Below are 57400 nucleotides of genomic sequence, written 5' to 3'. Positions count from 1 at the left end.
AGCCGGCCATCTCCGGCACGTCCAGCACGTCGAAGAACCGGCCGGTCGGCAGCAGGATCGAGCCCTCCGGGTTCTCGGTCCACCACTTGCGGACGACACCCGGGCCCGCGCTGGCCTTGCGCCGCCACTCCGGACCGGTCGGGTGGGCCCCGGGCACCTCGCAGCGGTCCTCGCCGCAGGAGCAGCGGGCCGGGCCGTCACCGTCGATCAGGTGGCAGCCCTGCGCCACCTCCCAGTGCCGGTCCTCGACGTAGCTGACTGCCTCGATGAGCAGCGGGGGCAGGCCCGACCTGGGCGTTTCCGGGGTCTCTTCCACGTGCTGCTCAACTACCGTCCGTGAGTGGGGTTACGGGCAGTGCGGGGCGCGCTTGCGGTTCCGCCCCGATGTCACCCGAAGCGGTGACGGGGGGCAGGGCCGACGGGGCGCCGCCGGGGCTCGAAGGCAACTGCCGCTTGGGTTCCGGGCGTTCGGGGCGGGGTAGAGGTGGAACAGGCTCCTGACGGCGCAACAGGGGGCGCACAGGGGCATTTGGCAGGGCGCGTGGGGGTCGGGCCAGTCACCGTGGGTATCCCGCTGGCGTTGCTGATCGCTAACCTGCACTCAGAAGCCTTAACCGGTCGGCACGTCGGCAACCGAGCAGCATAATCGTCGCCCGCCGGTCAGGGCCGGGGGCGTGGGGAGGCGAAGCCCATGGCCGCAAGAGCACTCGTCGCACGGCAGCCCAACGAGCGTCTGCAGCAGCTGATCCAGGAGGCGAGCTGCTCGAACGCGGGCCTCGCCCGCCGGGTGAACCTCTGTGGCGCCGAGCACGGGCTCGACCTGCGCTACGACAAGACCTCGGTCGCCCGCTGGCTACGCGGCCAGCAGCCGCGCGGCCAGGCCCCGGCGGTGATCGCCGAGGCGCTCGGGCGCAAGCTCGGCCGGAGCGTCACGGTCGAGGAGATCGGGATGGCGGACGGCAAGAACCTCAGCTCCGGGATCGGGCTGCAGTTCGCCGCCACCCTGAGCGGGGCACTGGACCAGGTCTGCGAGCTCTGGCGCAGCGACGTCGGCCGTCGGGAGTTCCTCTCCGGCGCCACGGTGGCGGCCTCCGCGCTGGTGGAGCCCAGCCGGGACTGGCTGATCACCCCGCCGGACGCCTCGGTGGCCCGGGCCGGCGGTCCCCGGGTCGGCCCGGCCGACGTGGCGGCGATCCGGGCCACCACCCAGATGCTGGTCGACCTCGACCACCGGTTCGGCAGCGGCCACGTCCGCCCGGTGGTGGTGCACTACCTGAACAGCGTGGTCTCCGGCCTGCTCGGCGGGGCGTACCGGGAGCAGACCGGCCGTCAACTCTTCGCGGCCGTCGCCCGGTTGACCGAGCTCGCGGGTTACATGGCGGTGGACACCGGCCAGCCGGGGCTGGCCCAGCGCTACTACATCCAGGCCCTCCGGCTGGCCCAGGCCGCCGACGACCGGGGCTACGGCGGCTACGTGCTGGCCGCCTCGATGAGCCACCTGGCCGCCGCCCTGGGCAATCCCCGCGAGATCGCCCAACTCGCCCGCGCCGCCCAGGAGGGCGCCCGCTCGGTGGCCACCCCCACCGCGATGGCGATGTTCTACGCCGCCGAGGCCCGGGGCCACGCCCTGCTCGGCGACGTCCGGTCCTGCGAGGCGGTGGCGGCCAAGGCGCTGGCCGCGATGGAGCAGCGCAATCCGGAGGACGACCCGGACTGGATCGTGCACTTCGACGAGGCGTACCTGGCCGACGAGTTGGCGCACTGTCACCGGGACCTGGAGCAGGCCGTGCAGGCCGAGAAGTACGCCCGCACCGCCCTGGAGCTGCACCCGCCCACCCGGGTCCGGCGCCGGGCGGTCGACCTGGTGCTGCTGGCCACCGCCCAGCTCCAGCAGCGCGACGTGGAGCGCGCCTGCGAGACCGGCACCCAGGCCGTCCGGCTGCTCAGTGGACTGCGGTCGAACCGGGGCGTGGAGTACCTGGACGAGTTCCGCCGTCGGCTGGAGCCGTACCGCAGCCACCGTGCGGTGCGGGAGTTCCAGGCCCGGATCGAGGTGGAGGCTGCGTGAGAGCAGCCGGGGTGCGTAGTCAGGGCTGACGGGTACGGGGTAGGTTGGGGCCGATAGTCGGCGTTCCGGCGCGGTCAGGGGCACAGCGAGCGCGCGGTAGACCGAGAGAGGCCCGCGGTGCGGACGCAGGCCGTGCACAGGTGAGGAAACCCGTTGAGCCAGCGCCGCTCCTACAACAGTTCCGGTGACTTCAACCTGGACGACCTGTTCCGTCCGGAGCCCGACGCGTCCCAGCAGTCGGGCCAGCAGCCGGGGCAGCCGACCGGGCAGCAGGCGGCACCGCCGGTCCAGCAAGGCTTCCCCACCGGGCAGTTCCAGGGTGGCGGTCCGGAGTACGCGACGCCGTCGCACGGGGTCCCGCCGCAGGCGGCGGCCCCGGCGGCCCCGGTCGACTCCGCGCAGGCCACCCAGTACCTCCCGCCGTACCCGACCGGTCAGCCGGCGCCCGGCCAGCCGATGGGTGGTCAGCAGACCTACGGCGGACAGGGTTTCGGCGCTCCCCAGCAGCAGTACGGCGACCCGCAGCAGCAGTACGGCGAGCCCCAGCCGTCCTACGGCGGCCAGACCTTCGGCGGTCAGCAGGGCTTCCCGGCGGCGGTCACCCAGCAGCACCCGCAGTTCCCGGAGCCCGGGCGCCGCGACCCGGGCAAGCGGAAGGTCATGATGGCCGCGGCGGCGGCCGGTCTGGTCGCGGTGGTCGTGGTGGTCGCCATCGTGCTCAGCGGTGGCGGCGACGAGGACACGACCACCGACAAGAAGCCCGCGGCCAGCTCCAGCGCGAAGGCCACCGACGGCGCCCCGGCCGCCTCCGGTACGACCGTCAGCCCGGAGATGAAGGCCCAGGCCGAGGCGCTCTCCGGCCTGCTCGGCGAGGCCAACGCCAGCCGGCAGGCGGTCATCAACGCCGTCGGGTCGGTCCGCAAGTGCGAGAAGCTGCCGGAGTCCCAGGCCGCCCTCGACCAGGCGGCCCAGCAGCGCGACAAGCTGGTGAGCGGGCTGGCCGGGCTCAAGATCGACCAGCTGCCCAGCGGGGCGGCCCTCGCCGAGCAGCTGAAGAAGGCGTGGGAGGCCTCGGCCACCGCCGACCGCGAGTACGCCCTCTGGGCGGCCGACTCGATCGCGGCCTGCGACCCGAACAAGAAGGACAACCAGCACCTCAAGGCCGGCGACGCGGCCAGCGGCACCGCCACCACCGCCAAGAACCAGGCCAGCACCCTCTGGAACGCCATCGCCGGCCAGACCGGCCTGCCGACCAAGGGGTCCACCGAGCTCTGACGGCCGGGCGGCCCCGGGTGGCTCCGGCCGGGGCGACCGGGCGGGCCGGAAAGCCGTCCACCCGCGACCGAGGCTCCGTCAGCCGGTCGCGGGTGCCGCCGTCCTCCTGCGCGCGGCGGCCCGTCCCCGGAGCCCGCCGCCCGGACGCCGCTAGCCGGCGAGGGTGCCGCGGACGTCCACGAAGCCCTCGCGCTGGAGCGCCAGCCGCCCGCCCTGGACGCGCTGGAAGGTGACCGAGGTGTTCACCAGACGGGGCGAGTCGGCACTCGGGAGCATGTTGGTCATGCCCCAGCTGAGTGCCGGGGTGGCCCCGCCGGTCTCGATCGGCTCGCCGCTGTCGAGCACGTTGCGCAGGCCCTTCGGGGTGAGCTGCTTCTCGGTGCCGGCCCGCTCGACCGCGACCCGGAGCACCTCGTAGGCGACCCAGGTGGTCTGCACGCCGGGGTCCGAGACGTCGATGACCGCGCCCCCGCCCTGCTTCTTCACGGTCTCCCGCAGCAGGTTCCAGACGTGCGAGGACTCCGGCGGGTACCAGCCGGTCGCGTAGGCCCCGCCGAGCGGTCCGCCGTCGCCGCCGGTGGAGTCCACCACCGACTGCTGGAAGCTGCCGATCACCGAGGCGAGTTGGGTCCGCTTGGGCTCCAGCCGGCGGTACGGGTCGAGCAGGTTGGCGGTCGGCTCGGCGCCCAGCGCGGCGACCACGCAGTTGCCGACCTTGTCGTCGCCGATGGCCTTCTTGGCGATCGCGGTGTAGTCGTTGGAGCGCTCGGGTGCCTTGACGTCGATCAGCTTGACCCCGGCCGGCTTGAGCGCGGCGCCCAGGTAGCCGAGCAGGGTGTCGCCGGCCCGGGTGTCCGGGCGGATCAGCGAGACGCTCTTGCAGCCCGCCTCGGTCAGCTGGCGTCCGCTGCCGGCCACCAGCGCGGGGGTGCCGCCGGAGACGGGGTAGGAGAGCGGGCTGCTGAACTCCGGGCTGGAGAGGCCGTACCCGCCGATGTACGGGATGCCGGCCTTCTCCAGCACCGGGACGAAGCTGTCGCCGTACTGGCTGTAGGAGCCGACCACGGCCAGCGCGCGGGCGGCGACGGCCTGGTCGGCGCAGGCCGTCGCGCCCTCGGGGGAGTTGTGCTCGTTGCAGGTCAGCACCTTGACCTTGCGGCCGAACAGGCCGCCGGTGGAGTTGAGGTCGCGGCCGATCGCCTCGGCCAGCGCGGTCATGCCCGGGCGGTCGGTGGTGCCGGTGCCGGACGGGGCCCAGGTCATCACGGTGACCTCCTCGGCACCGGCCGCGTCGGCCGGGCCGCCGCAGGCGGAGAGCAGGGCGGGCAGCAGCAGTGCGGCGGTGACCGCGAGGGCGCTCCGGCGCCGACGGCCGGTCAGGACGGCCGGGCCGGACGACGGTTCGTGCTCGGGCGATCCGCTGCGCCTCATGATGCTCTGCCCCTCCTCGGACTGCGGGCCTGGTCGGCCCGGGTTCAGCCTTGACCCGGCAGGGTGCGCCGGAGGGGATGTAAAGAGAACGACCGGCAAACGGAGGCGGAACTCCGGGCGGGGAGGTTGCGGGACGCGGGTAGATCGTGCAAGGTCCGGGCACGTAGCATCGATCCCCATGTCCGCGAGTACAAGTTCTTCGCATCGTTCGGCCCGAACCCCTTCTCGGACCGGGCACGGCTCCAGCACGATGGGCGGCATGCCGATCAACGACCTGCCGTGGTGGCGCTGGCGCGCCCGGATCCGCTCGGCCCTGCACATGCTCGCCGACCCCGACTTCCAGCAGCGCGCCTGGCTGGCCGGCCAGGACGGGTACGGCGACGTGACCGACGCCGTCTACCGGCTGGTCGAGGACAGCTGGCTGGACCGCTGGCCGGCCGCGAAGTACGTCGGCGCGATCCTGCGCGACGAGGAGGAGGCGGCCCTGGTGGACGCCGCGGTGCTGGCGGTGCTCCGGGTGCTGCACGAGGTCGGGGCGGACGCCCCGGCCGCCACCTACCTCGGCCACCCCGGCTGGCCGGCCGCCGTCGCGGCGGCCCGGGAGGCACACGTTCGGCTGACGCTGGCGGACGGCGAGGACCCGGACGCGCCGCCGCGCTCGCTGGAGGTGCTGCGCATCCTCACCCGGGTCGGCTGAGCCCCTGGCCGTGGCGCACCGGGGCGGCCGGCCGGCTGCCGGGCGTCCCGCAGTGCGTCCCGCCGGGCGTCCCGCAGTGCGGTCAGCGGGACGGAGCCCGTCCGGGATGTGAAAGCCTGGACGACCCGCCCGCGACCGCAGAACGGAACGTCCCGTGGACCAGCAGACCGCCAGCGCCCAGTACGTCCTCACGCTGTCCTGCCCGGACAAGCAGGGGATCGTGCACGCGGTCTCCAGCTACCTCTTCATGACCGGCTGCAACATCATCGACAGCCAGCAGTTCGGGGACGCGGACAGCGGGCTGTTCTTCATGCGGGTGCACTTCGCCGCCGAACACCCCGTCAGCAGCGATCCGGCCGCGAACACCGAGAAGCTGCGGGCCAGCTTCGCGGCGATCGGTGCCTCGTTCCGGATGGACTGGCAGATCACCCCGGGCAGCGAGCGGATGCGGGTGGTGCTGATGGTGTCGAAGTTCGGCCACTGCCTGAACGACCTGCTGTTCCGCACCCGGATCGGCGCGCTGCCGGTGGAGATCGCCGCCGTGGTCTCCAACCACACCGACTTCCGGGAGCTCACCGAGTCCTACGGCATCCCCTTCCACCACCTGCCGGTGACCCGGGACAACAAGGCCGAGGCCGAGCAGCAGCTGCTCGACCTGGTGGCCGCCGAGCAGGTCGACCTGGTGGTGCTGGCCCGCTACATGCAGGTGCTCTCCGACGACCTCTGCAAGGCGCTGACCGGACGGGTCATCAACATCCACCACTCCTTCCTGCCGAGCTTCAAGGGCGCCAAGCCCTACCACCAGGCCCACGCCCGGGGCGTGAAGCTGATCGGTGCCACCGCGCACTACGTCACCGCCGACCTGGACGAGGGCCCGATCATCGAGCAGGAGGTCGCCCGGGTCACCCACGACGTGACGCCGGACCAACTGGTCGCGCTCGGCCGGGACGTGGAGTGCCAGGCGCTGGCCCGGGCGGTCAAGTGGCACAGCGAGCGCCGGGTGCTGCTGAACGGCACCCGCACGGTGGTCTTCGCCTGACGGCCCGTCCGCCCGGGGCGCCGCCGGCCGTCGCCGGGTGGGGGAATCCGTTCGAGGACGTTTCGATCCGTCAACCGGCGGAGGCCGTACCGCCCTTCGATGTTCGAGCGGTGCTGGACACATGTAGGAAGGGTGGTTCGCTCGTGGCGGCAGCCTGATCCGAGCCGCCGCGCGGTACCTTTCGTGGAGCCCGTGGCACCCTCCACGTGCAGGTGGCGAGGGTGGCCGGGCGATCGTCGGTGCGACGTTCGCCAGGGTGAGCGGGACAGTATGCACTGCGTCGTCCCTCTGATGCTGGAATATGCCCGAAGCGCTTGCTGAGAATGGCCGAGCCGATCATTCTGAGGCGTATTCGTGACGGGGCCGAGGCCGGTCCGACCGGGCCTCGAACTGCGAGTGCGGGTGGTGTGCGGTGCAGGTACTTCAGGTGCAGCTGGCGGTGCGGGCCGACCCGGCGGAGGTCGGGCGGGCCCGCCGGTGGGTGCGGTCGCGGTTCCAGGGGCACGGGCTCGATCCGGACGCGCCGCTGGCCGAGACGCTGGTGCTGGTGGTCTCCGAGCTGGTCACCAACGCGGTGGTGCACACCGGCTCGCCGGCCGTGCTCCGGCTCCTGCTGCCGCTGGCCGAGGGTGACGGCGGGTCGGGGCCGAGCCGGGTCCGGGTCGAGGTGGCCGACGGCAGCACCAGTGCCCCGGTGCCCCGGCACGCCCCGGGCGACGCCACCAACGGACGCGGCCTGGAGCTGGTCGAACTGCTCTGCGAGAGCTGGGGTTGGTACCCGGACGGTTCCGGCAAGCGGGTCTGGTGCGAGATCGGGGGCTGTGCGACCGATCTGCCGGCCCTGGAGGGGGCCGGTGGCCCGGGGGGCGCGCTGATCGGATAGCGCTCCGGCGTGCGCCCTCCGCGCGCTAAATGCGCCGCAACCATTCCGAATTTCCGACAACCCATTGACGTGACGTATCCGACTGATCACTCTTGGGTGCAGCTCCCCGTCGTGAGGGGACGCCGAGGGATCACCGGGTGCGGTCAGCATGGGGGATCAGCAGCTGCCGAGCGCCCGGTCGGCCCTTCCTCGGCGAGCACGGAGAGCTGGACGCGCGGGATTTCAGGGTCCGCGCCAGGGGTCGGACGGCGGCCGAGCAGCGGCTGCCGTCCGACCTCCGCCCGACGGTCCGCCCGACCTCCGCCTGACGGTCCGTCCGGCACCCGCTGCGGGATCGTGACCCTAATTCGCTGGCGTGTCCAAGTGGTCTGGACCAAAACTGCTGGGGTGACGCTCCCCGAAACACCGGCCCCCACCGTCGCCGCCCCACCCGTCGACGACCAACCCGCCATCTGGTCCCGGAACTTCCGGCTCTACTTCACCGCCCGCAGCTCCGGCCTGCTCGGCGACGCGATGCTCCCGGTCGCGGTCTCCGCCGGACTCATCAGCGCCGGGCACGACGTCGGCACCGTCGGCTTCGCCCTGGCCTTCCTGTTCGCCCCGTTCGCCGGTTTCGTGCTGTTCGGCGGCGTGCTGGCGGACCGCTTCACGGCCCGCCGGATGATGATCGCCGCCGACCTCACCAACCTCACCACCCGGGTGCTGCTGGCCGTCCTGTTCTTCCGGGGCATCGACCAGCTCTGGCACCTCTACCTGCTGCTCGCGATGGCCGGCACCGCCGCCGCGATGTTCCAGCCCGGTGCGGCCTCCACCGTCCCGCTGGTGGCCCGCGACGTGCAGGGGGCCAACGGCGTGCTGCGCACCGCCGAGGCCCTCACCACCCTGGTCGGCCCGGCGCTGGCCGGCGTGCTGGTCGGTGCGGCTGCCACCGGCTGGGTGATGGTGATCGCCGCCGTCACCTTCGGGATCAGCGCGCTGGGCCTGCTCGCGCTCCGGCTCGGCCCCGTCCCGGCCCCGCCCGCGGGGGACAGCCTCTGGCGGAACCTGGTGGTGGGCTGGCACGAGTTCCGGGCCCGCAGCTGGCTCTGGGGCGTGATCCTGATCTGGATGGTCTTCACGGTCGCCGCCTGGGGACCGCTGCAGCCGATCTCGGCCGGGCTGGTGGTGGGCGAGCACGGCCCCACCACCTTCGCGGTGCTGAACAGCGTGCTCGGTGCCGGCACCGTGGCCGGCGGGCTGCTCGCGGTCCGCTACAAGCCCCAACGGCCGCTCGCCGCCGGGGCGGTGGCCATGGTCGTCTTCCCGCTCTACCCGATCGGCCTGGTCTCCGGCTGGCCGGTCTGGCTGCTCGGGGTCGCCCAGTTCGTGGTCGGCGTCGGCCTGACCTTCTGGAGCGTCATGTGGGCCACCAGCGTGCAGACCCAGGTGCCCGGCGAGGTGCTGAACCGGATCCACGCCTACGAGGTGGCCGGCTCGGTCTGCATGTTCCCGGTCGGCAGCGCGCTGGCCGGCCCGGCCATCACCGCCTTCGGCACCACCCGCACCCTCGAACTCGGCATCCTGGTCGCCGTCCTGACCGTGGTCGCGCTGCTGCTGGCCCGGCCGGTGCGCGGGCTGCGCCGGGCGGACCCGGGCGGGGTGCCGGCCGCTGCCGCCCCATCGAAGACCGGTGCCGACCTCACGTTGAACGGATAACCCGTGTACCGGGCCTGCGGCAGTCCCTACGCTGTCGGCCGTGACCGCACCCAGTGAGCCCGCCCGGGCACCCCGAGCCCCCCGCCTCCACTACGCCTGGGTGGTGGCGGCGGTCGCCCTGCTGGTGCTGCTCGGGTCGGCCGGCTTCCGGTCCACGCCCGGCCTGATGATGGACGCGCTGAACGCCGAGTTCGGCTGGTCGCACGCCACGGTGGCGAGCGCGGTGTCGGTCAACCTCACCCTCTACGGGCTGACCGCCCCGTTCGCCGCCGCGCTGATGGACCGGTTCGGCGTCCGGCTGGTGGTGGTCTGCGCGCTGCTGGCCATCTCGGCCGGCTCCGGACTGACCATCCTGATGACGCAGAGCTGGCAACTGGTGCTCTGCTGGGGCGTGTTGGTCGGCCTCGGGTCCGGCTCGATGGCGGGTGCCTTCGCCACCACCGTCACCGGCCGCTGGTTCACGGCCCGTCAGGGCCTGGTCACCGGCGTGCTGACCGCCGCCGGCGCGGCCGGCAACCTGGTCTTCATGCCGCTGCTGGCCTGGCTGGTGGAGGGCCAGGGCTGGCGCACAGCCGTGGTGGTGGTCTCGCTCTGCGCGACCGCCGTCGCCGTCCCGGTGCTGCTGCTGATGCGCGAGCGCCCGTCCGACCTCGGCCTGCTCCCGTATGGCGCGACCGAGCAGCCGGAGGTGCCGAAGACCGAGGGCAGCGCCATCCTGCGCAGCCTGCGGATCCTCCGGGAGGCGGCCGGCAGCCGCTCGTTCTGGCTGCTGGCGGCCTCGTTCGCGATCTGCGGGGCGACCACCGCCGGGCTGGTCGGCACCCACTTCATCCCGGCCGCGCACGACCACGGCATGCCGGTGACCACCGCCGCGGGCCTGCTCGCCCTGGTCGGCGTCTTCGACGTGGTCGGCACGGTGGCCAGCGGCTGGTTCACCGACCGCTTCGACTCCCGCGCGCTGCTGGTCACCTACTACGCGCTGCGCGGGGTCTCGCTGCTCGTCCTGCCGCAGCTGTTCGCCGGCTCGCTGGAGCCGCCGATCCTGGCCTTCATCATCTTCTACGGCCTGGACTGGGTGGCCACCGTGCCGCCCACCATCGCGCTCTGCCGGCGCGAGTTCGGTGCGGACGCCCCGGTGGTCTTCGGCTGGGTGCTGGCCTGCCACCAGATCGGCGCGGCCGTGGTGGCCTCGCTGGCCGGGCTGTCCCGCGACCGCTTCGGCGACTACGACCTGGCCTGGTACGGCGCGGGCGGGCTCTGCGCGGTGGCCGTGGTGCTCTGCCTGGCCCTCGGCCGGGGCACCCCGGCCGCCGCCGTCCCCGCCGCCGTCCCCGCCCCGGCCGCCCCCGCCGATGCCGAGCCGCAGGTCACCCCGAGGGCGGTCACCCCCGCCGACTAGGCTCGGGGATCATGACGCTCACCTTCACCCTGGCCCCCGAGCTGACGCCCGAGCTGCGCGCCGAGGTCGTCACGCTCTGGACCGACGTCAGCAACGCGGGCGGTGCGGTCGGCTTCGTCCCCCCGGTGACGGAGGACCAGGTCTGGGTGACGGCCGAGAAGCAGTTCGGCGGTCTCGGCCCGGGACAGCCGGACGTCCTGCTGATCGCCCGGGAGCCGGAGACCGGCCGACTGGCGGCGATGCTGTTCTTCGAGTCGATGCGCTTCGAGCTGATGGAGCACTGGCGGCTGCTCAAGCGGGTCATGGTGCACCCGGACTTCCAGGGGCGCGGCTACGGCGCCGAGCTGCTGGCCGAGGCCGACCGGGTCGCGCTCGACTGGGGCCTGACGGGCCTTCGGCTGACCCTGCGCGGCGGTCACGGGCTGGAGCGGTTCTACGGCGGCTGCGGGTACGCCGAGGTCGGCCGGGTGCCCGGAGCGATCCGGGTCGGGCCGGGCGACGACCGCGACGACGTGACGATGTGGCGGCAACTCGCCTGACCGGGCGCCGGCCCGGGACCCTGGCGTCTCCCGGGCGTCAGGTCGTGTTTCACTGGACTGCCGTGCCAGCCGTACCCCCGCCGTGAAGGACACCACCGTGAGCAGCCAGAAGCACGCCACGCTCCGCTACACCTCGATGCGGGTCAGCATCTTCCTGTCCTGCCTGCTGATCTCCCTGGTGCTCGGTCACTACGGGGTCATCCCGGTGACGGGGAACACCGGCGTGGTCTTCCTGGTGCTGATCGCCGGGTTCGTCTCGGCCCCGCTCAGCTACGTGCTGCTCAGCAAGCAACGGGACGCGATGTCGGCCCAGCTGGCCGACAAGGTGGCCGCCCGCCGGGCCCGCTCGGCCGCCACCGCCGCGCAGGAGGACGAGGCCGACGACGCGGCCCGCGCCGCCGAGGCGACCCGCAGCTCCGCCGCCAACTGACCCGTCCCGCCCGCCCGATGACCACCCCGCCCCCGGCCGAGCCGCCCGTACCGGTGGATCGGCGCGTGCCGGCCGAGCAGCCCGCACCGACCGGCCCCGCCGCCCCGCCGCGCCGGCCGACCGGCCGGGACGTGGCCCGGCTGGCCGGGGTCTCGCAGGCCACCGTCTCGCTGGTGTTCTCCGGCTCGGAGGCGGGCCAGCGGGTCTCGCCGGCCACCCGGGAGCGGGTCCGCGAGGCGGCCCGCGAGCTGGACTACCGCCCGCAGGCGGCGGGCCGTCAACTCCGGCTGGGCCGCAGCGGGATGATCCTGCTGGCGGTGCCGAACATGCTCGGGCCGTTCTTCGGCCGGGTGCTGGTCGGGGTGCACGAGGAGGCCGGGCGGCACGGGCTGGCCGTGGTGGTCAGCTCCGGCTGGGGCAGCGCGACGCTGGCCGAGGCCGCCACCACCAGCCGCTTCGACGGCCTGCTGGTCTGCTCGCCGGACGACAGCCAGCTCGGCGCGCTGCCGGCCGGCACCCCCGCCGTCTTCCTGGACGCCGATCCGGCCCTGGCGGATCCGGGCACCGGCCGGCCCCGTCCGACCGTGGAGCTGGACGTGGCGGGCGGCATGCGGGCCGCGGTGGAGCACCTGGCCGCCCTGGGCCACCGGCGGATCGGCCACCTGCGCTCGACCCACTCCGCCTACACCTTCCGGATCCGGCAGGCCGCCTTCGAGCGGGCCGCCCGGGGCCTGGAGGTCATGGAGCTCGGGGTCACCCTGAACGACGGCCAGCAGGCCGCCCGGGAGGCCGCCCGGGAGCTGCTGGCCCGGCCGGACCGGCCGCACGCGGTGGTCTGCGACGACGACGTGGTGGCCTCCGGCCTCTACCAGGCGGCGGCCGAGCTGGGCCTGCGGATCCCGGACGACGTCTCGGTGGTCGGCATGGACAACATCCCGGTGGCCGACCTGCTGGCGCCGCCGCTGACCACCGTGGACCTGCCGGGCGAGGAGCTCGGCCGGGCCGGGGCCGCCGCGCTGGCCGCACTGCTGCGGGGCGAGCCGGCCGAGCCGGTGCCGCCGCTGGCCACCCGGCTGGTCGAGCGCAGCTCCACCCGGCCCTTCCGGCCGTTCATCTGACGATCCGTTGGTTCCGCCGGGTGAAACCCCCTCGTGGCAGCGGAGCTGACGGCGGGCCAGGCGTTGGACTGGGCCCATGCTCAAGATTCCCCGGGGCCACCCCCTCAGGCTGCTCACCGCCCTCGGCCTGGTGGCCGGCACCCTGCTGAACGGGGTGCTGGCGGCGCCCGCGCAGGCGGCGGTCACCTTCACCAAGGACGCCAGCCCGGCCGATCCCGCCCCGGGGCAGAACGTCACCTACACCCTGCGCTACACCTGCTCGGTCTCGGACTGCGTCAATCCGGTGATCACCGATCAGCTGCCGCCCGAGGTGGAGTTCGTCGGCTGGACCCCGGACGCCTCGACGGTGGACGTGGACGGCTCCACCGTCCCGGCCGCCGGGTCCAGGGGCCAGACCATGACCATCAAGCTCAAGGACCTCACCCCCGGCACCACGGCCACCGCCACCGTGGTGGTGAAGTACCCCAACTTCTCGACGGCCAACGGGACGCAGGCGGTCAACAGCGCCACCCTGACCGCCGACGGCGAGCCGCCGATCACCGACACCGCGACCACCACCGCCGTGGTGGAGCCGAAGTACACGGTGACCAAGGGCGTCCAGACCTCCAGCCAGGACGGACGGTCCGTCACCTACCAGTTCAGCGCCTGCTCCACCGACAAGGTGCCCAACGTCGACTTGGACACCTCCCGGCTGGTGGACGTGCTGCCGCCCGGCGCGGTGGTGGACACCTCGCGCTCGCCGGGCTGGTCCAAGGTGCCCGGCACCGAGAACACCTGGGAGTTCGACAACGGCGCCTTCCGCTCCGGCAACGGGCAGGCGGGCTGCCGCACCCCCGGCGTGCTGGTGGTGAACTTCCCCGAGGCGGACTTCCCGACCGGCACCACCGCCGACAACTCGGTGACCCTGAAGGGCGATCCGCTCGGCCCCGACCCGGAGCGGGACCTCTCGGACGCCACCGCCACCTCGCCGGTCTTCCAGGACCCGGCCACCGGGGTGCAGGTGACCACCTCCAAGTCCTGGGTGGACCGGATCGTCTCCGGCGACCTGGCCAGCTTCAGCCTGTTCGCCACCAACCTGGCCGGCCCGGCCACCAGCCTGGTGATGACCGACCCGGGCGCGGGCACCACCGACGGGCTCTACAACTGGATCCACCCGCAGAGCATCCAGCTCTCGCCGTGGACCCCGAAGGCCGTCGGGATGACCCTGGAGTACCGGCTGAACGGTGACCCGGCCTGGCTCGCCTTCACCCCCGGCACCGCCTTCGACGGCGCGTCGGCCCGTCGGATCATGGTCCGGGAGGGGGAGGCGAGCGACCCGGCCGACGACGTGCTGGGCATCCCGGCCGGCCGCTGGCTGGACGGCCTGCGGTTCAGCTGGACTGGGCCGATCCCGACCGGCTGGAGCCCGGGCAACTCGGTCCAGGTCACCGGCCAGGTGCTGTACCGGGGCCACGACGGCCGCCCCGCCCCGCAGCCGCTGACCAACTGCGTGGACACCGTCGCCACCGACGGCACCGACACCGCCCGGGCCAACGCCTGCGCCTCCCTCACCGTCACCGACGCCACCAACCTCGGTGCGGCCAAGACCACCGTCTCCGGTGCGGTGGTCGCCCCCGGCGCCACCTCCACCTTCCAGGTGATCCCGTACAACCGGACCGGTCGCGAGCTGGACCGGCCGCTGGTGCTCTACGACCTGCTGCCGCCCGGCGTGGTCTACGTGGACGGCTCGGTCCGGCCCGACCCGGCCTGGAGCGAGGCCAAGGCCCCGGCCGAGGTGGCCGTGCTGCCCGGCAAGGACGGCCGCCAGCTGCTCCGGATGACCTGGCCGGCCGGTGCGCCCGACATGACCTACCTGCACGACGACCGCGCCTACCGGGTGCTGTTCGACGCGATGATCGCGGGCAGCGCCCAGCCCGGCACGCTCACCAACGACATCTACGTGACGGTGGACCAGCCGACCGTCCCGGTCGCCTGCTTCTACAACGGCACCAGCACCGGGGTCCCGGACACCGACGACCTCAACCAGAACGGCGACACCACCGAGACCCTCTGCCCGGCCTCCTCCCAGGTGGAGATCCAGGTGCCCGCCGTGCTGCGCGCCTTCAAGGAGGTGAAGGGGGATCAGGACACCGACTACGGCTCCTCCGGCACCACCTCCCCGGGCGGCACCGTCTCCTACCGGATGACGGTGCGCAACGACTCGGCCGACCCGGTCACCGAGTTCACCGCCTACGACCGCCTGCCCACCCCCGGCGACGGCTACGTGCTGCGGCCCGAGACCCCGCGCGGCAGTGCGTGGACCCCGTCGCTGACCGAGCCGATCACCAGCAGCGACCCGACCGTGGTGGTCGAGTACACCACCGACGCGGAGCCCTGCCGCCCGGCCTCGCTGCCGAGCGTCCCGGCCGCCGCCTGCAACGAGGCCGCCGCCTGGAGCACCGCCTTCCCCGGCCCCGGGGCGGCCACCTGGTTCCGCATCAGGCGCCCCGGGGCGCTGGCGCCGGGCGGGGTCTTCACGCTGACCTGGCCGATGGTCGCCTCGTACGACGCGGACGAGAACGCCTTCGCCTGGAACAGCTTCGCCTACACCGCGACCGACCACACCGGGCAGCCGCTGCTGCCGGCCGAGCCGGCCAAGGTCGGCGTCGGGGTGCACTGGCCGGCGGTGCCGGACAACTCGCTCGGTGACTTCGTCTGGAGCGACCTGAACCGGAACGGCCTCCAGGACGCGGGCGAGCCGGGCGTCGCCGGAGTCACCGCGTACCTGCTGGACGGGACGGGCCGGGAGGTCCGTGACAAGACCGGGAAGCCGGTCGCCTCCACCAGCGACGCGGCCGGGGCGTACCTCTTCTCCCGGCTGCCGAACGGCTCCTACCAGGTCCGCTTCGACCTGGCCACGCTGCCGGCCGGCGCCACCGTCACCCAGCAGGACGCCGTCCGGCGGACCGCGGCCTCGCCCGAGGACTCCGACGCCGACCCGGCCACCGGGCTCACCCCGGTGGTCGAACTCACCGGTGGCACGCAGCAGTTGAACATCGACCTGGGCCTGATCCGGCCGGTCGAGCCCACCCCGCCGCCGACCCCCGACCCCTCGCCCGACCCCAGCCCCTCGCCCGACCCGACCCCGGCCCCAACCGTCACCCCGAAGCCGGTCCCCTCGCCGAGCCCGACCCACCCGCTCCCGGACACCGGCACCGGCCCGGCCGCCCCGCTCGGGGCCCTGGCCGCCCTCCTGGTGGCCGCCGGCCTCCTCCTGATCGCCACCCGCCACCGGGGCCGCCACGGCTAGCCCCTGACGGACCGAAGGCCCGACCTCCCCCCACGGAGGCCGGGCCTTCGGCATCTATCGGCACCCCGGGCCCGGCAGGGCAGCCGCTCAGGGGTGTGGTGCGTACGCAGGCTCGGAAGGACAGGTGCTCAGGACGACGCGACAGGCTCGGTAGGGCAGGTGCTCAGGGGCGCGAGGAACTGCGCGAATCGGAAGGCGGCCGACCAGCTACCGACCCACCGTCAGCCAGTGGCACGTGCTGCCTTCCCACCCCGCAGGGGCGCGGTGCGTACGTAGGCTCGGTAGGGCAGGTGCTCAGGGGCGCGGGGAACTGCGCGAATCGGAAGGCGGCCCACCGGCAACCGACCCACCGTCAGCCAGTTGCACGTGCTGCCCTCCCACCCCGCAGGGGTGTCGTGCGTACGTAGGCCCGGTAGGGCAGCGCTCAGGGGCGCGAGGAACTGCGCGAATCGGAAGGCGGCCTACCGGAAGCCGACCCACCGTCAGCCAGTTGCACGTGCTGCCCTCCCACCCCGTAGGGGTGCCGTGCGTACGTAGGCCCGGTAGGGCAGGTGCTCAGGGGCGCGAGGAACTGCGCGAATCGGAAGGCGGCTCACCGGCAACCGACTCACCGTCAGCCAGTTGCACGTGCTGCCCTCCCACCCCGCGCAGTTCCCCGCGCCCCTGAGCGCCTGCCCTACCGCGCCTGGCGCATCGTTCTGAGCGCCTGCCCTACCGCGCCTGGCGCGTCGTCCCGAGCGCCTGCCCTGCCGCGCCGGGCGCGTGGCCGAAGCGCCCGCCCTGCCGGACGTCAGGCCGCCGCCACCAGCGCGGGGCTCCGCATCGGGTGGAACAGCCGCCGCGCCCCGAACAGCAGCACCCCGCCCAGCGCGATGCCCCCCGCCGCACAGAGCGCGACCCCGGCCAGCGTCGATTCGGCCAGTGCCCCGGACACCGCGTACCCCGCCGCGTTGCCCGTCGCGAACAGCGTGATCAGCCAGGCGAACGCCTCCGTCACCGTGCCGGTCGGCGCCAGCTCCGCGATCAGCACGAAGGCCGCCGCCAGCAGCGGCGCCAGGCCGATCCCGGAGAGCAGGGCCAGCGCGGCCATCGCCCCGGGGGAGGGGAGCAGCAGCAGCGGCAGGTAGGAGAGGGCCATCGCCAGGGCCAGCACCCAGGTGCGGGTGGCGGTGGTGCTGCGCCACTTCACCGCGCCGTAGCCGAGTGCCCCCACCAGCCCGCCGAGGGCGGCCAGCGCCAGCAGGGTGCCGGCCCCGCCGGGGAGGCCGTCCTCGTGCCGCTCGGCGTAGGCGATGAAGAGCACGTTCTGCGCGCCGACCGCCCAGCCGGCCCCGGCCAGGCCGAGCAGCAGCAGCACCAGGCCGGGCGAGCGCAGCGGGCCGAGCAGGCCGGAGGAGGCGTGCCGGGCCGGGGCCCGCCAGGCGCGGGCGGGGGCGGCGGTGGCGACCACCAGGGCGCCGGCCAGGCCGAGCCCGGCGGCGGTCCACAGGGCAGCCGTGGGGGAGGCCGCGGCGGCGATCCCGGCGACCGCCAACGGGCCTGCCACGTACAGCAGTTGCTGGGAGGCGGAGTCGAAGGCGTAGGCGGTGTCGAGCTGCTCCTCGCTGACCACCTCGGGCCAGAGGGAGCGCAGGCAGGGCTCCAGCGGCGGCATCGCCAGCCCGGCGACCGCGGCGCCGATCGGGGCGGCCCAGGCCGAGCCGGGGGCCAGGGCGAGCAGGGCGTAGCCGCCGCCGGCCACCACGGCGGAGACCAGCAGCACCCGGGGCTGGCCGGTCCGGTCGACGATCCGGCCGAGCACCGGCCCGCCGATCGCGGCGGCGATCGCGTAGGCGGCGGTGGCCAGCCCGATCCGGCTGTAGGGGGTGCCGGCCTCGCGCAGGGCGAGCGCGATCACCAGGGCGGTCATGCCGGCCGGGAGGCGGCCGAGCAGGGTGCCGAGCAGGAGACGGGTGACGTGCGGGGCGCGGAGCAGGGCGAGGTAGCCCATCGGATTCGGTCTCCCGGGGCAGGTGTGGGCAGGGGGCGGCAAGCCCTTAAGTTATACGTATAACCAGACCGGGGTCAATCGAGCCCCGGGGCCCCGCCGGGAACCGGGGCCGATCGTTCGTCGTCTGACAGTCCGACAGCTGATGACGCACCAGGCCGCTCGGGACACCGGCCGCGACCAGCCGCCGCACGGACGGGAAGCCGTGGCCGGGCGGCGGGACTGGAACGGATGAAGACGCGCGCGACCCGGGATTCGATGGCCACCCCGCTGCGGCGGGCCTCGCTGTTCTGCCTGCTGCTGGTGCTGGCCCTGATGGCCCGGGCCACCTGGCTGGCAGTGGCCAAGGCGGACGAGTACGCCGGCAATCCGGCGAACGCGCGGCTCACCATCGACCGCTACGCCCAGCCGCTCGGCAACATCCTGGTCGGCGGGCAGCCCGTCACCTCCTCGATCCCCACCGAGGGCACGCTCGCGTACAAGCGCGGCTACACCGACGGCCCGCTGTACGCCCCGGTCACCGGCTACACCTCCCAGGCGTACGGCAGCAACCAGTTGGAGAACCTCTACGCCGACCTGCTGGACGGTTCGGACCCCCGGCTGGCCGGCCCGGTCGACCGGGTGGCCGACCGGCTGACCCGCAGCCGCGCGCCCGGCGGCGACGTGGTGACCACCATCGACCCGGCGGTGCAGAAGGCCGCCTGGGACGCGCTCGGCGGCAAGCAGGGCGCGGCGGTGGCGATCGACCCGGCCACCGGGCACGTGCTGGCGATGGTCTCCACGCCCTCCTACGACCCGTCCGGGATCACCGGTCGGGACAAGGCGGCCGGGCAGGAGTGGCAGCGGCTGAGCGCGGACCAGGGGAAGGCGATGGTGAACGGCGCGCTGCGCACCACGCTGGCCCCCGGCTCCACCTTCAAGCTGGTGACGGCCGCCGCGGCGCTGGAGAAGGGCCTGTACAAGGACGTCGACACCCCGACCGACAGCCCCAACCCCTACACGCTGCCGAACACCCGCACCGTGCTGACCAACGAGAACCCCTCGGCCCCCTGTCTGAACGCCACCCTGCGGACCGCCCTCCAGTACTCCTGCAACAACGTCTTCGCCAAGGCCGCCGCCGACCTCGGCGAGGCCGAACTCAAGGCCCAGGCGGAGAAGTTCGGCTTCAGCCTGACCAAGCAGGACGTCCCGGTCCGGGCCGCCACCAGCGTCTACCCGTCGGGGATGGAGCCCTCGCAGGTGGCGCTGACCGGGATCGGCCAGTTCTCCGTGACGGCCACCCCGCTGCAGATGGCCATGGTCTCGGCGGCGATCGCCAACGACGGGGTGCTGATGAAGCCCTTCGAGGTGGACCGGCTGACCGACCACTCCGGACGCACGGTCCAGCAGTTCGAGCCGGAGCGGCAGGCGCAGGCGGTGAGTGCGAGGACCGCCGGGCAGCTGCGCTCGGCGATGGTCACCACGGTCGAGCAGGGCACCGGCAAGGCGGCCCGGGTGCCGGGCCTGACGGTGGGCGGCAAGACCGGCACCGCCCAGCACGGGGTGGACAACTCGGGCATCCCGTACGCCTGGTTCACCTCCTACGCGGAGGACGGTGCGGGCAAGAGGATCGCCACCGCCGCCGTGGTGCTGAACGGCTCGAAGGACCGGGACGAGATCACCGGCGGCGGGCTGGCCGGCCCGGTGTCCAAGGCGATGACCCAGGCGTACCTGAGGAAGTAGCCGGGCGGATCTGACCAACCCTGAGTGGTTCGTGGTCACATTTGAAAGTAGTACTTTGAACATCTCAAAGGTTTGTTGCTACTGTACTGACCATGACCACCCCAGGCGCCTTCCGGATGCGTGACGCGAGCACCCCGCTCGCGCCCTCCGCGTGCCTGATCACCGCTGTGGACACCGGCTGTCGCTGCGTCAGCTGTATCCCGGCGGCACGTCGCGCCTGAGCTCCTCCCGCTCCGTACAGCCGTGTCGCCCGTCCCTCCAGGTCGCTCTCCCCACCCCACTCCCCCCGGAGCCGCATCGCCATGTCCACAGCAGCCCCCGCGCCCTCCTTCCTGCAGAAGGTCCGTCAGACCCCGTTCTGGGTGCAGATCGTCGGCGGCCTCGTCCTCGGCCTCCTCCTGGGCTACGTCGCCCGGGTCCAGGACGTCTCCTGGCTGACCACCACCCTGGACACCATCGGCAAGACCTTCGTCCAGCTGCTCAAGCTGGCCGTCCCGCCGCTGGTCTTCACCGCGATCGTGGTGTCGGTCGCCAACCTGCGCAACGTCACCAACGCGGCCCGGCTGGCCGGCCGCACCCTGCTCTGGTTCCTGATCACCTCGCTGATCGCGGTCGGTGTCGGCCTCGGTCTCGGCCTGCTCACCGACCCGGGCAAGGGCGCCTCGCTCTCCACCGAGGGCCTGAAGGCGCCGAAGGACCCGGGCACCTGGGTCGACTTCCTGACCGGCATCATCCCGACCAACATCGCCGACGCCTTCCTGGAGGTGAACGTCCTCCAGATCGTCTTCCTCGGCGTGGTGGTCGGCGCCGCCATCCTGAAGATCGGCGAGAAGGCCGAGCCGGTCCGCAAGCTCAGCGAGTCGATCCTCGACCTCACCCAGACCGCCCTGTGGTGGGTCATCCGGCTCGCCCCGCTCGGCACCCTCGGCCTGATCGGCAAGTCCGTCGCCAAGTACGGCTGGGACCTGCTCGGCCCGTTCGCCACGCTGACCATCGACATCTACGTCGGCTGCGCGATCGTGCTGTTCGGCGTCTACTCGCTGCTGCTGCGCTTCGCCGCCGGCCTCAACCCGGTCAACTTCTTCCGGGGCGCCTGGCCCGCCATCCAGCTGGCCTTCGTCTCCCGCTCCTCGGTCGGCACCCTGCCGGTCACCCGCCGGGTCACCGAGCGGCTCGGCGTCCCGAGCGAGTACGCCTCCTTCGCGGTCCCGTTCGGCGCCACCACCAAGATGGACGGCTGCGCCTCGATCTACCCGTCGCTGGCCGCGATCTTCGTCGCCCAGGTCTACGGGATCGACCTCGGCATCGGCGACTACCTGCTGATCGCCTTCGTCTCGGTGATCGGCTCCGCCGCCACGGCCGGTCTGACCGGCGCGATCGTGATGCTGACCCTCACCCTCTCCACCCTGGGCCTGCCGCTGGAGGGCGTCGGCCTGCTGCTGGCCATCGACCCGATCCTCGACATGATCCGCACCGCCACCAACGTGGCCGGTCAGTCGGTCGTCCCGATCCTGGTCGCGGCCCGCGAGAAGACCCTCGACCTCACCGCCTACAACAACCCCACCGGCGACCTCCTCACCGAGGACGCCCCGCGCGAGAAGGTCGCCGTCGCCGCCTGACGCCCCTTCACCTGCCGCACGGCCCGCCTCCCCGCCCGGGGAGGCGGGCCGTCGCCCGTTGGAGTGCACCTCGCCCTGCCGGGCGGTCGGCAGCGGTAGCGTGGCGGTGGCGAAGGAGGACCCCGTGAGCGTCGCCCCGCAGGACCACCCGTACGAGTCGGTCGATCCCGAGACCGCCCTCAAGTACGCCATCCAGCACATCAAGGGTGACCGCGCGGAGATCATCGAAGGGGTCATCGAGTACGTGGTACCGACCTGGGGGCACGAGCGCGCGATCACAAGCATCCGGCGGCAACTCGACTCGCGTCTGATCGAGCTGGACTGTGAGCCGGGGGTGGGGAACCTTGATCTTCCGGGCTCCCCGAACTGGTACGTCCCCGACCTCGCCGTGGTGCCGAGCCGGCTGGTCGACGAGGACCGCGTTCTGGTGCCCGACCAGACCCTGTTGGTGGTCAAGGTGACCTCGGACTCCGACGGGGACACCGACCGGGTGGTGAAGCGCCGTCGGTACGCCGAGTACGGCGCCCCGCTCTACCTGCTGGTGGACCGTCAGGAGCGCACCTGCACGCTGTACGCCGCGCCCGGCCCGCTGGGCTACACCTCGGTCAGCGGGCCGCACCCGTTCGGCACGGCGATCAGCCTGCCGGAGCCGTTCGGGATCGAGCTGGCCACCGACCGGTTCTGACGGTCGGCAGGAGCGCTGGGGGCGTCGGCGGGCCCACGGGAAAAGGCAGGGGGCCCGGCCGGGTCCGAAGACTCGGTGGGCCCCCTTGGTACTGCGCGTCATGCTCTTGCTGACGGCCCGTCGGGCCGCTGCCGGACCCAGCAGGGGTCCAGAGCGATCAGATCATCGGGAGGATGAATCAGATAGCGGTGACGTTCTCCGCCTGCGGGCCCTTCGGGCCCTGGGTGACGTCGAACGAGACCGCCTGGTTCTCCTCCAGCGAGCGGAAACCGTTCGCGTTGATGGCGGAGTAGTGGACGAAGACGTCGGGGCCGCCGCCATCCTGGGCGATGAAGCCGAAGCCCTTCTCAGCGTTGAACCACTTGACGGTTCCCTGAGCCATGCCGTTCTCCTTGCGAGGGACGTTTCGGAGACCACACCGTGTGGCATCCGGTCCGCTGCGCTGATCGCCCCGCCTCCGGAGTGGGTCCGGAGTTTTTCGATAATGCTGAAAAACTACAAAAAGCCTGCGGTTACATGCTCCGCAGGCTTCAAGTACTGCAAGGGGAATCAAACTGCAACTGAGTGGAACCGTAGCACGCACGGGCGGCCCCGACCAGGGGTGACCAACGCCACGTCAGGTATGTGTCGCACGTGTGTCGCGGGTGCCCGGTGACCGGTGCCGAGCCGGGCAGGCATACCCTGCGAACAGTGCTTCAAACGGGCGGATCGGAAGGATCAACGGTGACCGTCGCGGTAAGGCCCCGAGTGGGACACATTCAGTTCCTCAACTGTCTTCCCCTCTACTGGGGACTGGCGAGAACCGGCAACCTGCTCGACCTCGACCTCAGCAAGGACACCCCGGAGAAGCTGAGCGACCAGTTGGTGAACGGAGCGCTCGACATCGGCCCGATCACCTGCGTGGAGTACCTGCGGCACGCGGACCGGCTGGTCGTGCTGCCCGACATCGCGGTCGGCAGCGACGGCCCGGTGATGTCCTGCGTGATCGTCAGCAAGGTGCCGCTGGCCGAGCTGGACGGCCGGCGGGTCGCGCTCGGCTCCACCTCGCGGACCTCGGTCCGGCTGGCGCAGCTGCTGCTGGAGGAGCGGGAGGGGGTCCGGCCCGAGTACTTCTCCTGCCCGCCGGACCTGGAGCTGATGCTCGCCGATGCGGACGCCGCCGTGCTGATCGGTGACCCGGCGCTGCGGGCCTCGCTGGAGCAGGCGCCGCAGCAGGGGCTGGCGGTGCACGACCTCGGCGAGATGTGGAAGGAGTGGACCGGGCTGCCGTTCGTCTTCGCGGTCTGGGCCGCGCGGCGGGAGTACGTGGCGGAGCACCCCGAGCTGGTGGCCGCCGTGCACCGGGCCTTCCTGGAGTCCCGCGACCTGTCGGTGGCGGAGGCCGGGAAGGTCGCCGAGCAGGCGGCGCGCTGGGAGGAGTTCGACGCCCCGCTGCTGGAGCGGTACTTCACCGAGGCGCTCGACTTCTCGCTCGGCGAGCGGCAGTTGGCGGGCATCGCGGAGTTCGCCCGCCGGGTCGGCCACGACTCCGGCTTCGCCCCCGACGTCCGGGTGACGCTGCTCCAGCCCGTGTAGGCGCCCCCGGGCCCGCGCCGCACCCGCACCTGCCCCCGGCCCCGTGCTCCGGGGGCAGGTGCGGGCCCGGAGCGCCGTGTGTGCTGGCGTAGGCTGAGTCGGTCCGACGTCGGAGAAAAGAAGGGCCAGCAAAGGTGTCCGAGCAGAACAGCCCCCAGCCTCCGGCCGGGGGTACCCCCCTCGCCACTGACCTGCAGGCCGTCCTCGACCGTGCGGCGGCCGGTGGCCGGATCACCCCGGAAGAGGCGCTCGACCTCTACCGGTCGGCCCCGCTGCACGCCCTCGGCTCCGCCGCCGACACCGTCCGCCGCCGCCGCTACGCGGGTACCGAGCACATCGCGACGTACATCATCGAGCGGAACATCAACTACACCAACGTCTGCGTCACGGCCTGCAAGTTCTGCGCCTTCTACGTGGCGCCGAAGAGCGACAAGGGCTGGTCCCGCGACCTCGACGAGATCCTCCGCCGCTGCGCCGAGACCGTCGAACTCGGCGGCACCCAGGTGATGTTCCAGGGCGGCCACCACCCGGACTACGGCGTGGAGTACTACGAGACCGCGTTCGCCGCGATCAAGAAGGACTTCCCGCAGCTGGTGATCCACTCCCTCGGGGCCTCCGAGGTCGAGCACATGGCGCGGATCTCCAAGGTCTCGATCGAGGAGGCCATCACCCGGATCCACAAGGCCGGCCTGGACTCCTTCGCGGGGGCCGGCGCCGAGCTGCTGCCGGAGCGCCCGCGCAAGGCGATCGCCCCGCTGAAGGAGTCGGGCGAGCGCTGGCTGGAGATCATGGAGGCCGCGCACAACCTCGGCGTGGAGTCCACCTCCACCATGCTGATGGGCACCGGCGAGACCAACGCGGAGCGGATCGAGCACCTGCGGATGATCCGTGAGGTGCAGGACCGCACCGGCGGCTTCCGGGCGTTCATCCCGTACACCTACCAGCCGCAGAACAACCACCTCAAGGGCCGGACCCAGGCCACCGTCTTCGAGTACCTGCGGATGATCTCGATCGCCCGACTGTTCCTCGACAACGTGGCGCACATCCAGGGCTCCTGGCTCACCACCGGCAAGGAGGCGGGCCAGCTCTCGCTGCACTACGGTGCCGACGACCTCGGCTCGGTGATGCTGGAGGAGAACGTGGTCTCGGCCGCCGGGGCCAAGCACCGGTCCAACCTGACCGAGCTGATCCACCTGATCCGGACCGCCGACCGCACCCCGGCGCAGCGCTCCACCACCTACCAGCACCTGCGGGTGCTGGACGACCCGGCCAACGACCCGGTCGACCCGCGGGTCGCCTCGCACATCGCCTCCACCGCGATCGAGGGCGGCACCGCGCACCCCGAGCTGAAGATCCTCTCCACCACCTGATCCCCGCGGCCTCCGGGCCTCCGCCACCCCACGGCCTCCGCCGGCCTCCGGGCCTGCGCCGGACTCCCGGCCTCCGCCACCTCCTGACAGGGGATCACCACCTGATGCGCACCCTGCACCGGGCGACCCTGCTGCTGGCCGATCCGGCCGACCCCACCGCCCCGCCGGTCCCCGACGGGGCGGTGCTGGTCGACGGCGCCGCCGTGGTGGCGCTCGGCCCGTACGGCTCGTTCGCGGCCGACGGGGCCCGGGAGCGGTGCTGGGACGGGCTGCTGACGCCGGGTCTGCTCAATCCGTACGGCGGGTGGCTGCTGGAGAGCGCCTACCACCCCGACCCGCGCGAGGAGTCGGGCAGCGAGCCGCTGGAGCTGCCCGAGGTGCCGGAGGAACGGCGCGGGCCGAGTGCCCGGCTCGGGCTGCAGCGGCTGCTGGCGCACGGGGTGACGGCGGTGGCCGGTCCGTTCACCCGGCCGGCGGTACGGAGCGCGGTGGCCCGGTCGGGGCTGCACGCGGTGCCGGGCGACGGAGCCCGGGGCGGCCTCGACCCGCTGCCGGGGCGGGGGTTGGCGGGCGCGGTGCACCGGCCGCTGGTGGCCGGCGGGCCGGCCGACTTCGCGGTCTTCGAGGTGACCTCGGCCACGGCGCTGGAGCGGGGCGGGGCGGTCTGCCTGGCCACCGTGCTGGGCGGTCGGCTGCTGTACCGGCGTCGCTGACCAGGGCCGGGAGCGGCGCGGTCCGACGGTCCGTCAATCGGACGTACCCGTCCCAACGGCCGTCTCGATCCTGTGAACTGATGGTCCCTCGTCGTGACCGGAGGGACCGTCAGCGGTTACCATCCTGAACACCGGGTCGTCCCCAACCCGGCCCGGCAAGCCCCGACAGGAACCATGCGACCCCCGACCGCTCCTCACCCGCGCAGCATGCGCCTCGGTCGAGGCTGGTACCTCGCCGCCGTGCTCAGCGCGGTGCTCGCGCTCGGCATGTGCCTGCTCGGCTGGCGCCAGGCCGACCAGGCGGACCGGATCAACGCCGACCCGGTGAAGGTGCAGGGCACCGTCACCCAGCTGTCCACCGGCACCGGCACCTACAGCTCCGTCAGCTACCCGGCCGAGGGCCGCAGTCTGACCGCCACCGACCTCTGGCTGCCCGAGGAGGCCCGGGTCGGCGACCGGATCTGCCTGGAGTACGCCGGGAACGACCCGGGCGCGGTCCGCGCCTGCGGCAAGCGCTACCCGCAGCCGGCCGGGGTCGGGCTGGCCCGGGTCAGCGTCCCGGTCGCGCTGCTGCTGCTCGCCTTCAGCTGCTACCGGATCTGGCTGCACCGCCGGGGCACCGCCGAGTCCCGGCGCAACCGGCCGCGCACCACCATCGCCTTCGCCTCCGAGGCCTTCGGGGCCGGGATGCCCGCGATCAGCCACGGCAAGCGCTCCCGCCGCCGCCGCAAGTCCGGCCGCCGCGCGCTCCGCTGACCGCCCGTCGGACCACCCACCGGACCGCCGTCGGACCGCCGTCGGACCACTCACCGGACCGCCCGTCGGACCGCTCGCGCTGACCCGCCGACGGACCTCCTCCGAGCTCCGGGACGCCGTGGTGAACAATGGGGGGCGTGACCCGAGCCTCCCTGGACAAGCAGCCGCGCGAAGTCGCCGCGATGTTCGACGACGTCGCCGCGAAGTACGACCGTACGAACGACGTGCTCTCCCTCGGCCAGGCACGGGCCTGGCGCCGTGCGGTGGCCGAGGCGGTGGACGCCGGCCCCGGCCAGCGGGTGCTGGACCTGGGCGCCGGCACCGGCACCTCCTCGCTGCCGTTCGCCGAGGCCGGGGCCGAGGTGGTGCCCTGCGACTTCTCGATCGGGATGCTGGGCGAGGGCAAGAAGCGCCACCCCGAGCTGGCCCTGACGGCCGGTGACGCCACCAAGCTGCCGTTCGCCGACGACAGCTTCGACGCCACCACCATCTCCTTCGCGCTGCGCAACGTGCAGGACACCGACGCCGCGCTGCGCGAGCTGCACCGGGTCACCAAGCCCGGCGGCAAGGTGGTGATCTGCGAGTTCTCCACCCCCACCTGGACCCCGTTCCGCACCGTCTACACCGAGTACCTGATGCGCGCGCTGCCGCCGGTGGCCACCGCCGTCAGCTCCAACCCGGACGCGTACGTCTACCTCGCCGAGTCGATCCGCTCCTGGCCCGACCAGCCCGCGCTGGCCGTCCGGCTCCAGCAGGCCGGCTGGCAGCGGGTCGCCTGGCGCAACCTCACCGGTGGCATCGTCGCGCTGCACCGGGGCTTCAAGGCATAAGGCCCAACTAGACTCGACCGAGCCCGCAGCCCGACGTAGTGGAGTGTGCCCAGCCGTGTCCGACACCGCAGTTGACCTGAGCAGCCAGTCCGGCGAGACGGTGGAGAGCAGCGCCGACGTGATCGTGGTCGGGGCCGGCCCGGCCGGGGCCACCACCGCGTACTACCTGGCCCAGGCGGGGCTGGACGTGCTGCTGCTGGAGAAGACCGAGTTCCCCCGCGAGAAGGTCTGCGGCGACGGCCTGACCCCGCGCGCCACCAAGCAGCTGGTGGACATGGGCATCGACGTCTCCACCTCCAACGGCTGGCTGCACAACAAGGGCCTGCGGATCATCGGCGGCGGCGTCCGGCTGGAGCTGGACTGGCCGGAGCTGTCCGCGTACCCGGACTACGGGCTGGTCCGCAAGCGCGCCGACTTCGACGAGCTGCTGGCCCGTCAGGCCCAGAAGGCCGGTGCCCGGCTGTACGAGAAGTGCAACGTGACCGGCCCGGTGCTGGACGACCGCACCGGCCGGATCACCGGCGTCACCGCCAAGCTGGGCGACGACAAGCGCCCGGTGGTCTTCCGCGCCCCGCTGGTGGTCGCGGCCGACGGCAACTCCACCCGGCTCTCGCTGGCGATGGGCCTGCACCGCCGGGAGGACCGCCCGATGGGCGTCGCCTACCGCACCTACTTCACCTCGCCCCGGCACGACGACGACTACCTGGAGTCCTGGCTGGAGCTCTGGGACACCCGGGGCGGCGACCGGAAGCTGCTGCCCGGCTACGGCTGGGTCTTCGGCATGGGCGACGGCACCTCCAACGTCGGCCTCGGCATCCTCAACTCCTCGCCCGCCTTCGGGGAGTTGGACTGGCGCGAGGTGCTCAAGGCCTGGTGCGCCTCGATGCCCGCCGAGTGGGGCTACACCCCCGAGAACATGACCGATCCGATCCGCGGCGCCGCCCTCCCGATGGCCTTCAACCGCCAGCCGCACTACACCCGGGGCCTGCTGCTGGTCGGCGACGCCGGCGGCATGGTCAACCCCTTCAACGGGGAGGGCATCGCCTATGCGATGGAATCCGGCCAGATCGCGGCCGGCGTCATCGTCCAGGCACACGCCCGGATCACCCCCGAGGGCCGCGAGCGCGCCCTCCAGGCGTACCCCCGCATCCTCAAGGACGTCTACGGCGGCTACTACACGCTCGGCCGGGGCTTCGTGAAGCTGATCGGCAACCCCAAGGTGATGCAGCTCGCCACCCAGCGCGGACTCACCCACCCGATCCTGATGAAGTTCGTCCTCAAGATGCTCGCCAACCTCACCGACCCGCAGGGCGGCGACGCGATGGACCGCATCATCAACGGCCTGGCCAAGGTCGCACCGAACGCCTGACGCTCCGTCACCCTCTGCTCGCCCCTCGGCCGCCGACGGCGGTATCCGGCCAACTGCGGCCGAGGGCGGCGGAATCGCCGTCAGTGTCCGAACGACCTTGCTAAGTTCGCCCGGTGCCAGTCGAGTTCACCTCCTGTAGCTACCGTCACCGCCGTGGCCCCGTCGTCCTGGACGGCCTCGACCTCCGCCTGCCGGCGGGCCGGACGGTGCTCCTCGGGCCCAACGGGGCCGGGAAGTCCACCCTGCTCTCACTCGCGGCCTCCGCGCTCCGCCCGCAGCGCGGTTCGGTGCGGTACGACGGGCTGGACCCCGCCGACCGCCGCTCGCGCGGCGCGTACCGGCGACGGGTGGGGTGGCTGCCGCAGGCCGTCCAGGTGATGCCGAGGGCGACCGCCCGGGAGCAGGTCGCGTACGCGGGCTGGCTCAAGGGCATGGCACGCCGCGCGGCGTGGGACGCCGCCGGGCAGGCGCTGGAGCGGGTCGGGCTGACGGCCGAGGCCGACCGGGGGGCCGGTGCGCTCTCCGGCGGCCAGCTGCGCCGGGTCGGCATCGCGCAGGCGCTGGTGCACTCGGCCGACCTGATCCTGATGGACGAGCCGACGGCCGGGCTGGACCCCCGGCAGCGGGTGGTCTTCCGCGAGGTGGTGCGGGAGCTGAGCACCCGTCACGTGGTGGTCTCCACCCACCAGACCGACGACCTGGACGAGCTCTTCGACCACGTGGTGGTGCTGGAGCAGGGGCAGGTCCGCTTCCTCGGCACCGTGGCCGAGTTCGGCCGACTGGCGGCGTCGGGCACGCCGGCCCCGCGCCGGGCCGAGGCCGCCTACGGGGAGCTGCTGCGGGACGGGGCGGGCCGGTGATCCGTCGTCCGCGCCCGTGGAGCCGCCCGTGGAGCCGCCCGTGGAGTCGCCGGTGGAGCCGCCCGGTGGTGCTGGTGGCACCGGTGCAGGTGGTGCTGGCGGTGCTGTTGCTCCGGAAGCCCGCCGTGGCCGGGCAGGTGGACGGGTACTGGACGGGTGCCACGGCGGTGGCGATGTGGGCGCTGATCGTGGTCGCCCCGCTGGGTGCCGCGTGCGCGGCCTGGGAGGCGGGGCGGATCCGGCAGGCCGGTTGGGCCGGGTGGACCCCGGCCCGGGGAGGGCTGCACGTCGCCGCCCGGGCGCTCGGGCCGGTGCTGGCCGGCGGGCTGTCGGCACTCGTGGCGGCCCTGCTGACCGTCCGGTGGGAGATGGGTGCGGCGCCGGGCGGGCCGGACCCGCTGATCCTGGGCGCCGCCGTGCTGGTGCTGATCGGGCAGCTGGCGGTGGGCTACGCGGTGGGGCTGCTGGTGCGGCCGGTGGTGGCGGTGCCGGTGGTGCTGGTCGCCGACTACCTGTGGAACGTCTATCCGCCGGCCGGCGACCCGCTCTGGCTCCGGCTGCTGCCCGGGCCGGTGCGGGACTGCTGCGACAGCGGCTCCGTGCCGCTGCCCGGGGCCGTCGCCGCCCCCGCGCTGCTGGCACTCGGCCTGCTGGCGGTGGCCGGGGCGGTGGTGGTGCACCGCTGGCACCCGGCCCGCTCCGGTCCGCCGGGTCTGCCCGGCCTGCCCCGGCTGTCCGGACCGGCCCTCGGCATGGTGGTCGCTCCGCTGCTGCTGGCGGCGGCGGCAGCCGGATCGGTCGGCCTGGTCCGGGACCTCGGGCTGGACCCGTACCGCGCCAGGAGCGCGGCGGAGCTGGTGTGCCGTCAGGAGCCGGGCGGCCCCGAGGTCTGCGTCTGGCCCGAGCACGCCGGGCGGCTGCCCACCGCCTCGGCGGCGCTGGCGGGGGCGAGCGCCCGGTTGGCGGCGGCAGGGGTGCCCGTGCCGAAGGTGATCACCGAGGCTGACCCGGGAGGCGGGGCCGACCGCTGGCAGGTGTTCCTCCGGGTCGATCCCGCCTTCGGCGCACAGCAGATGGTGCTCTCGGTGGTGGCGAGCCCGGCCGGTCAGGCCCGGGAGCGGGCCGAGGCCGACCCGGCCGCACCGGTCTGCGACCGCTCGCCCGAAGGCCGTGCACTGCCCGAGCGGTTGAGGGCCTGGCTCGCGGTCACGGCGGGGGTCGACCGGGCGGCGGCGGTGGCGAACCACGGCCCCGAGCTGGAGTCCTGGCTGGCCGCACAGCTCACCCTGCCGTCGGCCGAGCAACTGCGCTGGTACCGGGAGGCCTCGGCGGCGGTCGGGTGTCGCCGGTGACCCGGGGCCGGGGAGCGGTGCCGCCACGGCGGCTCCCGCGCGAGGGCGGGGGCCGCCGGTGAGCTGGTGGCTGACGTCCCGTCGGTTGCCGCTGACCCTGGTCGTCACCCTGCTCACCTGGCTGGTGATCGCCACGGTGGGCGGGTCCGCCGTACCCGTCCCGCAGTTCGGCGGGGCCGGCCGTGCGGCCGTCCCGCTGGCCCTGCTGGTCTCGGTGCTGCCGGCCGTCGCAGTGGCCGCCGGCCGGGCCCGGGCGATCGGGCTGGAGGCGGTGGCGGTGCGGCCGGTGGGCCGGGCCGACGCGCTGGTGCTGCTGCTGGTCCCGGTGTCGGCGGCGGCCGTCGGCCTGGCCGTGCACCTGCTGCTCGCCGATCCGGCGGCGGCCCGGATCTCGGCCCAGGCGCTGCGCAACCTCGTGCTCCACCTGGGCCTGGCCGCCTGTGCCCGTCCGCTGCTGGGCCGTCAGGCGGCTGTCCTCGCCCCGGTCCTGTACGCCTTCGTCTCCGCTGCCTTCGGCCTCGGCCCCGGCGGCCACCCGCACCGCTGGGCCTGGCCGGCCGCCGGTCCGGCCGACCCGGTGGCGCTGGCCGGTGCGGTCGCCGTGCTGGCCGCCGGACTGCTGGTCGAGCTGCGGCAGGACCGCCCCCGACGCCACCCGGTGGCCTGAGCCGGTTCGCCGCCGGACCGTCACGGCCGGCGCCGGTGCGATCCTGATGTCCTGCCCGGGGGACGGGCCGGCTGTCAGGGCGCTGCACCCCCGCACCGTCCACCCGGCGGCCGGCGCCGTCCTGCTGCTCACCCCGGTGGTCCTGCTGCTCACCCGGCCCGCCCCCGCGAGCGCCCGTCCACGTGCGCGAGTCGCTCGGCGAACACCGACGCCGCGTCAGGGGTGAGGCTGCGCAGCGCGACCAGTGCGGTGAGCGCGACGTCGCAGAGCTCGTGCTGCACGTCGGTCCAGCTGTGCGTGGTGCCCTTGCGGGGGTTCTGCCCGGTCGCTCCGATCACCGCCCGTGCCACCTCGCCGGCCTCCTCGGAGACCTTGAGGATGCGCAGCAGCCGCTCGGCCTCGGGGGAGTGCACGCTCTCCCGGTCCAGCCAGCCGACCAGGCGCTCGACCGTCTCCCAGGTCCCGGTGTCCATGGCGCTGCTCCCGTACGGCGGTGTGAGGTGGTCGGGGCCACCGTACGGGAGGCGCGGGCCGGGTGACGCGGGCCGGGTGACGGGGCGTCAGCGCTTGGTGATCTTGACGTTCTTGAAGGTGGGGACCAGATTCGGGTAGCCGTCGCCGGGGTTGTTCTGGGAGTCGGAGCCGGCGGCGGCGATCTTCTGGAGGACGTCGAGGCCGCCGGTGACCTGGCCGAAGGGGGTGTAGGCGGGGGAGAGCTTGGTGTCCTTCCAGACGAAGAAGAACTGGCTGCCGTTGGTGTTCGGGCCGGCGTTGGCCATCGCGACGGTGCCGGCGGGGTAGGTGGCGCCGGTGAGGTTCTCGTCGGGGAAGGAGTAGCCGGGGCCGCCGCTGCCGGTGCCGGTCGGGTCGCCGCACTGGAGGACGAAGATCCGTTCGGTGGTCAGGCGGTGGCAGTGGCTCTTGTCGAAGTAGTCCCGCTCGGCCAGGAAGCGGAACGAGAAGGTGGTGCACGGAGCCTTGTCGGTCAGCGCCTTGAAGGTGATGGTGCCCTGGGTGGTCTTCAGGGTGGCGCTGTAGGGCTTGGCTGCCTGCTTGGCGTCGAAGACCGGGATGCCCTTGAAGTTGTCGGCGGGCACCGCCGGGGTGTAGCTGCAGTTCACGGTCACCGCGGGGGCGGCGTCCGCGACGCCGACCGAGGTGGTCAGGGCGAGCGGCAGGGTGGTGGCGGCGGTGAGCAGGGCCCAGTGTTTGCGCAGCACTTGAGGAGCCTCCGGGGAGCGGCGGGGAGTTGGCATGGCGCAATCATCAATGCCCGGACGACTGTTCGGTATGCACGGTGTCAGGTCGGAAGCCGAAGTTGCCGGTCGGCTGCCGGTGGACCGAGGGGTGGAAAGGTGTTGATCAGCCGGGCGGGCGTGCGGGACGATGCCCGCCACCAGACCGTTCGACGCCGCACGGCTCCGCTTCCCGCTCCGGAGGAGACCGCATGCGTCCGTCCCTCGCCCCGTTCGTCCGTGACCTGCCCGTGCTCGGGGTCGCGGTGGCCTGGGGGTCCAGCTTCCTGGCGGTCAAGAACGTGGCCACCGACGAGAGCGTGGTGGCCATGCTGGTGCTGCGCTTCGGGGTGGCGCTGCCGCTGCTGGCGCTCTTCACCTGGCGCGGGCTGCGCCGCTTCGGGCTCCGCCAGTGGCTCGGCGGGGCCTCGCTGGGGCTGGTGCTCGGGGCGGTCTTCCTGCTGGAGACCTACGGGGCTGTGCACACCTCGGCGACCAACGCGGGCCTGATCATCAGCCTCACCATGGTGCTCACCCCGCTCGCCGAGAGCGCCCTGGCCCGCACCCCGCTGCCCCGGCCGTTCGTCGCGGCGGCCGGGCTCTCGGTGCTCGGGGTCGCGCTGCTCACCGGGGGCGGCGGCTTCCGGGTGCCGGGCGCCGGTGACCTGCTGGTGCTCGGCGCGGCGCTGGTGCGGACCGCGCACGTGCTCGTGATGGCCCGGACGACGTCCATCCGGGAGGCCGACTCCGGCGCCCTCACCTGGGTCCAACTGGCCACCGCCACCCTGGTGTTCGCGGTGATCGCGCCCTTCGCCGGCACCTCGCCGGTCAGTCTGGCGGCCTCCTACGACGCCACCGACTGGGCGGTGCTGCTGCACCTCTCGCTGCTCTGCACGATCTTCGCCTTCGTGGTCCAGATGTGGGCCGTCCGCGCCACCTCGCCGTCCCGGGTCTCCCTGCTGCTCGGCACCGAGCCGCTCTGGGCCGCCGTCTTCGGCATCACCCTGGCCGGCGACCACCTCGGCCCGCTCGCCCTGCTCGGCGCGGTCTGCGTCCTGGCCGGCACCGAGTGGGGCCGCCGCACGGCGGCTCCCTCGGCGGGCACCGTTCAGCACGAGGCGGCCCGCGCGCGGCGCCGGAAGTCGGCGGTGACCACGGCGAGCAGCGGGCCCCAGAGCAGCAGCGGGGCGTAGCAGGCGGTCATCAGGAAGCCGGCCAGGCCCTGCGGGGCCTCGGGGTTGCCCATGGCTTCGCCGTCGTACCAGGTGGTGGCGCCGTAGGTGGTGATCAGGGTGACGGCCACGGCGCCGAGGGCGGCGGCGGTGGCGGCGGTGCGCGGGGCGATCCGCCGACCGCCGACGAACGGGAGCCGACGGGGCGGGAGTTGGCCCCAGGGGCGGACCAGGCCGAGGGTGAGGAAGGCCAGGGCCTCGGCCAGGGCGGAGAGGACGATCACGTAGAGGGTGCCCCAGCCCGGCATGTGGGCGGTCATCCGGGCCTCCATCGTGCCGCTGAAGCCGACCGGGATGCCGACGCCGAGGGCCAGCCGCCAGAGGCCGGAGGGGACGGCGGTCAGGGCGGCCAGCCGGGCCGTGCGGACGGCCCACCGGGCGGGCGGCCGGACGGCGGGGGTGTCGGCGGGGGCGGCCGAGGTGGTGGCGGCCGAGCTGGTGGCGGGGTCCAGGGTGGTGGGCATCGGGGGGCCTCTCGTTCGGGGTGGCCGGGCTCGGTGTGCACAGCCTTCCGGGTCGCCGGCCCGGGAGCAGATGCCGATCGGCCGGTCCTGACGGGTGGTCATGTGCCGTTCGGCAGGGGCGGGTCGGAACGGGCCCGCACGGGCGGGGGCCCGGACCGTAGGGTGTTCGCATGATCGTTCGGTGGGGGGCCGGCGTGGCGGTGGCGTCGCTGGTGGCGACCGCCGTCGGGTGGTGGCTGGGTGGGATCGGTGAGTCGAACCGGCTGGTCGGCACCCTGGTGGTGGCCGAACTGGGGCTGCTGCTGTCCCTGGTGGCGCTGGCGGTCCGGGCCCGGCGGTGGCCGGCGGCGGCGTTGGCGGGCTCGGCGGCGGTGCTCTGGCCGACCAGGTACGTCGCGCCGGAGGGGTGGCGGGAGACCATCGGACTGTTCGGATTCGGGCTGCTGGCCGGGCTGCTGGTGGTGGCGGTCGGGCTCTACCTGGGGGCGCTGGACGAGCGGCGGCGGCGCGAGGTGCAGGCGGCCCGCCGGGCCCAGCGGATCGAACTCGCGCACGACCTGCACGACTTCGTGGCGCACGACGTGAGCGGGATGGTGGCGCTGGCCCAGGCCGGGGCGTTCGTGTCGGAGGGTCAGGAGGAGCTGTTCCGCCGGATCGAGGAGGCCGGGCAGCAGGCGCTGGCCTCGCTGGACCGCACGGTGCACCTGCTCCGCAGTGAGGACGCGGCCCGCCGCGATCCGCAGCCCGGCCTGGCCGAACTCCCGGGTGTGGTCGAGCGGTTCGCCGCCTCCGGCCCGGCCGCCGTCCGGCTGGAGCTGCCGGACGGGGACGGCCCGCCGGTCAGCCGGGAAGCGGGGGCGACCGCGCACCGGGTGGTGGTCGAGGCGCTGACCAACGTCCGGCGGCACGCGCCCGCCGCCACCCTGGTGGAGGTGGCCGTCCGGCCGTCGGCCCGGGGCGGGCTGGAGGTGCTGGTCAGCGACGACGGCGGCGGCGCGGGGCCGGCCCGGACCGGTCGCGGGATCGGTCGCGGGCACGGCCCCGGGGTCGGCCGTGGGCCCGGACAGGTGGGCCGGGGCGGGCACGGACTGCGCGGGCTGGCGGGCCGGGTGGAGGCACTGGACGGGACGCTGGAGGCGGCCCGGACCGAACGGGGCTGGCAGGTCAGGGCGTACCTGCCGCCGACCGAGGGGGAGTTGTGACGATCACCATCCTGTTGGCGGACGACCACGCCGACATCCGCACCGCGTACCGGATCATCCTGGACGCCCAGCCCGACCTGACCGTGGTGGCCGAGGCGGCCGACGGGGACCAGGCCCTGGACCTGGCCCGGCGGCTGCGGCCGGACGTGGTGCTGGCGGACATCAGGATGCCGGGGCTGGACGGGCTGGAGCTGACCAGGCGGTTGGCCGGCCCGGGGGTGCCGGATCCGCTCCGGGTGGTCGTGGTGACCACCTTCGACCTGGACGAGTACGTGCACGCCGCGCTGCGGTACGGGGCGGCCGGCTTCCTGGTGAAGCGGTCCAGCCCGGCGCTGCTGGTGGAGGCGGTCCGGGCGGCGGTGGCCGGGGACGCGCTGATCAGCCCGGAGGTGACGGTCCGTCTGCTCCGGCAGCTGACCGCCCCGGAGCGGCCGGAGCCGGCCGGGCCGGTCACCGGCACCGGGGCGGTGGCGCCGGAGCAGCTCACGCCCCGGGAGGCCGAGATCGCCGCCCTGGTGGCGGACGGGGCGACCAACGCGGCGGTGGCCGGCCAACTGTTCATCTCCCCGGGCACGGTGAAGAACCACCTCGCCAACATCCAGCGCAAGCTCGGCGTGCGGAACCGGGTGGGCATCGCGGCCCACGTCTGGGGCGACCGCCGACCCTAGGAGCCACCTCCTCGTGCGCTTGTGAACGAAGGGTCAAGCGACCGTTCCGAAGGGACCACCCTCCTGGGTGGTCCCTTTATCACGTCAATCGCACGCTTCGAAATTTGCATGATCACCAGCCGAGTTGATATGCGCATGGCCCGCTGACCAGTCACTTCACAGGCGAATGCGACGGTTTGTGACCACTTGCCTGCACTGGGTTGATTGATCCCGCCTTCCGCCCCTCCGTGATCCTTTGCGAGGTGGCGTAGATCACAAAGATCGTTCAGAACCGCGTGTCGCACGTCACAAGCCGACGGGCATAGGATGCGCTCGTTCCAAGGCTTGTGAACTGCCTCACATGGGTGGATCTCACGAGTCGGAAGCGGGTCGTGCGGAGCGTGACCCGGCGGTTCCGATCTGCAGTCAAGGAAGACTGGACGGAGGGAGCGGGGGCAATGAATGCCTACGCGCCGATCCTCGTACTCGGTGCCATCGCGGCGGCGTTCGCGGTCGGCTCCGTCGTGATGGCCTCGCTGACCGGCCCGAAGCGTTACAACCGGGCCAAGTTGGAGGCGTACGAGTGTGGCATCGAACCGACCCCGCAGCCGGTGGGCGGCGGTCGGTTCCCGATCAAGTACTACCTCACGGCGATGCTCTTCATCGTCTTCGACATCGAGATCGTCTTCCTCTATCCCTGGGCGGTCAGCTTCGACGCCCTGGGGATCTTCGGGTTGGTCGAGATGCTCCTGTTCATCGCCACCGTCTTCGTCGCGTACGCCTACGTGTGGCGTCGCGGCGGTCTCGAGTGGGACTGAACGCCCCGGTCGGGCGGCTCCCCGTGACGGTGCGGGCCGCTTGTGAACACGGGGGCAAGCCACCGGACTTGAGGGACTGAGAGGGAACTGATGGGTATCGAGGAGAAGCTGCCGAGCGGCTTTCTGCTCACCAGCGTGGAGGCGGCGGCGGGGTGGGTGCGCAAGGCGTCGCTCTTCCCCGCGACCTTCGGGCTGGCCTGCTGCGCGATCGAGATGATGACCACCGGGGCGGGCCGCTACGACCTGGCCCGGTTCGGCATGGAGGTCTTCCGGGGCTCCCCCCGGCAGGCCGACCTGATGATCGTGGCCGGTCGGGTGAGCCAGAAGATGGCGCCGGTGTTGCGCCAGGTGTACGACCAGATGGCCAATCCGAAGTGGGTCATCTCGATGGGCGTCTGCGCCTCCTCCGGCGGGATGTTCAACAACTACGCGATCGTGCAGGGCGTGGACCACATCGTCCCGGTCGACATCTACCTGCCGGGCTGTCCGCCCCGCCCGGAGATGCTGATGGACGCCATCATCAAGCTGCACGAGAAGATCCAGCACGAGCCGCTGGGCGTGAACCGGCGCCGCGCCGAGGAGTTGGCGGAGGAGCTGGCCCTGGAGGCCACCCCGACCAGCGAGATGCGGGGGCTGCTGCGATGAGTGACGAGACGTCAGTCCCCGCCACCCGGCGGGAGATCCCGGTCGAGGTGATCGGCAAGCGCCAGGGCATGTTCGGCGCCCAGGGCAGCGGCGACACCTCCGGCTTCGGCGGCCTGGCCGCCCCGATCGCGCTGCCGCCGGCCGGCAGCCGCCCGTACGGGCACGGCTTCGACGAGATCGCCGACGAGTTCGAGGGCGCGCTGGAGGAGCAGGGCCTGGACCCGGCCGAGGTGATCGAGAAGACCGTGGTGGACCGCGGCGAGCTCACCTTCCACATCGCCCGCGAGCACCTGCTGAAGGCCGTCCGTACCCTCCGGGACGACCCGGCGCTGCGCTACGAGCTCTGCCTCGGCGTCAACGGCGTGCACTACCCGGGTGACACCGGGCGGGAGTTGCACGCGGTCTACCCGCTGCGCTCGATCACCCACGGCCGGCTGCTCCGGCTGGAGGTCACCGCGCCGGACTCCGACCCGGTGATCCCCTCGGTGGTCAGCGTCTACCCGACCAACGACTGGCACGAGCGCGAGGCCTGGGACTTCTTCGGCCTGGTCTTCGAGGGCCACCCGGCGCTGACACGGATCATGATGCCGGACGACTGGACCGGTCACCCGCAGCGCAAGGACTACCCGCTCGGCGGCATCCCCGTCGAGTACAAGGGCGCCCAGATCCCGGCGCCCGACCAGCGGAGGTCGTACAGCTGATGACCACTCACATCGAGGAAGCGCGGGAGACCACCGAGGGACGGGTCTTCACCGTCACCGGTGGCGACTGGGGCGAGGTGGTGGAGGCCGTCGGCCGGGCCGACGACGAGCGCATCATCGTCAACATGGGCCCGCAACACCCGTCCACCCACGGGGTGTTGCGCCTGATCCTGGAGATCGACGGCGAGACGGTGACCGAGGCCCGGTGCGGCATCGGCTACCTGCACACCGGCATCGAGAAGAACATGGAGTACCGGAACTGGGTCCAGGGCACCACCTTCGTGACCCGGATGGACTACCTGACCCCGATGTTCAACGAGACCGCGTACTGCCTCGCGGTCGAGAAGCTGCTCGGCATCACCGAGCAGGTGCCGGACCGGGCCAGCGTGATCCGGGTGCTGATGATGGAGCTCAACCGGATCTCCTCGCACCTGGTCTGCCTGGCCACCGGCGGCATGGAGATCGGCTCCACCACGCTGATGATCTACGGCTTCCGGGACCGCGAACTCATCCTGGACGTCTTCGAGTTGGTCACCGGCCTGCGGATGAACCACGCCTACGTCCGCCCCGGCGGGCTGGCCCAGGACCTGCCGCCCGGCGCGGTGGACCAGATCCGCGAGGCGGTGAAGACGCTCCGCTCGCGGATGCACGAGTACGACAAGCTGGCCACCGGGAACCCGGTCTTCAAGGCCCGCCTGGTCGACGTCGGCTTCCTGGACCTGCCCGGCTGCCTGGCGCTCGGTGCCACCGGCCCGATCCTGCGGGCCACCGGCCTGCCGCACGACCTGCGCAAGACCGACCCGTACTGCGGGTACGAGGACTACGACTTCGAGGTCGCCACCGCCGACACGGCGGACTCCTACGGCCGGTTCCTGATCCGGCTGGAGGAGATGCACCAGTCGCTGCGGATCGTCGAGCAGTGCCTGGACCGGCTGAAGCCCGGCCCGGTGATGGTGGCCGACAAGAAGATCGCCTGGCCCGCCCAACTGGCCGTCGGCCCGGACGGGATGGGCAACTCGCTGGACCACATCCGGAAGATCATGGGCACCTCGATGGAGGCCCTGATCCACCACTTCAAGCTGGTCACCGAGGGCTTCCGGGTGCCGCCCGGCCAGGCGTACGCGGCGGTCGAGTCGCCCAAGGGCGAGCTCGGCGTGCACGTGGTGAGCGACGGCGGGACCCGCCCGTACCGGGTGCACTTCCGGGACCCGTCCTTCACCAACCTGCAGACGATGGCGGCGATGTGCGAGGGCGGCCAGGTCGCCGACGTGATCGTCGCGGTGGCCGGGATCGACCCGGTGATGGGAGGAGTGGACCGGTGAGCAGCGACGTCCAACTGGGGATGCCGGCCCTCCCGGCGAAGCCGTACCCGGCCGAGGTCGGGGCCCGGCTGGCGGAGGACGCCAAGGAGTTGATCGGCCGCTACCCGGTGGCCAGGTCCGCCCTGCTGCCGCTGCTGCACCTGGTGCAGGCGGAGGAGGGCTGCGTGACGCCGACCGGGATCCGGTTCTGCGCAGAGCAGTTGGACCTGACCACGGCCGAGGTGACGGCGGTCGCCACCTTCTACACCATGTACCGCCGCCGCCCGGCCGGCGAGTACCACGTCGGGGTCTGCACCAACACGCTCTGCGCGGTGCTCGGCGGCGACCAGATCTTCGACGAGCTGCAGCAGCACCTCGACCTGGAGAACAACCGGACCACCCCGGACGGGAAGATCTCGATCGAGCGGATCGAGTGCAACGCGGCCTGCGACTACGCCCCCGTGGTGATGGTCAACTGGGAGTTCTTCGACAACCAGACCCCGGACAGCGCACGGGAGTTGGTCGACCAGCTGAGGGACGGCCAGGAGGTGCGGCCGACCCGTGGGGCCCGGCTCTGCTCCTTCAAGGAGACCTCCCGGATCCTGGCCGGCTTCCCGGACGAGCGCCCCGGCGCGGTGGACGCCTCCGGCGCGGGCGGCGCGCCCTCGCTGGCCGGGCTCCGGCTCGCCAAGGGCGAGGCACTGCCCGGCACCCCCGGCACCAAGGTCGTGGCTCCGAGGCACGAAGGGACCGAAGCGTGATGACCTCCGCAGAGCCGGCCGAGAAGCTGCTCTCGCCCGTGCTGTCCGCCTCCTGGGACGACCACCGCCCCTGGAGCCTGGAGACCTACCACCGCCACGAGGGCTACGTCGGCCTGCGCAACGCGCTCGCCATGGCCCCGGACGACGTCATCGCCCAGGTGAAGGACTCCGGCCTGCGCGGCCGGGGCGGGGCCGGCTTCCCGACCGGGATGAAGTGGCAGTTCATCCCGCAGAACGACGGCAAGCCGCACTACCTGGTGGTGAACGCCGACGAGTCCGAGCCGGGCACCTGCAAGGACATCCCGCTGCTGTTCGCCAACCCGCACTCGCTGATCGAGGGCATGATCATCGCGTCCTACGCGATCCGCTGCGACCACGCCTTCATCTACCTGCGCGGCGAGGTGGTGCCGGTGCTCCGCCGGCTGCACGCGGCGGTGGCCGAGGCGTACGAGGCCGGGTACCTCGGCAAGGACATCCTGGGCTCCGGGATCGACCTGGACATCACCGTGCACGCCGGCGCCGGGGCGTACATCTGCGGCGAGGAGACGGCGCTGCTGGACTCGCTGGAGGGCCGGCGCGGCCAGCCCCGGCTGCGTCCGCCGTTCCCGGCGATCGCCGGTCTGTACGCCTGCCCGACGGTGGTGAACAACGTCGAGTCGATCGCCTCGGTGCCGCCGATCCTGGCCAGGGGCAACGAGTGGTTCAAGTCGCTGGGCACCGAGAAGTCCCCCGGCTTCACCCTCTACTCGCTCTCCGGGCACGTCACCAACCCCGGCCAGTACGAGGCCCCGCTCGGCATCACGCTGCGCCAGCTGCTGGAGGTGAGCGGCGGCATCCGGGCCGGGCACCGGCTCAAGTTCTGGACCCCGGGCGGCAGTTCGACCCCGATGTTCACCGACGAGCACCTGGACGTGCCGCTGGACTACGAGGGGGTCGGCGCGGCCGGCTCGATGCTCGGCACCAAGGCGCTGCAGATCTTCGACGAGACCACCTGCGTGGTCCGGGCGGTCACCCGGTGGACCGAGTTCTACGCCCACGAGTCCTGCGGCAAGTGCACCCCGTGCCGCGAAGGCACCTACTGGCTGGTGCAGTTGCTCAAGCGGATCGAGGCCGGTGAGGGCGTCGCCGGTGACCTGGAGAAGCTGCTCGACATCGCCGACAACATCAACGGCAAGTCGTTCTGCGCCCTCGGCGACGGCGCGGCCAGCCCGATCGTCTCCTCGCTCCAGTACTTCCGCGCGGAGTACGAGCAGCACCTGAGCGAGCGGCGCTGCCCGTTCGACCGGGCCGCCTCCACCGTCTGGGCCGACCGCACCGCCCACGACCACACCACCGAGAGGGAGGTGCACGCATGACCGTGACCGAGCCGCCGAAGACCAGCACCGACCTCGTCACGCTCACCATCGACGGGGTCGAACTCCAGGTCCCCAAGGGCACCTTGGTGATCCGGGCGGCCGAGCAGATCGGCACCCAGATCCCGCGCTTCTGCGACCACCCGCTGCTCGCCCCGGCCGGGGCCTGCCGGCAGTGCATCGTCGAGGTCGAGGGCCAGCGCAAGCCGGTCGCCTCCTGCACCATCCCGGTGGCCGAGGGCATGGTGGTCCGCACCCAGGTCAGCTCGCCGGTGGCCGAGAAGGCCCAGCGCGGCGTGATGGAGCTGCTGCTGATCAACCACCCGCTGGACTGCCCGGTCTGCGACAAGGGCGGCGAGTGCCCGCTGCAGAACCAGGCGATGTCCACCGGCGACACCGACACCCGCTTCGACGGGGTGAAGCGCACCTACCCCAAGCCGCTGCCGGTCTCCACCCAGGTGCTGCTGGACCGCGAGCGCTGCGTGCTCTGCGCCCGCTGCACCCGCTTCTCCGAGCAGGTGGCCGGTGACCCGTTCATCGACCTGCTGGAGCGCGGGGCCAACCAGCAGGTCGGCACCGGGGCCGGGGACGACTTCGAGTCCTACTTCTCCGGCAACACCATCCAGATCTGCCCGGTCGGCGCGCTCACCTCGGCCGCCTACCGGTTCCGCTCCCGCCCGTTCGACCTGGTCTCCGCGCCCAGCGTCTGCGAGCACTGCTCCTCCGGCTGCGCCCAGCGCACCGACCACCGGCGCGGCAAGGTGCTCCGGCGCCTCGCCGGCGAGGACCCGGCGGTGAACGAGGAGTGGAACTGCGACAAGGGCCGGTTCGCCTTCCGCTACGCCCAGCAGCGGGACCGGCTGACCAGCCCGATGATCCGCAAGGACGGTGAACTCACCGCCGTCTCCTGGCCGGAGGCGCTGGCCTTCGCCGCCGAGGGGCTGCGCGGTGCCAAGGCCGGCGTGCTGGCCGGCGGCCGGGTCACGGTCGAGGACGCCTACGCCTACGGCAAGTTCGCCCGGGTCGCGCTCGGCACCAACGACGTGGACTTCCGGGCCCGCCCGCTCTCCGCCGAGGAGGCCGACTTCCTGGCCGCCGAGGTGGCCGGCACCGGGGTGGACCTGGACGGCGAGGGCGTCTCCTACGAGGCGCTGGAGGCCGCACCGGCCGTGCTGCTCGCGGGCTTCGAGCCCGAGGAGGAGTCGCCGATCGTCTTCCTGCGGCTGCGCAAGGCCAACCGGGCCTCCGGCCTCCAGGTCTTCTCGGTCGCCTCGCACCACAGCCGGGGCCTGGCCAAGCTGCACGGCGCGCTGCTCCCGGCGGCGCCCGGCACCGAGGCCGAGTGGCTGACCGCGCTGGCCGACGACACCGCCCTCGGTGACGAGGCCGGCCGGGCGGGCCAACTGCTGCGCCGGGCCGGCGCGGTGATCCTGGTCGGCGAGCGCCTGGCCACCGTGCCCGGCGGGCTGACCGCCGCGCTCCGGCTGGCCACCGCCACCGGCGCCCGGCTGGCCTGGGTGCCGCGCCGGGCCGGTGAGCGCGGCGCCGTCGAGGCGGGCGCGCTGCCCGGCTTGCTGCCCGGCGGACGGCCGGTGAACTCGACCGGCGCCCGCTCGGAGACCGCCGCCATCTGGGGCGCGGCCGAACTCCCGGCCCGGCTCGGCCGGGACACCGACCAGATCCTGGCGGCCGCCGCCCACGGTGACCTGGACGCACTGGTGGTCGGCGGGCTCGACCCGGACGACCTGGCCGATCCGGCGCTGGCCGACGAGGCACTGGCCCGCGCGCGGTTCGTGGTCTCGCTGGAGCTGCGCCCGTCCGCCGTCACCGAGCGGGCCGACGTGGTGCTGCCGGTGGCCGCCGTGACCGAGAAGGCCGGCACCTACCTCAGCTGGGAGGGCCGGGTGCGGATGTTCGAGGCCGCGCTCAAGCCGGACCAGCTGATGGGCCGCCAACTCCACTCGGACGTCCGGGTGCTGAGCATGCTCGCCGACGCGCTCGGCCGGCCGATCGCCCTCGGCGACGTCCGGGCCGCCCGTCTGGAGCTGGACCGGTTCGCCCCCTGGGAGGGCGACCTGCCCAGCGCGCCGAGCGCCGTCGCCGCCCCGCTGCCCCGCCCGGCCACCGGCCAGGCCGTGCTGGCGGGCCACCGGCTGCTGCTGGACAACGGCACCCTGCAGACCGGCGACGAGCACCTGGCCGGCACCCGGCACGCCGCCGTGGCCCGGCTCTCGCCCGCCACCGCCGCCGAGATCGGCGCGGCGGGGGCGCTGCGGATCACCGGCCCCGGCGGGTCGCTCACCCTGCCGCTGGAGCTCCACCCCGAGCAGCCCGACCGCACGGTCTGGCTGCCCCTCAACTCCACGCCGGGCGGCGCCTTCCGCACCCTCGGCACCACCACCGGACACCTGGTGACCATCGCCCCGGCGGAGGAGTCATGACGCTGGCCGCATACGAGACCCTCGGCTTCTTCGGGCGCGACCCGTGGTGGCTGGTGCTGATCAAGGCGGTGTTCGTCTTCGCCTTCCTGGTCGGCACGGTGCTGATCGCGATCGTCTGGGAGCGCAAGGTCGTCGCCTGGATGCAGCTGCGGATCGGCCCGAACCGGCACGGCCCCTGGGGCATGCTGCAGTCGCTGGCCGACGGCGTGAAGCTGGCGCTCAAGGAAGACCTGGTCGTCACCAACGCCGACAAGGTGGTCTACGTCCTGGCGCCGATCGTCGCCGCGATCCCGGCCTTCATGGCCTTCGCGGTGATCCCGTTCGGCCCGCCCGGGAACGAGGTGTCCATCTTCGGCACCCGCACCCCGATGCAGCTCACCGACCTGCCGATCGCCCTGCTCTACATCCTGGCGGTGGCCTCGGTCGGCATCTACGGCATCGTGCTGGCCGGCTGGTCCTCCGGCTCGACCTACCCGCTGCTCGGCGGGCTGCGCTCCTCGGCGCAGATGATCTCCTACGAGATCGCGATGGGCCTGTCCTTCGCGGCGGTCTTCATCTACTCCGGCTCGATGTCCACCTCGGAGATCGTCGCCTCCCAGCAGCCGACCTGGTTCGCGGTGCTGCTGCCGGTCTCGTTCATCGTCTACATCATTGCGATGGTCGGCGAGACCAACCGGGCGCCGTTCGACCTCCCGGAGGCCGAGGGCGAGCTGGTCGGCGGCTTCAACACCGAGTACTCCTCGCTGAAGTTCGCGATGTTCATGCTGGCCGAGTACGTCAACATGGTCACCGTCTCGGCGGTCGCCGCCACCCTGTTCCTGGGCGGCTGGCGGGCCCCGTACCCGGTCTCCACCTTCTGGGAGGGCGCCAACCACGGTTGGTGGCCGATGCTCTGGATCACCCTGAAGATCCAGCTGCTGCTGTTCTTCTTCATCTGGCTGCGCGGCACCCTGCCCCGGTTCCGCTACGACCAGTTCATGAAGCTGGGCTGGAAGGTGCTGATCCCGGTCTCGCTGGTCTGGCTGGTGATGGTGGCCACCGTGCGCGCGCTGCGCAACGAGGGCTACGACTTCGGCCAGGTGGTGCTGTACGTCGGCGGCCCGGTGCTGGTGGTGCTGCTGCTCTTCCTGCTCCGCGACGTGGTCAAGGCCAAGGAGGAGAAGGGACAACCGGCCGCTCCCGCCGCCGACTTCGACCCGATGGCGGGCGGCTACCCCGTCCCGCCGCTGCCCGGTCAGCAGCTCCCCCCGGTGCCCCGCCGTCGCAGCCGGGCCCCGCAACTCCAGGACGCCCTGAACGGCGCCACCTCCAACTCCGCGGAAGGGAGCTGAGACGATGTCGGACGAGAAGGCTGAGAAGCAGTCCGTGCTCGGCCCGGCCGCTGGCTTCGGCGTGACCTTCAAGGCCATGTTCAAGAAGCGGCTCACCGAGCAGTACCCGGAGCAGAAGAAGCCCACCGCTCCCCGCTTCCACGGCCGGCACCAGCTGAACCGGCACCCGGACGGCCTGGAGAAGTGCGTCGGCTGCGAGCTCTGCGCCTGGGCCTGTCCGGCCGACGCGATCTACGTCGAGGGCGCGGACAACACCGACGAGGAGCGCTACTCGCCCGGTGAGCGGTACGGCGCGGTCTACCAGATCAACTACGCCCGCTGCATCCTCTGCGGCCTCTGCATCGAGGCCTGCCCGACCCGGGCGCTCACCATGACCAACGAGTACGAGCTGGCCGACTCCTCGCGGGCCGACCTGATCTTCACCAAGGAGCAGCTGCTGGTGGGGCTCACCGAGGGCATGGTCGAGGCGCCGCACGCCTACTACCCGGGCGCCGACGAGGGCGCGTACTACCGGGGCGAGATCACCGCGGCGGCGCCCGGCACCGAGCGGCAGGAGCGCACCGACCGGGAGAAGGAGGCGCAGTCATGACCTCCACCGGAGAGGCGGTCCAGTTCTGGATCCTCGCCGTGATCGCCGTCGGCGGCGCACTCGGCATGCTGCTGCTCAAGAAGGCGGTGCACAGCGCGCTCTGCCTGGCCGCCACCATGATGGCGCTGGCGGTCTGCTACCTGGCCCAGGGCGCGGTCTTCCTGGGCGTGGTGCAGATCGTGGTCTACACCGGCGCGATCATGATGCTCTTCCTGTTCGTGCTGATGCTGGTCGGCGTCACCTCGGCCGACTCGCTGAAGGAGCAGCTCAAGGGCCAGCGGATCGCCGCCGTGCTCTGCGGCCTCGGCTTCGGCGTGCTGCTGATCGCGGGCATCTCCAACGCCGGTCTCTCCGACTTCGCCGGACTGACCGAGGCCAACGCCGAGGGGAACGTCCAGGGCCTGGCCCGGCTGCTGTTCACCGACTACGTCTGGGCCTTCGAGCTCACCGGCGCGCTGCTGATCACCGCCGCCATCGGCGCCATGGTGCTGACCCACCGCGAGCACGTCCGGACCCCGCTGACCCAGCGTCAGCTGGCCGACCAGCGGGTCCGCGACAACATCCAGGTGCCGCCGCTGCCCGCCCCCGGCGTGTACGCCCGGCACAACGCGGTGGACATCCCGGCGCTGCTGCCGGACGGCACCGTCAGCGAGGACTCGGTGATGGGCACGCTGCGCGAGCGCGGCCAGATCCGGGACGTCAGCCACGACATGCTGGAGCGGATGGCCGAGCTGGAGGGCCGCACCGCCGAGTACCTCGGCCGCGCCCCGTCGGCCCGGCCCGCCGTGGCCGGCCCGCGCAAGGCCGTCGCGCCCGTCCTGACCAAGGAGGAGGCGGAGTGAACCCCGTCAACTACCTCTACCTCTCCGCCCTGCTGTTCACCATCGGCGCCTCCGGCGTGCTGATCCGGCGGAACGCGATCGTGCTCTTCATGTGCGTGGAGCTGATGCTCAACGCCTCGAACCTGGCCCTGGTCACCTTCTCCCGGCTGCACGGCAACCTGGACGGCCAGATCATCGCGTTCTTCACCATGGTGGTCGCGGCGGCCGAGGTCGTGGTCGGCCTGGCCATCATCGTGTCCATCTTCCGGTCCAGGCACTCGGCTTCGGTCGACGACAGCGCCCTGATGAAGCTGTAGGCGGAGGGCCCACGGTGAACTCACTCATTCCGCTGCTGGTGGCAGCGCCGCTGGCCGGGGCAGCCCTGCTGCTGCTCGGCGGCCGGCACCTCGACCGCTTCGGCCACTGGCTGGCCACCGCGCTGGCCGCCGCCTCCTTCGGCCTCGGCCTGGCGCTCTTCTCGGACCTGCTCGGCAAGGAGGCCGAGCACCGGACGCTGACCTCCAAGCTGTTCACCTGGATCGAGGTGGGCGGCTTCAAGGCCGACCTCGCCTTCCAGCTGGACCAACTCTCGGTCACCTTCGTCCTGTTGATCTCCGGCGTCGGCACCCTGATCCACGTCTACTCGATGGGGTACATGGCGCACGACGAGCGCCGCCGCCGCTTCTTCGCCTACCTGAACCTCTTCCTGGCCGCCATGCTGCTCCTGGTGCTGGCGGACAACTACCTGCTGCTGTACGCGGGTTGGGAGGGCGTCGGGCTCGCCTCGTACCTGCTGATCGGCTTCTGGCAGCACAAGCCGAGCGCGGCCGTGGCGGCCAAGAAGGCGTTCCTGGTGAACCGGGTCGGCGACCTCGGGCTGTCGATCGGCATCATGCTGATGTTCGTCGAGTTCGGCGACCTCTCCTTCACCGGCGTGTTCGGCACCGCCGAGCAGGCCAGTGAGGGCAAGCTCACCGCGATCGCGCTGATGCTGCTGCTGGCCGCCTGCGGCAAGTCCGCCCAGGTGCCGCTGCAGTCCTGGCTCGGCGACGCGATGGAGGGCCCGACCCCGGTCTCGGCCCTGATCCACGCGGCCACCATGGTGACCGCCGGGGTCTACCTGATCACCCGGTCCGCCACGATCTTCAACCTGGCCCCGGACGCCCAGACCGTGGTCGTGGTGGTCGGTGCGGTCACCCTGCTGTTCGGTGCGATCGTCGGTTGCGCCAAGGACGACATCAAGAAGGCGCTGGCCGGCTCGACCATGTCGCAGATCGGCTACATGGTGCTGGCGGCCGGCCTCGGCCCGATCGGCTACGCCTTCGCCATCATGCACCTGGTGACCCACGGCTTCTTCAAGGCCGGGCTCTTCCTCGGCGCCGGATCGGTCATGCACGGCATGAACGACGAGGTGAACATGCGTCACTACGGCGGCCTGCGGAAGAAGATGCCGGTCACCTTCGTCACCTTCGGCCTGGGCTACCTGGCGATCATCGGCTTCCCCGGCCTGTCCGGCTTCTTCTCCAAGGACCTGATCATCGAGGCGGCCTTCGCCAAGGGCGGCACCGAGGGCTGGATCCTCGGCGTCTGCACCCTGGTCGGCGCGGCCGTCACCGCGTTCTACATGACCCGGGTGATGATCCTGACCTTCTTCGGCGAGGCGCGCTGGCAGGCCGACGAGGACGGCCACGAGCCGCACCCGCACGAGTCCCCGGCCAGCATGACGCTGCCGATGGTCGTGCTGGCCTTCGGCTCGGTCTTCGCCGGCGGGCTCTTCGCGCTGAACGAGTCCTTCGTCGGCTGGCTGGAGCCCGTCACCGGCCTGGCCCACGGCCACTCGCCGCTGAACGCCACCACCGTCACCGTGCTCACCTCGGTCTGCGTGGCGGCCGGTGTGCTGCTGTCCTGGCTGATGTACGGCCGCTCCCCGGTGCCGGTCACCCCGCCGGTCGGCTCGTTCCTCACCCGGGCGGCCCGCCGCGACCTGCTCCAGGACGACTTCAACCACGCCGTCCTGGTCCGCCCCGGCACCGCGCTCACCGCCTCGCTGGTCTACGCGGACGCCAAGGTGGTGGACGGCACGGTGAACGGGCTGGCCGCCGCGATCGGCGGGTTCTCCGCCCGGCTGCGCCGGACCCAGACCGGCTTCGTCCGCAGCTACGCGCTCTCCATGTTCGGCGGCACGTTGGTGCTGGTCGCCACCACTCTCCTGATGAGGTCCGTGTGATGGATCGTGAACTTCCCTGGGAGGTAAGGCGATGAGCTACCTGCTGACCGCCACCTGTGCCGTCCCGGCCGCCGGGGCGGTGCTCACCGCAGCGCTCCCCGGCGGCTCCACCGAGGCCCGTCGACGGACCGCGAAGATCACCGCACTGCTGGTCTCGCTGGCCACCCTGGCGCTGGCCGCCCTGGTCGTCACCGAGTTCGAACCGGGCGGCGCCCGTTACCAGTTGACCGAGTCGTACAGCTGGATCAGGTCCTTCGGGATCAGCTTCTCGCTCGGCGTGGACGGCATCGGCGCGGTGCTGGTGCTGCTCACCGCGGTGCTGGTGCCGGTGGTGCTGCTGGCCTCCTGGCACGACGCCGAGCCGATCCAGAACCCGGACGGCACCTTCGAGAACCTGCGCCGGACCCAGGGCTTCTTCGCCCTGGTGCTGGCGGTGGAGTCGATGGTGGTGGTGTCCTTCCTGGCCACCGACGTCTTCGTGTTCTACGTCTTCTTCGAAGCCATGCTGATCCCGATGTACTTCCTGATCGGCGGCTTCGGCGACCGGGCGGGCGGCCCGGACGCGAGCGCCCAGCGCTCCTACGCCGCCGTCAAGTTCCTGCTCTACAACCTGCTCGGCGGGCTGGTCATGCTGGCCGCCGTGATCGGGCTGTACGTGATCGCGGCCGATCAGGGCCTGCCCACCTTCGACCTGCCGACGCTCAGCGCGGCGGTCGCCGAGGGCAGGCTGAACATCGACCCGGCCGCCGAGAAGGCGCTCTTCCTCGGCTTCTTCTTCGCCTTCGCGGTGAAGGCCCCGCTCTGGCCGCTGCACACCTGGCTGCCGAACGCGATGGGCGAGGCCACCGCCGGGACGGCCGTGCTGATCACCGCGGTGGTCGACAAGGTCGGCACCTTCGCGATGCTGCGGTTCTGCCTCGGCCTCTTCCCGGAGGCCTCGGCGAGCTTCGGCCCGGTGATCCTGGTGCTCTCGGTGATCGGGATCATCTACGGCGCGCTGCTGGCGGTGGGTCAGAAGGACATCAAGCGGCTGGTGGCCTACGCCTCCATCTCGCACTTCGGCTTCATCATCATGGGCATCTTCGCCTTCACCAGCCAGGCGCAGAGCGGCGCCACCCTCTACATGGTCAACCACGGCATCTCCACCGCCGCCTGGATGCTGGTGGCCGGCTTCCTGATCTCCCGCCGGGGCTCGCGCCTGATCGCCGACTTCGGCGGGGTGCAGAAGGTCGCCCCGGTGCTGGCCGGCACCTTCCTGATCGGCGGCCTGGCCACCCTCTCGCTGCCCGGGCTGGCCCCGTTCGTCAGCGAGTTCCTGGTGCTGGTCGGCACCTTCGCCAAGTACCCGGCGGTGGGCATCGTGGCCACCCTCGGCATCGTGCTGGCCGCGCTGTACGCGCTGCTGCTCTACCAGCGCACGATGACCGGCCCGGTGAAGCCGCAGATCGAGGGCATGCCCGACCTGAAGGTCCGTGAACTCGCCGTGGTGGCACCGCTGGTGGCGCTGACCATCCTGCTCGGCGTCTACCCCAAGCCGCTCACCGACCTGGTCAACCCGTCGGTGGACGCCACGCTCTCCCAGATCCACCAGTCCGACCCGGCACCGGCCCACCCGGTCGCCGCCACCACCGGAGGTGAGCACAAGTGAGTGGTTGGCTCACAGCGGCCGGCGGCAACAGCCCCAGCATCCCGGCCCCGCACGTCGAGTACGGCCAGCTCTCCCCGATGCTGATCGTGCTCGGGGCGGCCCTGCTCGGCATCCTGGCCGAGGCGTTCCTGCCCCGGAAGGCCCGCTACGGCGCCCAGGTGACCATCGCCCTGCTCGGGCTGGCCGCCTCCTTCGCCGCCGTGGTGGTGCTGGCCGCCCAGGGGCACGCCACCACCGGCTCCGGCCTGCTGGCGATGGGCGCGGTGGCGATCGACGGTCCGGCGCTGTTCTGCCAGGGCGTCATCCTGCTGACCGCCGTGATGGCCGTCCTCACCTACGCCGAGCGGCGGTTGGAGCCGCGGCTGAACGGCCACCGGGTGGACGCCTTCGCGGCCCAGGGCGCGGCGGTGCCCGGCAGCGAGCAGGAGCGGGAGGCCACCAAGGCCGGCTTCACCGCCACCGAGGTCTTCCCGCTCACGCTCTTCGCGGTCGGCGGCATGCTGCTCTTCCCGGCGGCGAACGACCTGCTGACCATGTTCGTCGCGCTGGAGGTCTTCTCCCTCCCGCTCTACCTGCTCTGCGCGCTGGCCCGGCGCCGCCGGCTGCTCTCCCAGGAGGCCGCCGTCAAGTACTTCCTGCTCGGTGCCTTCGCCTCGGCGTTCTTCCTGTTCGGCACCGCGCTGCTCTACGGCTACGCCGGCACCGTCCGGCTCGGCGGCATCGCCGACGTGGTCTCCGGCGTCGCCCAGGTCACCCCCGCGCTGGCGGACTCCACCCAGAACGACGCGCTGCTGCTGATCGGCCTGGCGATGCTCTCGGTCGGCCTGCTCTTCAAGGTCGGCGCGGTCCCGTTCCACTCCTGGACCCCGGACGTCTACCAGGGCGCTCCGACCCCGGTCACCGGCTTCATGGCCGCCGCCACCAAGACCGCCGCCTTCGGCGCCTTCCTGCGGCTGTTCTACGTCGCCTTCCCCGGCCTGCGCTGGGACTGGCGGCCCGTCATGTGGGGCGTGGCGATCCTCACCATGGTGGTCGGCGCGGTGCTGGCCGTCACCCAGCAGGACGTCAAGCGCCTGCTGGCCTACTCCTCGATCGCGCACGCCGGCTTCATCCTGACCGGCGTGATCGCCTCCAACCGGCAGGGCGTCGGGGCGGTCCTCTTCTACCTGGCCGCCTACTCCTTCGTCACCCTCGGCGCCTTCGCCGTGGTGACCCTGGTCCGCGACTCCAAGGGCGAGGCCACCCACCTCTCCAGCTGGGCCGGCCTCGGCCGGCGCTCCCCGCTGCTGGCGGCGGTCTTCGCGCTCTTCCTGCTGGCCTTCGCCGGCATCCCACTGACCTCCGGCTTCACCGGCAAGTTCGCCGTCTTCCAGGCGGCGGCGGCCGGCGGCGCCACCCCGCTGGTGATCGTCGGCGTGCTCTCCTCGGCGGTGGCCGCCTTCTTCTACATCAAGGTCATCGTCCTGATGTTCTTCTCCGACCCGCGCCCCGGCGGCCCCGCCGTGGCCGTCCCGTCGGTGATGACCTCCACCGCCATCGCCCTCGGGGTGCTCGTCACGCTGATCCTGGGCCTGGCCCCGCAGTACTTCCTCGACCTGGCCTCCTCGGCCTCCGTCTTCACCCGTTGAGGATCCCTTCCGGGGCCCGTAGCCACTGGCTGCGGGCCCCGTTCCGTGTCCGGTCGACCACTGGTCCGCACGCCCGTGCAGTGATCGACTCGCGACCGGATACCCTCCTTGTAGGCCAGCGGCGGCACTCAGGGACCAGGCCGCTAATCGACCAGGGACAGGAGTGGTCTGCGTGACCGTCGTGGGGCCCTTCGGGCTGACCGTGCAGGACCGCGATCTGACCAGCGACGTCCAGGCCGGCATGGACGCGGTGGAGACCGCGCTGCTGGAGGCCGTCAAGAGCGAGGTGCCGTTCATCACGGTGACCGCGAGCCACCTGATCGAGGCGGGCGGCAAGCGCTTCCGTCCGCTGCTGGTGATGCTGGCCGCGCAGTTCGGCGACCCGTACGCGCCGGGGGTGGTCCCGTCCGCCGTGGTGGTCGAGCTGACCCACCTCGCGACGCTGTACCACGACGACGTGATGGACGAGGCGCCGGTGCGGCGCGGCGCCCCGAGCGCCAACTCGCGCTGGGACAACTCGGTGGCCATCCTCACCGGCGACTTCCTGTTCTCCCGGGCCTCCCAGGTGCTGGCCGACCTCGGCCCGGAGGCCGTGCGGATCCAGGCCGACGCGTTCGAGCGGCTGGTGACGGGGCAGATCCTGGAGACCGCCGGGCCGCGTCCCGGGGACGACCCGCTGCAGCACTACCTGGACGTGATCGCGGGCAAGACCGGCTCGCTGGTCGCCGTCGCCTGCCACCTCGGTGCGCTGATGGCCGGGGCCACCCCGGAGACGGTCGAGATCCTCCGCCAGTACGGCGAGCGGATGGGCACCGCCTTCCAACTCGCCGACGACGTGCTCGACATCGCCAGCGACGGCCACGAGTCCGGCAAGACGCCCGGTACCGACCTGCGCGAGGGCGTGCCGACGCTGCCGATCCTGCTGCTCCGGCAGATGCCGGTGGACCAGGGCGACCCCGAGGACGCCCGGCTGCGCGAGCTGCTCGACCTCGACCTGGCCAAGGACGACGAGCTGCACGCGGAGGCGCTGCGGCTGCTCCGCCGCCACCCCGCGCTGGAGCGGGCCCGCCGGGACACCCTGGGCTACGCCGAGGAGGCCCGCGCGCTGCTGGCCCCGCTGCCGGACTGTCCGGCCAAGGCCGCACTCCAGGGCCTGTGCGACGCGGTGGCCATCCGCACCATGTGAGTCCCCGGGACGCACGACTGACGGGCCGTCGGTAAGCGACGGTCCGTCAGTCGTTCCCCGGAGCGGTGTCAGGCCGCGTGCAGCGCCCGGACGATCCGCATCCGCCGCACCCGCCGGGCCGGCAGCACCGAGGCGGCCACCCCGAGCAGCCCGGCCGAGGCCAGTACGAGCAGCACGGTGCCGACCGGCAGGTGGCTCAGCGTCAGCCCCTCGCCGGTCAGCGAGCGGGCCGCCAGCACCCCGTAGAGCAGACCCAGCACGGTGCCGGCCAGGGCGCCGGCCAGGGCCAGCAGGGCGGCCTCCAGGGTGAGCAGTGAGCGCAGCTGCTCACCGGAGAGGCCGATCGCCCGCAGCATGCCGAGCTCCCGGGTGCGCTCGTCCACCGACAGGGTCAGGGTGGCGGCCACCCCGATCGCCGCGATCACCATCGAGAAGCCCAGCAGCACGGTGGTGACCAGCAGCATGGTGTCGAGCAGGTCCCGGACGTAGGCGGCCTCGGAGGCCGAGTCGGTGACCCGGACGCCGGGGAAGCCGGCCAGCGCCTCGTCCAGCGCCGCGCGGGCCCCGGCCCGGTCGGCGGAGCCGGCCACGGTGATCCAGGCGGTGGCCACCGCGGCGTCCGGCGCGGCCTTGGCCAGGGTGGCCGGGGAGACGTAGACCCGGGCCTCGGGGAGCAGGGAGAACGGGAGCGCCGAGGGGCCGGGCCGAGACCGCCAGGAGGTGCCGTCCGGGAGCCGCAGCGCGGTACCCGCGCGGCGCACCGCCAGCGCCTCGCCGTCCCGCAGGGCGCGGGCCTCGGCGACGCCCTCGGCCGCGCCGTTCAGCCGGGCCGGGTCGGCGGCGATCACCATGGTCGGGCGGCCGTCCACCGTGAGGGTGGCGGTGCGGACGGGGGTGACTGCCAGCTCGGGGCGGCGGTCCAGGGCGGCCAGGACGCCGGCCGGGATCCGGCCGTCGTCGGTGGCCAGCGAGAAGGCCCCCGGCTGACGGGCGCTCAGCATCGACTCCAGCGAACCGCCGGTGACCGAGATCGCGGTGGCCGCCGAGACCGCCACCGTGACGCCGACCAGCAGCGCGGAGGCGGCCGAGCCGGTCCGGCCCGGATTGGCCCGCAGCTGCTGGGCGGCCAGTCGGCCGGTGGTGCCGAAGAACCTGCGGGCCGGCAGGCCGAGCAGGGCGACCACCGGCGGCAGCAGGAAGCGGGCCAGCCGGAGCACCCCGAAGAAGCTGGAGATCGCACCCACCGTGACGGCCAGCAGGGCGACCGCCGAGCCGCCCCGGGCACCGACCACCAGCATCAGCGCGCCGAAGCCGAGCAGCAGCGCGGAGACCACCCCGCGCACCGTCCGGCGTCCGAGCTCGGGCAGGGCGGCGCCGGATTCGGCGAGCGCCGCCACCGGCGGCACGGCCGAGGCGAGCCGGGCCGGGCCGCGTACCGCCAGCGTGGTGAGCAGCAGGCCGAACAGACCCGCCGTCAGGAAGACCTCCCAGGACGGCAGCAGCGAGACCGAGACCGGCCCGAGGTCGACCAGGGCCAGCACCCCGGTGCCGAGCAGCGCGACCAGCGCACCGGCGGCCAGCCCGGCCGCCGAGGCCAGCACCCCGAGCAGCACCCCTTGGAGCAGGATCATGCGCCGGACCTGCTGCTGGGAGGCCCCGACGCAGCGCAGCAGCGCCAGCTGCCGGGCCCGCTGGGCCAGCACCACCGCGAAGGTGTTGGTCACCACCATCCGGGCCACCGCCAGGGCGATCAGCACGAAGCAGAGCGCGGCCACCAGCACCACCGAGTGGATCGCCTTGTTCGCGCTCTCCGCCTCCGCCACCGAGGCGGCGTGGGTCCGGGCGGTGACGGCGTCGCCGAGCGCCTGCCCGACCGCCTTCGCGGCGGCGGCCGGGTCGGTGCCGGGGGCGAGCGCGAGGTCGAGCTGACCGGTCGTCAGACGGGCGCCCCAGGCGGGTGCGGCGCCCTGCGGCAGGGCGACCACCGGGTGGCCCGAGAGGGTCGGCGAACTCCCGGTGTCCAGCAGCCCGGTGACGGTGGCCCGGCCGGTGGAGCCATCGGCCCGGAGCAGCCCGGCCTGCCCGCCGGTGGCGACGCCGAGGCGGTCGGCCGTGCCCTCGTCGAGCAGCAGCTCGCCGTCCCCGGCCGGCCACCGGCCCGCCGCCAGCCGCTGCCAGCGCAGACCGGGGTCGGCCGCCACCGAGACGACCAGCGCCGCCTCGTCCAGCGGCCGGCCGGAGGCGGTCAGCAGGGTGCCCGGGCCGGTCAGCCGTTCGGCCACCGAGGCCACGCCGGGCACCCCGGCGGCCCGGCGGGCGGCGTCGGCGGGCAGGCCGCCGCCTCCCTCGGCGGCGGTGACCTGGACCGCGCCCGGGCCGACCTCGGCGGCGGCGGTCTGGGTGAACGAGTCCACCAGCGCGTTGCTCGCCCCGACGGACAGCACCAGGAAGGCCACACCGACGGCCACCGCCACACCGGTCAGCACCAGGTGGCGCACCTGCCCCAGGAACTCCTTCACCGCGTACCGTCCCAGCGATGCCACCCGGCCCGCCCCCTCTCGTGGTCGTCCCTTCCACGCTAGGAGCGGCCCGGGGGCCGGGAGACAGCACGAGGCACGATCCCGGGTCATCCCCCGGTATGCCGGGCCGGGATGCCACCTCCACCTCCGGTCTGACCGCGCGTCAGCCCATGGGAGAGACTGGAGCCGGCCGGAACCGGTCGCCGTCGTCTGAAGGGCCGTCATGCTGCGCGTCGTCATCGCCGAGGACTCCGTACTGCTCCGCGAGGGCCTGACCAGGCTGCTCACCGACCGGGGCCTGGAGGTGGTGGCCGGGGTCGGCGACGGCGAGGCGCTGCTGCGCGCCGTCCAGGAGCTGGCGGCGGCGGACGCCCTGCCGGACGTGGTGGTGGCGGACGTGCGGATGCCGCCGACGCACACGGACGAGGGGGTGCGGGCGTGTGTGGCGCTGCGGGGGCTGTACCCGCAGCTGGGGGTGCTGGTGCTCTCCCAGTACGTCGAGGAGAAGTACGCGGGGGAGCTACTGGCCGGGTCCACCCGGGGGGTCGGGTACCTGCTGAAGGACCGGGTGGCGGAGGTCCGGGAGTTCGTGGACGCGGTGGTCCGGGTGGCGGGCGGGGGGACGGCGCTGGACCCGGAGGTGGTGCAGCAACTGCTGATGCGCAGCCGGAAGGGCGACACGCTGGCGGGGCTGACGCCGCGTGAGCGGGAGGTGCTCGGCCTGATGGCGGAGGGGCGCACCAACGCGGCGGTGGCCAAGCAGCTGGTGGTCTCCGACGGCGCGGTGGAGAAGCACGTCAGCAACATCTTCCTCAAGCTCGGCCTGGCCCAGAGCCCGGAGGACCACCGGCGGGTGCTCGCGGTCCTGACGTACCTGCAGTCCTAGGCGGGCAGGCGGGGCGGTAGGGCAGGTGGGGCGGTAGGGCGGCTGCCCAGGGGCGCGGGGAACTGCGCGCTGCGGGAGGTGGCCCGTGTGCCGGGGGCGGACGCTCACTTGCAGGTGGTTCTCCGTGCCCGGCACGCGGGTTTGTGCCTCCCGATTCGCGCAGTTCCTCGCGCCCCTGACGGCCCTGGTGGGTGGGCAGGTGGGGCGGTAGGGCAGGTGTTCAGGGGCGCGGGGAACGGCGCGCGGGGGAACGCGGCGGCCTGTGTGCCGGGTGCGGGGGTTCACTTGCAGGTGGCTGTCCGTGCCCGGCACACGGGATGGGTCCTTCCGGTTCGCGCAGTTCCTCGCGCCCCTGACTGCCCTGCGGGCAGCCCGGGCGATCGAACAGGTGGGGCGGT

The 57400-nt window shown here is 72.9% G+C and carries 50 protein-coding genes (1 of these 50 only partly in view); 42 read left to right on the top strand and 8 right to left on the bottom strand.

What is annotated here, in order from left to right:
- Positions 1–316 carry the start of a bifunctional DNA primase/polymerase gene (locus tag ACIRBX_RS29205; RefSeq protein WP_402301206.1) on the bottom strand. It extends 380 nt beyond the left edge of the window, so 316 of the gene's 696 nt are visible here — the first part of the coding sequence; its start codon is at positions 314–316; the stop codon falls past the left edge of the window.
- A gap of 375 nt (positions 317–691) precedes the next feature.
- On the opposite strand from ACIRBX_RS29205, the gene ACIRBX_RS29200 reads away from it, so the two are divergent.
- The gene (locus tag ACIRBX_RS29200) at positions 692–2068 is read left to right on the top strand and encodes a transcriptional regulator (RefSeq protein WP_402301203.1); all 1377 of its coding nucleotides are present in this window, start codon (positions 692–694) and stop codon (positions 2066–2068) included.
- Positions 2069–2221: 153 nt separating this feature from the next.
- On the top strand, positions 2222–3343 hold the full coding sequence (locus tag ACIRBX_RS29195) for a hypothetical protein (protein ID WP_402301200.1): 1122 nt from the start codon (positions 2222–2224) through the stop codon (positions 3341–3343).
- Positions 3344–3493: 150 nt separating this feature from the next.
- Here the strand turns inward: ACIRBX_RS29195 and ACIRBX_RS29190 are convergent, their stop codons facing one another.
- On the bottom strand, positions 3494–4774 hold the full coding sequence (locus tag ACIRBX_RS29190) for an ABC transporter substrate-binding protein (RefSeq protein ID WP_402301198.1): 1281 nt from the start codon (positions 4772–4774) through the stop codon (positions 3494–3496).
- A gap of 178 nt (positions 4775–4952) precedes the next feature.
- Here ACIRBX_RS29190 and ACIRBX_RS29185 point away from each other — a divergent pair, with 178 nt between their 5' ends.
- From ACIRBX_RS29185 to ACIRBX_RS29145, 9 genes are all read left to right on the top strand, one after another.
- Entirely contained in the window at positions 4953–5471 is a 519-nt protein-coding gene (locus tag ACIRBX_RS29185) for a hypothetical protein (protein ID WP_402301195.1), read from the top strand.
- A gap of 154 nt (positions 5472–5625) precedes the next feature.
- A complete protein-coding gene (purU, locus tag ACIRBX_RS29180; protein WP_402301192.1) occupies positions 5626–6510 on the top strand; it encodes a formyltetrahydrofolate deformylase in 885 nt (294 codons plus the stop codon).
- Between the two features lie 412 nt (positions 6511–6922).
- Positions 6923–7393, top strand: a complete 471-nt coding sequence (locus ACIRBX_RS29175; protein ID WP_402301190.1) for an ATP-binding protein — start codon at positions 6923–6925, stop codon at positions 7391–7393.
- A gap of 387 nt (positions 7394–7780) precedes the next feature.
- A complete protein-coding gene (locus tag ACIRBX_RS29170) occupies positions 7781–9088 on the top strand; it encodes an MFS transporter (RefSeq protein ID WP_402301187.1) in 1308 nt (435 codons plus the stop codon).
- Positions 9089–9128: 40 nt separating this feature from the next.
- Complete coding sequence (locus ACIRBX_RS29165; protein WP_402301184.1) at positions 9129–10487, top strand: MFS transporter; 1359 nt, start codon at positions 9129–9131, stop codon at positions 10485–10487.
- Positions 10488–10498: 11 nt separating this feature from the next.
- A complete protein-coding gene (locus ACIRBX_RS29160; protein WP_402301181.1) occupies positions 10499–11026 on the top strand; it encodes a GNAT family N-acetyltransferase in 528 nt (175 codons plus the stop codon).
- Between the two features lie 97 nt (positions 11027–11123).
- The gene (locus tag ACIRBX_RS29155) at positions 11124–11456 is read left to right on the top strand and encodes a DUF4229 domain-containing protein (RefSeq protein WP_402301178.1); all 333 of its coding nucleotides are present in this window, start codon (positions 11124–11126) and stop codon (positions 11454–11456) included.
- A 17-nt stretch (positions 11457–11473) separates the two neighbouring features.
- Positions 11474–12574, top strand: coding sequence for a LacI family DNA-binding transcriptional regulator (locus ACIRBX_RS29150; RefSeq protein WP_402301176.1), 1101 nt, complete (start codon positions 11474–11476; stop codon positions 12572–12574).
- A gap of 76 nt (positions 12575–12650) precedes the next feature.
- Positions 12651–15863: an SdrD B-like domain-containing protein gene (locus ACIRBX_RS29145; RefSeq protein ID WP_402301173.1), complete on the top strand. Its 3213-nt coding sequence runs from the start codon at positions 12651–12653 to the stop codon at positions 15861–15863.
- 790 nt (positions 15864–16653) lie between these two features.
- On the opposite strand, the gene ACIRBX_RS29140 is transcribed toward ACIRBX_RS29145, so the two are convergent.
- Positions 16654–17853, bottom strand: coding sequence for an MFS transporter (locus ACIRBX_RS29140; RefSeq protein WP_402301170.1), 1200 nt, complete (start codon positions 17851–17853; stop codon positions 16654–16656).
- A 255-nt stretch (positions 17854–18108) separates the two neighbouring features.
- Here ACIRBX_RS29140 and ACIRBX_RS29135 point away from each other — a divergent pair, with 255 nt between their 5' ends.
- The 3 genes from ACIRBX_RS29135 to ACIRBX_RS29125 all read left to right on the top strand — a co-directional run bounded on the left by ACIRBX_RS29135 (position 18109) and on the right by ACIRBX_RS29125 (position 21876).
- The gene (locus tag ACIRBX_RS29135; RefSeq protein WP_402301260.1) at positions 18109–19572 is read left to right on the top strand and encodes a penicillin-binding transpeptidase domain-containing protein; all 1464 of its coding nucleotides are present in this window, start codon (positions 18109–18111) and stop codon (positions 19570–19572) included.
- A 302-nt stretch (positions 19573–19874) separates the two neighbouring features.
- Positions 19875–21191 (top strand): dicarboxylate/amino acid:cation symporter, encoded by a 1317-nt coding sequence (locus tag ACIRBX_RS29130; protein ID WP_402301167.1) that lies wholly within the window; start codon positions 19875–19877, stop codon positions 21189–21191.
- Between the two features lie 124 nt (positions 21192–21315).
- A complete protein-coding gene (locus ACIRBX_RS29125) occupies positions 21316–21876 on the top strand; it encodes a Uma2 family endonuclease (protein WP_402301164.1) in 561 nt (186 codons plus the stop codon).
- A gap of 178 nt (positions 21877–22054) precedes the next feature.
- On the opposite strand, the gene ACIRBX_RS29120 is transcribed toward ACIRBX_RS29125, so the two are convergent.
- A complete protein-coding gene (locus tag ACIRBX_RS29120) occupies positions 22055–22258 on the bottom strand; it encodes a cold-shock protein (RefSeq protein ID WP_345283882.1) in 204 nt (67 codons plus the stop codon).
- Between the two features lie 308 nt (positions 22259–22566).
- Here ACIRBX_RS29120 and ACIRBX_RS29115 point away from each other — a divergent pair, with 308 nt between their 5' ends.
- The 9 genes from ACIRBX_RS29115 to ACIRBX_RS29075 all read left to right on the top strand — a co-directional run bounded on the left by ACIRBX_RS29115 (position 22567) and on the right by ACIRBX_RS29075 (position 31368).
- Complete coding sequence (locus ACIRBX_RS29115; RefSeq protein ID WP_402301161.1) at positions 22567–23451, top strand: menaquinone biosynthetic enzyme MqnA/MqnD family protein; 885 nt, start codon at positions 22567–22569, stop codon at positions 23449–23451.
- A gap of 134 nt (positions 23452–23585) precedes the next feature.
- Positions 23586–24821 (top strand): cyclic dehypoxanthinyl futalosine synthase, encoded by a 1236-nt coding sequence (gene mqnC, locus ACIRBX_RS29110; RefSeq protein WP_402301158.1) that lies wholly within the window; start codon positions 23586–23588, stop codon positions 24819–24821.
- 104 nt (positions 24822–24925) lie between these two features.
- Positions 24926–25534, top strand: coding sequence for a hypothetical protein (locus ACIRBX_RS29105; protein WP_402301155.1), 609 nt, complete (start codon positions 24926–24928; stop codon positions 25532–25534).
- 207 nt (positions 25535–25741) lie between these two features.
- Complete coding sequence (locus tag ACIRBX_RS29100; protein WP_402301153.1) at positions 25742–26290, top strand: hypothetical protein; 549 nt, start codon at positions 25742–25744, stop codon at positions 26288–26290.
- 137 nt (positions 26291–26427) lie between these two features.
- The gene (locus ACIRBX_RS29095; RefSeq protein WP_402301150.1) at positions 26428–27120 is read left to right on the top strand and encodes a demethylmenaquinone methyltransferase; all 693 of its coding nucleotides are present in this window, start codon (positions 26428–26430) and stop codon (positions 27118–27120) included.
- A 100-nt stretch (positions 27121–27220) separates the two neighbouring features.
- Complete coding sequence (locus tag ACIRBX_RS29090) at positions 27221–28489, top strand: geranylgeranyl reductase family protein (protein WP_402301257.1); 1269 nt, start codon at positions 27221–27223, stop codon at positions 28487–28489.
- A 113-nt stretch (positions 28490–28602) separates the two neighbouring features.
- Positions 28603–29349: an ABC transporter ATP-binding protein gene (locus ACIRBX_RS29085; protein WP_402301147.1), complete on the top strand. Its 747-nt coding sequence runs from the start codon at positions 28603–28605 to the stop codon at positions 29347–29349.
- Between the two features lie 65 nt (positions 29350–29414).
- On the top strand, positions 29415–30701 hold the full coding sequence (locus ACIRBX_RS29080; RefSeq protein ID WP_402301144.1) for a hypothetical protein: 1287 nt from the start codon (positions 29415–29417) through the stop codon (positions 30699–30701).
- A 58-nt stretch (positions 30702–30759) separates the two neighbouring features.
- Positions 30760–31368: a hypothetical protein gene (locus ACIRBX_RS29075; protein WP_402301141.1), complete on the top strand. Its 609-nt coding sequence runs from the start codon at positions 30760–30762 to the stop codon at positions 31366–31368.
- A 149-nt stretch (positions 31369–31517) separates the two neighbouring features.
- On the opposite strand, the gene ACIRBX_RS29070 is transcribed toward ACIRBX_RS29075, so the two are convergent.
- Together ACIRBX_RS29070 and ACIRBX_RS29065 are read right to left on the bottom strand one after the other, a co-directional pair.
- On the bottom strand, positions 31518–31841 hold the full coding sequence (locus ACIRBX_RS29070; protein ID WP_402301138.1) for a MazG-like family protein: 324 nt from the start codon (positions 31839–31841) through the stop codon (positions 31518–31520).
- Between the two features lie 87 nt (positions 31842–31928).
- Positions 31929–32588, bottom strand: a complete 660-nt coding sequence (locus ACIRBX_RS29065; protein WP_402301135.1) for a peptidylprolyl isomerase — start codon at positions 32586–32588, stop codon at positions 31929–31931.
- Between the two features lie 227 nt (positions 32589–32815).
- Here ACIRBX_RS29065 and ACIRBX_RS29060 point away from each other — a divergent pair, with 227 nt between their 5' ends.
- On the top strand, positions 32816–33796 hold the full coding sequence (locus ACIRBX_RS29060) for a DMT family transporter (RefSeq protein ID WP_402301132.1): 981 nt from the start codon (positions 32816–32818) through the stop codon (positions 33794–33796).
- Here the strand turns inward: ACIRBX_RS29060 and ACIRBX_RS29055 are convergent.
- Positions 33712–34299, bottom strand: a complete 588-nt coding sequence (locus tag ACIRBX_RS29055; RefSeq protein ID WP_402301129.1) for a hypothetical protein — start codon at positions 34297–34299, stop codon at positions 33712–33714. The genes ACIRBX_RS29060 and ACIRBX_RS29055 overlap by 85 nt on opposite strands.
- 170 nt (positions 34300–34469) lie before the next feature.
- Here ACIRBX_RS29055 and ACIRBX_RS29050 point away from each other — a divergent pair, with 170 nt between their 5' ends.
- From ACIRBX_RS29050 to ACIRBX_RS28970, 17 genes are all read left to right on the top strand, one after another.
- Positions 34470–35501, top strand: a complete 1032-nt coding sequence (locus ACIRBX_RS29050; protein WP_402301126.1) for a sensor histidine kinase — start codon at positions 34470–34472, stop codon at positions 35499–35501.
- Complete coding sequence (locus tag ACIRBX_RS29045; RefSeq protein WP_402301123.1) at positions 35498–36169, top strand: response regulator; 672 nt, start codon at positions 35498–35500, stop codon at positions 36167–36169. The genes ACIRBX_RS29050 and ACIRBX_RS29045 overlap by 4 nt, the downstream gene beginning before the upstream one ends.
- A gap of 437 nt (positions 36170–36606) precedes the next feature.
- Complete coding sequence (locus tag ACIRBX_RS29040; RefSeq protein WP_014137597.1) at positions 36607–36966, top strand: NADH-quinone oxidoreductase subunit A; 360 nt, start codon at positions 36607–36609, stop codon at positions 36964–36966.
- 90 nt (positions 36967–37056) lie between these two features.
- The gene (locus ACIRBX_RS29035; RefSeq protein ID WP_402301120.1) at positions 37057–37611 is read left to right on the top strand and encodes a NuoB/complex I 20 kDa subunit family protein; all 555 of its coding nucleotides are present in this window, start codon (positions 37057–37059) and stop codon (positions 37609–37611) included.
- A complete protein-coding gene (locus ACIRBX_RS29030) occupies positions 37608–38312 on the top strand; it encodes an NADH-quinone oxidoreductase subunit C (RefSeq protein ID WP_402301117.1) in 705 nt (234 codons plus the stop codon). Before ACIRBX_RS29035 ends, ACIRBX_RS29030 begins: the two co-directional genes overlap by 4 nt.
- Positions 38312–39634, top strand: coding sequence for an NADH-quinone oxidoreductase subunit D (locus ACIRBX_RS29025; RefSeq protein ID WP_402301115.1), 1323 nt, complete (start codon positions 38312–38314; stop codon positions 39632–39634). Before ACIRBX_RS29030 ends, ACIRBX_RS29025 begins: the two co-directional genes overlap by 1 nt.
- Positions 39635–39654: 20 nt before the next feature.
- Positions 39655–40374, top strand: coding sequence for an NADH-quinone oxidoreductase subunit NuoE (gene nuoE / locus ACIRBX_RS29020; protein WP_402301254.1), 720 nt, complete (start codon positions 39655–39657; stop codon positions 40372–40374).
- A complete protein-coding gene (nuoF, locus tag ACIRBX_RS29015) occupies positions 40374–41729 on the top strand; it encodes an NADH-quinone oxidoreductase subunit NuoF (protein WP_402301112.1) in 1356 nt (451 codons plus the stop codon). Before nuoE ends, nuoF begins: the two co-directional genes overlap by 1 nt.
- Positions 41726–44167 (top strand): NADH-quinone oxidoreductase subunit G, encoded by a 2442-nt coding sequence (locus ACIRBX_RS29010; protein ID WP_402301109.1) that lies wholly within the window; start codon positions 41726–41728, stop codon positions 44165–44167. The genes nuoF and ACIRBX_RS29010 overlap by 4 nt, the downstream gene beginning before the upstream one ends.
- Complete coding sequence (gene nuoH / locus ACIRBX_RS29005) at positions 44164–45498, top strand: NADH-quinone oxidoreductase subunit NuoH (RefSeq protein WP_402301106.1); 1335 nt, start codon at positions 44164–44166, stop codon at positions 45496–45498. Before ACIRBX_RS29010 ends, nuoH begins: the two co-directional genes overlap by 4 nt.
- 4 nt (positions 45499–45502) lie before the next feature.
- Positions 45503–46087: an NADH-quinone oxidoreductase subunit NuoI gene (nuoI, locus tag ACIRBX_RS29000; RefSeq protein ID WP_402301103.1), complete on the top strand. Its 585-nt coding sequence runs from the start codon at positions 45503–45505 to the stop codon at positions 46085–46087.
- On the top strand, positions 46084–46929 hold the full coding sequence (locus tag ACIRBX_RS28995) for an NADH-quinone oxidoreductase subunit J (protein WP_402301100.1): 846 nt from the start codon (positions 46084–46086) through the stop codon (positions 46927–46929). The genes nuoI and ACIRBX_RS28995 overlap by 4 nt, the downstream gene beginning before the upstream one ends.
- Complete coding sequence (gene nuoK / locus ACIRBX_RS28990; RefSeq protein ID WP_402301098.1) at positions 46926–47225, top strand: NADH-quinone oxidoreductase subunit NuoK; 300 nt, start codon at positions 46926–46928, stop codon at positions 47223–47225. Before ACIRBX_RS28995 ends, nuoK begins: the two co-directional genes overlap by 4 nt.
- Before the next feature lie 14 nt (positions 47226–47239).
- The gene (gene nuoL, locus ACIRBX_RS28985) at positions 47240–49135 is read left to right on the top strand and encodes an NADH-quinone oxidoreductase subunit L (protein ID WP_402301095.1); all 1896 of its coding nucleotides are present in this window, start codon (positions 47240–47242) and stop codon (positions 49133–49135) included.
- A 31-nt stretch (positions 49136–49166) separates the two neighbouring features.
- The gene (locus tag ACIRBX_RS28980) at positions 49167–50783 is read left to right on the top strand and encodes an NADH-quinone oxidoreductase subunit M (protein ID WP_402301093.1); all 1617 of its coding nucleotides are present in this window, start codon (positions 49167–49169) and stop codon (positions 50781–50783) included.
- The gene (gene nuoN, locus ACIRBX_RS28975; protein ID WP_402301090.1) at positions 50780–52411 is read left to right on the top strand and encodes an NADH-quinone oxidoreductase subunit NuoN; all 1632 of its coding nucleotides are present in this window, start codon (positions 50780–50782) and stop codon (positions 52409–52411) included. Before ACIRBX_RS28980 ends, nuoN begins: the two co-directional genes overlap by 4 nt.
- A 172-nt stretch (positions 52412–52583) precedes the next feature.
- Positions 52584–53597, top strand: coding sequence for a polyprenyl synthetase family protein (locus ACIRBX_RS28970; protein ID WP_402301087.1), 1014 nt, complete (start codon positions 52584–52586; stop codon positions 53595–53597).
- A 68-nt stretch (positions 53598–53665) separates the two neighbouring features.
- Here the strand turns inward: ACIRBX_RS28970 and ACIRBX_RS28965 are convergent, their stop codons facing one another.
- A complete protein-coding gene (locus ACIRBX_RS28965) occupies positions 53666–56140 on the bottom strand; it encodes an FtsX-like permease family protein (RefSeq protein WP_402301084.1) in 2475 nt (824 codons plus the stop codon).
- 202 nt (positions 56141–56342) lie between these two features.
- Between ACIRBX_RS28965 and ACIRBX_RS28960 the strand changes: the two genes are divergently transcribed.
- Positions 56343–57002, top strand: coding sequence for a response regulator (locus ACIRBX_RS28960; RefSeq protein ID WP_402301252.1), 660 nt, complete (start codon positions 56343–56345; stop codon positions 57000–57002).
- Positions 57003–57400 lie beyond the last annotated feature (398 nt).

The sequence above is a fragment of the Kitasatospora sp. NPDC096147 genome (assembly GCF_044763225.1).
Classification (GTDB): Bacteria; Actinomycetota; Actinomycetes; order Streptomycetales; family Streptomycetaceae; genus Kitasatospora.
The sequence above is the reverse complement of the archived record's forward strand: the minus strand, read 5'-3'. Positions and strand labels throughout refer to the sequence as shown.

Bases quoted from the DNA above. Each gene is read 5' to 3' on its own strand.
- ACIRBX_RS29200 (WP_402301203.1), top strand. From the start codon at position 692: ATGGCCGCAAGAGCACTCGTCGCACGGCAGCCCAACGAGCGTCTGCAG.
- ACIRBX_RS29190 (WP_402301198.1), bottom strand. From the start codon at position 4,774: ATGAGGCGCAGCGGATCGCCCGAGCACGAACCGTCGTCCGGCCCGGCC.
- ACIRBX_RS29185 (WP_402301195.1), top strand. From the start codon at position 4,953: ATGTCCGCGAGTACAAGTTCTTCGCATCGTTCGGCCCGAACCCCTTCT.
- ACIRBX_RS29160 (WP_402301181.1), top strand. From the start codon at position 10,499: ATGACGCTCACCTTCACCCTGGCCCCCGAGCTGACGCCCGAGCTGCGC.
- ACIRBX_RS29150 (WP_402301176.1), top strand. From the start codon at position 11,474: ATGACCACCCCGCCCCCGGCCGAGCCGCCCGTACCGGTGGATCGGCGC.
- ACIRBX_RS29145 (WP_402301173.1), top strand. From the start codon at position 12,651: ATGCTCAAGATTCCCCGGGGCCACCCCCTCAGGCTGCTCACCGCCCTC.
- ACIRBX_RS29140 (WP_402301170.1), bottom strand. From the start codon at position 17,853: ATGGGCTACCTCGCCCTGCTCCGCGCCCCGCACGTCACCCGTCTCCTG.
- ACIRBX_RS29135 (WP_402301260.1), top strand. From the start codon at position 18,109: ATGGCCACCCCGCTGCGGCGGGCCTCGCTGTTCTGCCTGCTGCTGGTG.
- ACIRBX_RS29130 (WP_402301167.1), top strand. From the start codon at position 19,875: ATGTCCACAGCAGCCCCCGCGCCCTCCTTCCTGCAGAAGGTCCGTCAG.
- ACIRBX_RS29120 (WP_345283882.1), bottom strand. From the start codon at position 22,258: ATGGCTCAGGGAACCGTCAAGTGGTTCAACGCTGAGAAGGGCTTCGGC.
- ACIRBX_RS29105 (WP_402301155.1), top strand. From the start codon at position 24,926: ATGCGCACCCTGCACCGGGCGACCCTGCTGCTGGCCGATCCGGCCGAC.
- ACIRBX_RS29100 (WP_402301153.1), top strand. From the start codon at position 25,742: ATGCGCCTCGGTCGAGGCTGGTACCTCGCCGCCGTGCTCAGCGCGGTG.
- ACIRBX_RS29070 (WP_402301138.1), bottom strand. From the start codon at position 31,841: ATGGACACCGGGACCTGGGAGACGGTCGAGCGCCTGGTCGGCTGGCTG.
- ACIRBX_RS29060 (WP_402301132.1), top strand. From the start codon at position 32,816: ATGCGTCCGTCCCTCGCCCCGTTCGTCCGTGACCTGCCCGTGCTCGGG.
- ACIRBX_RS29055 (WP_402301129.1), bottom strand. From the start codon at position 34,299: ATGCCCACCACCCTGGACCCCGCCACCAGCTCGGCCGCCACCACCTCG.
- ACIRBX_RS29050 (WP_402301126.1), top strand. From the start codon at position 34,470: ATGATCGTTCGGTGGGGGGCCGGCGTGGCGGTGGCGTCGCTGGTGGCG.
- ACIRBX_RS29040 (WP_014137597.1), top strand. From the start codon at position 36,607: ATGAATGCCTACGCGCCGATCCTCGTACTCGGTGCCATCGCGGCGGCG.
- ACIRBX_RS29035 (WP_402301120.1), top strand. From the start codon at position 37,057: ATGGGTATCGAGGAGAAGCTGCCGAGCGGCTTTCTGCTCACCAGCGTG.
- ACIRBX_RS29030 (WP_402301117.1), top strand. From the start codon at position 37,608: ATGAGTGACGAGACGTCAGTCCCCGCCACCCGGCGGGAGATCCCGGTC.
- ACIRBX_RS29025 (WP_402301115.1), top strand. From the start codon at position 38,312: ATGACCACTCACATCGAGGAAGCGCGGGAGACCACCGAGGGACGGGTC.
- nuoE (WP_402301254.1), top strand. From the start codon at position 39,655: ATGCCGGCCCTCCCGGCGAAGCCGTACCCGGCCGAGGTCGGGGCCCGG.
- nuoF (WP_402301112.1), top strand. From the start codon at position 40,374: ATGACCTCCGCAGAGCCGGCCGAGAAGCTGCTCTCGCCCGTGCTGTCC.
- ACIRBX_RS29010 (WP_402301109.1), top strand. From the start codon at position 41,726: ATGACCGTGACCGAGCCGCCGAAGACCAGCACCGACCTCGTCACGCTC.
- nuoH (WP_402301106.1), top strand. From the start codon at position 44,164: ATGACGCTGGCCGCATACGAGACCCTCGGCTTCTTCGGGCGCGACCCG.
- nuoI (WP_402301103.1), top strand. From the start codon at position 45,503: ATGTCGGACGAGAAGGCTGAGAAGCAGTCCGTGCTCGGCCCGGCCGCT.
- ACIRBX_RS28995 (WP_402301100.1), top strand. From the start codon at position 46,084: ATGACCTCCACCGGAGAGGCGGTCCAGTTCTGGATCCTCGCCGTGATC.
- ACIRBX_RS28980 (WP_402301093.1), top strand. From the start codon at position 49,167: ATGAGCTACCTGCTGACCGCCACCTGTGCCGTCCCGGCCGCCGGGGCG.